Genomic DNA, 57,671 nt, shown 5'->3' with positions numbered 1-57,671 from the left:
GCAACCAGGAGCGACTGTGCGCGATCGCTCTCATCCAGAGTTCAGGTCAAGGCGTGACGGTGACGCGCGAAGTGCAGTACATCAACGGCAGTCAGTCAGATCTCGATCGGGCCTACAACTGGGGAATGAAATGGGCTGCCGGACGAAAGTAGGGGCTGCGGACGGGATCTCCCCCATCCGAATGACAATGTCCGAATCATCCACAATGTCGCAAGTTACTGGATAGTGTCGAGAAGTGGGGTCGGACATGAGGGGTCACGCTCGACACCGATAGTGGGTCGGTGACGCTATGTGCTTGGCGACGCCGACGTTCGACCGGAAAGGCCCTCGATTTCCCCCGAGATCGAGGGCCTTTTCGTATCTTGCGTCACTGTTCGCACCCTTTCATTAGTTGATCGTTAAACTAGGCGTTCGTCCAACATGCACCGATGGAGAACGTGAATGTCCACGAATTCAGATCGACGCCCGCGCCTGCCCGTGAGAATCGCCTACCTCGCCGCAGGAGTTCTCTTTGTCGCCGCCATGCTCCTGTTTGCAAGCGTCGTCAACCCTGATCGGGACCGCGATTTCTCGATGAACCACGTCCCCGCGGGGACGTCGACGACCGCCTTCGCCGCAACGTCCGACCTCGGCTAACGAAGGTACCGGTACGTAAGTGGCGCACGTCACGAACTGTGGGTAATTTCAACGCCGATGGTTCGCCGTAGGTCGGTATTGAGAGGGACGGCCAACCACTGCCCTGCCTGGTTGCCCCACCCAAGCACGCAGGGCACCCCAGATCAGGCAGGCACCCCCGATAATTTAAGCCTCAAGTAACTGTTACTCGGGAAAGACTTGTATGAAACGGGGACGAATCGTACATTTCATCCGGCAGTCGGCCTTCGTCCGACGCCTTTGCCGTCAATGTCGACGGAACTTCTCTGAACACCACCACAAGTCGGCCACTTGTCGTGACCGCATTCGTCCTCGCGAAAGGCTCGCCCATGTTCGATTTCTTCGGCGCAATCTCCGGCTTCTTCGGCCTACTGTTCGGCACCGGCTCGTCGAGCGGGAGCTCGGGAGGAAGCAGCGACGCACCCGTCGCCCCGCCTACCTGATCCACAAGCCTCACCCGGCACCGATCCGCCGGGTGAGGCTCTCGCGAATCTCTTTGAAACACAACGTAACAGCACTTCAACCCCACCGACTTTTCTGCGGATCCACGCCGACACACTCCGGCGTCCGGACAGTTTCACCACATCGCCTGCAGTAATGGGTCCTGTGTCCGCCATTCTCCGTCGAGGCACACCCGCAGACCTCCCAACCGACAAGGCATGTGTTCGCCGTGAGCCGGTGTCCGTTGGGGCAGCAGTCCGGGGATTGCTCGGTCAACCGCATCTCCACATTTTCGCACACATGTTCTATTTAATGCCGTCTCGGGCATCGCCAGACCAAACGAACCTCACACAATTGACGTAGGGACTCTCCCACGCACACTCAACCAAGCGGCATTCCGGACAAATCGGTACGTTTGGTCTGTGTCTCCTCGCTTAGTTTCAGTCGTCATCCCCACGTACAACGCCGCCAGCACTATTGACGAACAGTTGCAAGCGCTCGCCGCCCAGGACTACGAAGGCCCCATGGAGGTGATAGTCAGTGACAACAACTCCACCGATGGGATCCGCGATCTCATCGAAGACCACCCTCTCATCGACCAATTGCAACTTCGGTGGGTTTCAGCGTCACTCAAGCAGGGCGTCTCCCACGCCCGCAACGTCGGGGTGGATGAAGCAACCGGCGACTTCATCGCATTCTGCGATGCCGACGATCGAGTTCACCCCGACTGGTTGAGTGCAATGGTCGGCGCAGCCGAGAACGCTGACCTTGTCAGCGGGGCCCTCGAAACTGCCTCGATCAATTCGAGCGAGGTGCAGAGTTGGCGTCGAATCGAACCACGAGAAGAGCCACACTCGTACACGACCTACCTGCCCCACGCGATGGGATGCAATTTCGGGGTATGGAAGTCCTCGTACAAGGCGGTCGGCGGATGCGACGAGAACATGCGCATCGGTGAAGATGTCGATTTCTCGTGGAGAATTCAACAAGCCGGGATGACGTTCACTTACGAGCCTCAAGCCCTCGTCGCATACCGACTGCGCAGCGGACTCAAGGCGGCGTGGAGGCAAACCAAGGCCTTCGGCGCCGCCGATGCATTCCTCTACGCCAAACATCGCCAGCACGGTTTCCGCCGCTCGTCGAAGAAATCTGTCGCCACCCAAGCCGTCGGACTACTGCTTCTCAATCCAATTTTGCCGCAAGCAGTTACACGTATGCCGCGAGGCAAGTGGGTTGCACATACCGGGCTCCTGATCGGGCGACTCACCGGCAGTGTCCGCCAGCGTGTGATCTACCTCTGAAGCGACAAGGACCACCCTCGCAACGAGGATGAGCGTCAAACGTCATCCCGGTCAGATGACGCTGAGGTAGGTGTTCGCAACTCAAGACTCCGATGCTCACGCTCGACCTACACGGACATCTGTTTACGGACGATCTCGACGCTGTCGCCAATGCCCTGGAGTTGCAGTGACGGCTCTCGAGAAATCACTGCGGACGCTCTGCAGACGGATCCTCAGCCAACACTTCGACGCACACTTGCCTGGCCGTTGACCTGTAGTTTCGTGTGCCCCCAGTCGGACTCGAACCGACACTTGACGGATTTTAAGTCCGTTGCCTCTGCCAATTGGGCTATGGGGGCCTTGCCGCACCCGACGGGTCGGGTGCGGCAGGGATCAGACTATCGGGTCGGTCTGAGCTACCGACATCGCGATGCCGTCGAGGATGTCGTGTTCGCTGACAACCAGTTCGGTGATCCCGGCTTTGGCTTCGAACGCTTGAGCCAGCACCGTGGTGATGATCGCTCCGCCGCCGATGACGTCCACCCGCCCCGGATGCATCGGGCCGAAGGCAGCACGATCAACCCGAGGCATAGCAATGAGACGCTCGCACACGTCGAACAGTTGATTGAACGGAATCCTCGACAGGTGCACCTTCTCGGCGTCGTACTCCGGAAGATCCTGCGCGATCGCGGCCAGCGTCGTCATGGTTCCAGCGACACCCACCCACGTGTGCGCCTTCTCGACGGGTACGGCCTCGAACGCCTCGGCAAGTTTCGCGGTCGCGAAAGCCGTCGCCTCGGAAACCTGCTCTGCTGTAGGCGGATCCGACGGTAAGCACCGCTCCGTGACGCGCACACAGCCGATGTCGGTGGAGTACGCAGCCTGGACGCCGGACGCCTCGCCGAGGACAACTTCGGTGGATCCGCCGCCGAGATCGACCACCACGAAGGGGCCCTCCGACGGATCGAGTTCTCCCACAGCACCGCTGAACGAGAGGCGCGCCTCTTCGTCGCCGGTGATGACCTCTGCTCCGGATCCGGGAATCACCGCGCCGAGCACGTCCCGCGTCATCGTGAAGAAGTCTTCCCGATTCGCAGCGTCGCGAGTAGCCGAGGTGGCGACCATGCGAACGGCGGTTGCTCCGGCATCGGCGATCATCGACGCGTACTCGACCAGCGCGACCCGGGTGCGTTCGATGGCCTCGGGCGCGAATGCCCCTGTCGCATCAACACCTTGACCGAGTCGCACGACGCGCATCTCGCGCCGGACATCCACCAGACGACCGTCGGCGCCGACGTCGGCGATCAGCAGTCGAATGGAGTTGGTACCGCAATCGACTGCGGCGACACGGCGAGTCACCGGTCGGTGTTGTCGGCATCGTCGATGCCAGGCCAGTCCGCGGGAATTGCAGTGCCGCGCAGCTTTCCGTGACCGGCCAACGCGACGGACTCGTCACCGAGCGGATTGACGCCGGGTCCCTTGGCAAGCGAATGTGCCATCAGCACGTGCAGGCACTTGACACGATCCGGCATCCCACCGCCGGCAAAGTCGGTTCCCAGAGATTCGATCGCGTCCCGCTCGGCAAGGTACGACTCGTATGCCCGTCGATAGGCCGCGGCAAGTTCCGGATCCTGGGTCAGGCGTTCGGTCATTTCACGCATGACGCCGGCGGATTCCTGACGGCTCGCTTCGGCAGTCAGTCGCGGGTCCGTGAGGTAGTACAACGTCGGGAACGGTGTTCCGTCCGGAAGTTTGGGGGCGGTCTTGACCACGCCCGGCTGACCGTCCGGGCTGCGGTACGCGATCTCGATCACTCCGCGTGGCTCACGGCCCAATTGAGCGGCAACGGCGTCGAGATCCGCTTGTGAAACCTGTGGGGAATTTTCGGACGTGTTGCTCACCCGGTGGGTACTCCTTGTTCTTCTGGCTCTATCGGCGCCAACGGCATCGGGGCCGGTGTCGTCGTCTCGGGAACCACTGGCGGTTCCGAAATCGTTTGCCACAGATCGCGATACCACGGACCTGTGAGCGGTGTTTCCTTTTCCTGCTTCTTCTCGGGTTCCTTGTAGTCACCGGGAAGCTGAACCTGGAACGGGGTCTCGCCTGGTTTGACGTACCGAAGGCGTTCTCGTGCAAGAGCTTCGATGTACGCAGGGTCGTCGAAGCGCGCGTTCTGCCCTTGCAGCTTTCGCAGTTCTTCCTCGAGTACCTGACGTTCCGCCGCCACCTGCGCGGCATCCGAACGCTGGCTGATGTAAGTACGGAGCGGCACTGCCAGTGTCAGCGCCAGCATGAGCACAACCATCGCGAGCACAACTGCCCGACTGGTGGACAAGCCGAAAATGGTGTTGTCCGACTTCGGAAGCCGAGACCAGAACTTGTTGGTTCCGCTCTTCCCCCGGGCCGACTTCGACCCTCGCGCCGACGCTTTCTCGGCGGAGACCCCCGGTTGCGCGGGGCCTGTCACAGCGGAATCGACTGCTTCCGGATCTACCGAAGGTTCCGACACGCGTGGGCGTCGGGCACTGTCCCGACGCGCACGCGACGGTGTGTCCCCACGACGGGAACCACGACCCCCCGGACTTCCGCCGGGGGATCGTGGCTTACCGCGCTGTGCAGACACTACTGAATCTTAGATTTCCGTCAGGCCTCGAAAGCGAAGCGCGGGAACGCAACCTCGCCGGCGTAACGTGCTGCGTCGCCGAGGTTTTCCTCGATGCGCAGCAGCTGGTTGTACTTGGCAACGCGCTCGCTGCGTGCCGGAGCACCGGTCTTGATCTGGCCGCTGCCGACGGCAACCGCGAGGTCGGCGATGGTGGTGTCCTCGGTCTCGCCGGAACGGTGGCTCATCATCGTCTTGTAGCCGTTGCGGTGAGCGAGATCGACGGCGTCGAGGGTCTCGGTCAGGGTGCCGATCTGGTTGACCTTCACCAGGAGTGCGTTGGCCGCACCCTTGACGATGCCTTCTTCGAGGCGCTCGGGGTTGGTGACGAAGAGGTCGTCGCCGACGAGCTGGATCTTGTTGCCGATCTGATCGGTGAGTGCGACCCAGCCGTCCCAGTCGTCTTCGTCGAGCGGATCCTCGATGGAAACGAGCGGGTAGGCGTCGATGAGCTCGGCGTAGAACGCCGCCATCTCGGCCGCGGTACGGTTCTTGCCCTCGAACTTGTAGCCGGTGCCGTCGGTGTAGAACTCGGTGGCAGCGACGTCGAGAGCGAGCGCGACGTCGGTACCCAGCTTGAGGCCGGTCTTGTTCACGGCGATCGTGATGAGGTCGAGTGCTTCCTTGGTGCCTGCGACGTCGGGCGCGAATCCGCCTTCGTCGCCGAGACCGGTGGAGAGGCCCTTCTCCTTGAGAACCGACTTCAGAGAGTGGTAGACCTCGGCGCCCCAGCGCAGCGATTCCTTGAAGCTCGGTGCGCCGATGGGAGCAACCATGAACTCCTGGACGTCGACGCCGGTGTCTGCGTGCGCGCCACCGTTGAGGATGTTCATCATCGGGACAGGGAGAACGTGAGCGTTGGGGCCACCGACGTAGCGGAACAGCTCGAGGCCCGAGGACTCGGCGGCGGCGCGAGCCACGGCGAGCGAGGCACCGAGCAGAGCGTTTGCGCCGAGACGCGACTTGTCCGGGGTGCCGTCCGCGTCGAGCAGCGCCTGGTCGACCGTGCGCTGCTCGGTTGCGTCGATGCCGATGATGGCAGGAGCGATCTCGCCGAGCACAGCCTCCACGGCCTTCTCGACGCCCTTTCCGCCGTAGCGTGCGCCACCGTCGCGCAGTTCGACGGCTTCGTGCTCGCCGGTCGAAGCGCCGGACGGCACCGCAGCCCTGGCGAAACTTCCGTCTTCGAGCAGAACCTCGACCTCAACCGTGGGGTTACCACGGGAATCAAGGATCTCGCGAGCTCCGACCTGCTCAATACTGGCCACTGTGTGGTTCTCCTTCGAATGGGCTTCGCATTGGGGCACGCTCTGCGTGCTTGACACTTGGGCTCCGACCCCTCCGGTCGAAAGAGGACCACGATCGCGGCTGGGCCTCTGCAGTGCCAGCACCTCTGTAGTGCCAGCACACAGCCTAACCGCACGGGCCGAAGGCTTCTTTATCGACGCGCGGTCACGGGTCCGACCTGCGGATCGATCACCGTCAGTCCGGCCGTACCCCGACTGAATACGCCGACGCACGATCACGAACGAGTGCGAGATAGTCGCCCGAGAGGTTGTACGCCATCAGTGCCTGCTGCCATCCGGCAGCGGAAGTGAGGTCTCCCCCGCGTGCACACAGGTAGCGGGCGGCCGTGAGGGCAGCGTCGTCGATGTTGTCGGGGTCCACCCGGCCGTCGCCGTTGGCGTCGACTCCCCATTTGAGCCACGTCTCGGGGATGAACTGCATGGGCCCCATCGCACGGTCGTGCACTGGATCGCCGTCCATCGCCCCGCCGTCGGTATCGGGGATCTCGGCAACTCCCGGGCCACCGTCGAGAGGGATTCCCCGAATGATCGGAGCAACCTGGCCGAACGCGTCGACCGACGAGCCGTCGTAGGTCCCGTGGCGGCTCTCGACGCTGCCGATACCGGCCAAAGTTGTCCACCCGATTCCGCAGCCGGGAAGCGTCTCGGCCATGACCGCAGCGGCGTACCCGTAGGCCTCGAGTGCCGTCGTCCCGATCCCGATGTCGTCCGACAATCCCGCTGCCCAGTCGGCGAGTTGATCAGCACTGCGGCCGGGAGCATTGATGTCGATCGGCGGCGTCGGAGAGCCGGTACCTGGGGGTATGCCCTCCGGAATGGCTACTTTCGGTTCGTTCGATCCGCAAGCCACGACGCCTGCGCCCAGCAAAGCTGTTCCGGCAGCTATTGCTGCTACGGCTCGCCAGAGACGCCGGGGACTTCTGCGGGCTACGGGAGTTCGGTACACCCCTCCATCATCCACATGCGAGTGAACTACTCCCGAATCCATTGGTAAAGAACAGCAAAAGTACAGGTGAGGGCATGGTTCGCCGTCGATGATGGAGTATCTTCTTCTGAGTTAAGGCTGGCCTAGCCTCACGAACTTGTCCGAAGCTGTTACACCCTTCCTGTCAGGAGTCGCCCGTGCCCGTGTCGGTACTCGCTGCCGCGAGCACACCATCAGTTGCCACCCAGTTATTCGGCAGTGGCCTGATCGGTCTGCGCGAAGGCCTCGAAGCGGGCATCGTGGTGATGATTCTCGCCGCCTACCTTGTGAAGGCGCAGCGCAAGGACGCACTGAAATGGGTGTGGCTCGGCGTCGCGATCGCCGTCGCGATGGTGGCGATCATCTTCTTCGCGATCCACTACGGAACGTCGACGGTCGACGGCCTGACCGCAGAGATCATCGCGGGCGTTGCCTCCCTGATCGCCGTCGTCATCGTCACGATCATGGTCCTGTGGATGCGTACGGCAGCGAAGAACATTTCCGGAGATCTCAAGGCGGGGATGGAAAAGGCGCTCATTGCCGGACCCGTCGCCATTTTGTCGCTGGCATTCTTCGCGGTCGGTCGTGAAGGCGTCGAGACAGCGTTGCTCATGGTGGGGTACGCAGAGAACACCGCCGGCAGCTCCTGGCCGCTGGTCGGACTGCTCCTCGGAATTCTCTTGGCCGCCGTCTTGACCGTGGCCATGTACTTCGGCGCCCTCCGTCTCAACCTCACGACGTTCTTCCGGTACACGGCGATCTTCCTCATCGTCGTAGCCGCCGGAATCCTCTCGTACGGTGTTCGCGCTCTGCAGACCGGAAACGTCCTGCCGGGCGGATCCCTTCTCGCGTTCAACCTCACACCCGGCTACGACCCGTCGACCTGGTACGGCACCGTACTCGCCGGAATCTTCAACTTCCGCCCGGACCCGACCGTTCTGCAAGCCGTCGCATGGGTCGTCTACCTCGTAGTCGTCCTCGCGCTCTTCCTGCGTCCCCTTCCGTCGAGCCCATCGGAACCGACAACCCCGCCTGCGCACGACACACACGTTCCCGAAAAATCCTGAGAGGCATTGCCGACATGCGTAAATACACCCTCGTACTGGCCACGGCCGCGGTACTTCCCTTCTCCCTCGCCGCATGCACCGAGAAGACGACCGCGAGCGACGGCGACATCGTCGTCACGGCCACCGACGATTCGTGTGACGTCAGTGCCACCACTGGAACCACTGGCAGTGCGACGTTCCAGGTGACGAACAACGGCTCGAAGGTCACCGAGTTCTACGTCTTCGCCGAGGGCGATCGAGCGATGGGCGAAGTCGAGAACATCGGCCCCGGCCTTACCCGGCAGCTGATCGTCTCCCTCCCCGAGGCTGCGACCTATCAACTCGCGTGCAAGCCGGGCATGGTCGGAACCGGCATCCGTCAGGACTTCGTCGTCACGGGCGATTCGCAGGCGGCCACCGACGAGAGCGGCCAGCTCGCCGAAGCTGCCGACGGTTACCGTCGCTACATCCGCAGCCAGATCGTCGCGCTGCAGGACACCGCAGCTCAGTTCGTCGCCGCAGTCCAGTCCGGCAACGTCGACCAGGCGAAGGCACTGTTCCCGATCGCACGTACCTACTACGAGCGCATCGAACCCGAAGCCGAGAGCTTCGGCGAGCTCGATCCCAAGCTGGACCTTCGCGAAGCGGATCTCGAGCCCGGTCAGGTCTGGACCGGGTTCCACCGCCTCGAGAAGGATCTGTGGGTGACCGGGCTTCAGCCGGACACCAACGCGGTCGCAGATCAGCTGCTCGAAGACATCCAGTACCTTGCCGACCAGGTGAACGCGGACGATTACACGATCGATCCCACCAAGATCGCCGGCGACGCTCAAGGGTTGCTCGACGAGATCTCGAAGTCGAAGATCAGCGGAGAAGAAGACATCTTCTCGCATACCGACCTCTGGGATTTCCAGGCCAACGTCGATGGCTCACAAGCGGCGATCGCGGCACTGAACCCGATTCTGCAGGAACGTAATCCCGAGCTCGCCCAGCGCATCGCTGACCGATTCGCCGACCTCGACGCTGCGCTGGCGCAGTTCCGGGTCGGCGACGGATTCGTGTACTACGACACCGTGACCGAGGCGCAGCGTCAGGAACTCTCGCGTAAAATCGATGCTCTGTCCGCCGAGGTCAGCCAGGTCCAGGAAGTAGTCGCGGGACAGTAGATGACTGATTCACCGAAAGGCACACCCGCTGCGGAAAGCGCAGCACCGCAGGCAGTCTCACGGCGCCGACTGTTCGGCGCCGTGGGGGCGGGCGCCGTCCTGGCCGGTGCCGGTGCCGTCATCGGGCGGGTGACCGCCGACGAGAGTTCCGGCACCGATCACGCAGACGTGGTGGCCTTTCGCGGCGAGCATCAGGCAGGCATCACGACGCCGGCCCAGGATCGTATGCACTTCGTCGCTTTCGATGTGACGACGAAGTCGCGCGACGAACTGATCACGCTGCTGCAGACGTGGACGGCGATGGCCGAACGAATGACGGCGGGTCAGGAAGCAACCGAGGACGGAGCGACCGGCGACGGTCCGTATGCACCACCGAGCGATACGGGTGAGGCACTCGATCTCGCGCCGTCGCAACTCACCCTGACCATCGGATTCGGACCGTCACTTTTCGACGACCGGTTCGGTCTCGCAGACAAGAAACCTGCTGCCCTGCTCGATCTCCCCCACTTCCGTGCGGACAACCTCGATCCGAATCGCAGCGGGGGCGACATCGCCATCCAAGCGTGCGCCAACGACCCCCAGGTTGCCGTCCATGCGATCCGCAACCTCGCGCGAGTCGCGTTCGGGACCGCGTCGGTCAAATGGTCGCAACTCGGGTTCGGACGAACATCCTCGACCTCGACGACGCAGGCGACACCACGAAATCTGTTCGGGTTCAAGGACGGAACAGCCAACATCAAGGCGGAAGATCCAAACGCACTCGCCCAGCACGTCTGGGTTGATCCCACTGACGATCAGGCCTGGATGGCGGGCGGCTCATTCCTCGTCGCAAGACGAATCCGCATGCTGATCGAGCAGTGGGATCGCGCAGTACTCAAGGAACAGGAAGCTGTCATCGGCCGCTCCAAACGCAGCGGAGCGCCGCTCGGCGGCAAGGACGAGTTCGACGAGCTCGATCTCGATTCCAAAATGGGACACGACTTCGTCATCCCGGAGGATTCACACGTGCGCCTGGCCTCTGCCGAGGAACTCGGTGGGATTCAGATCTTGCGCCGCGGATACAACTTCACGGACGGCTCCGATGGCTTCGGCCACCTGGACGCGGGACTGTTTTTCGTTGCGTACTGCCGGAATCCGGTCGAGCAGTTTGTTCCGATGCAGCAAAACCTTTCACGACACGATGCGCTGAACGAATACATCCAGCACGTCGGTTCTGCGGTCTTCGCTTGCCCCGGCGGTCTCGCCGACGGGATCTACTGGGGCTCCGCGCTGTTCGCGTAGCCGAACACCGGGACACCGGTCCAGGTTGCGATCTCGGAACGAAATCTGCGCACGGAGTACTTCTCGTACGAGCGTGCACCATTCACGTCCACTGCGGCGACATCTCGGATGCACTCGGCCACCGATTCCCAACTGTCGTCGTGGAAATGGAGTCCGTCGACACCAGGTGTCACGGTTTCCGAAGCTCCCCCGATGCTGTTCGTAATCACGCGCGCACCCGCAGCCATTGCCTCCACCGGCATGATTCCGAAGTCTTCGATCGCCGGAAAGACGTATGCGAGTGCCTGCTGATACAGCGCAAAAAGCAACGCATCCGAGGGGCGCCGAACAATTCGAACGGGAACCGACGCAGAGTCAGCCATCGCGCGGAGCCGATCCTCTTCCGGGCCCGACCCTGCGATGACAGCAGCCGTTCCGGCCCGCTCGGCTGCCCGGATCACCCAGTCCAAACGCTTGTACGGAATGAACCTCGAGGCACCGAGAACGAATGGCGAGGGCAAACTGGATAGTAGCTGAATTTCGTTTTCGCTCAATCGGGACCGCCAATCCTCGACGGCGGAGATCCGGTCGACGTCCACCGGAGGGTGGATGACCCGTGATTGCACGCCCCAGGCTCGCTCAACCCGTCGACTGACGAACACACTGTTCGCTGCGAACGAGGCTCCCTCCGACGCTCTTTTGCGGTCGATCTTGCGCAGAATGGGTGATCCCAGCCTCGCGAGTGGCGAGTTTCCACGCTCGTCCAGTTCGGGATTCCACACGTACCTGGCGGGGGTGTGCACGTAGACGAATTTCCGGAATCGCGCAGACTGCTCCCTGAATGTTGCGTGATGGGCAAACACGTGGGAGCTGATCAGCGCGAAGTCATAGCCGCGGTTCTCCAACCCTCGCCAGGTGAACGGCATGACAGGCAACGAGAGCGCTTTGCTACGACGCAATGGCGTTGCAGCGAGCACACTTTCGTTGACATCGGTTGTCGAGTAACGCCCGGGAGCATCGTTCCACAGACAATAGAGGTCAGCGTCCGGATAACAGTTGACGAACTCGTCCAGCACCTTCTCTGCGCCGCCCGAACGCTCTATCCATTCATGGACGAGTACACCTGACATTTTCGGACTCCTATGCGCTTTTTTGGCGCTTCACAAACCTAGAGATTGCCGGATCGGCATCAAACAGACTACTGGTATGTTTACTAGCAACATACAGGCAACCGATCTTGACCGGAGTGATCACCATCGAGACTCAACTGGCCACGTGGTTCGGGTCGGCAGACAGGCCGTTGCTCGGATTCCTTCACGTGCCCTCTTCAGGAACTGTCCGAGAAGCCGTGGTCATGTGTCCCCCGCTGGGCAAGGAGCACATCGACACCTATCGCGGCATGCGACTTCTCGGCGAAAAACTCGCGGCACAGGGTATGGCCGCTTTTCGTTTCGAGTACGCGGGAGTCGGCGACTCGGCCGGTGCCGAAGACGATCCTGACGCTCTCACCCTCTGGCTGAAGAGCATCGTCAGCGCTGTGGACTATGTCCGACAAGCGGGCGCGGAATCCGTCAGCATCGTCGGACTGAGAGTTGGTGCCCTCCTGGCAGCGTCGGCATTGCAGGAGTGCGGACACGTCAACTCGATAGTCCTGTGGGACCCAATTCTGACCGGCCGCAACTACCTCAGGGAACAACGTGCGTTCTACGCGATCAGCGTCGGAGAGGACGATCCCGCCGACTCACGTGTGTCGATCATGGGTGGCGTGCTGGCTCCCGAATGCGCCGACCAACTGTCACGTCTCCGCATCACCGGACCATTTCTCGGACGTCCACGCACCCTTCTGGCCGTGAAGTCTTCGGTACTGGACAGCAGAGCTGTCGCCGGGCTCGCAGCAACTCTTGATCCCGAGATGATGATCTTGGAGAACCACGACGCGTTCACGTCGCCTCCCAGTTTCTACGTCGACATCCCCTACACACACATCAACGAAATCGCACAGTGGTTGGATCGCCACGCGCCCACGAGTTCCTCCGCGTTCACTCCCGCGATCACCACCACAGCTCGCGTCGCGGTCACCGAAGTCGGCGAGGAGGTGTTCGAGACGTTGGAACGATTCGGCGCTCAGGAGCTCTTCGCGATCCGCACGCATCCCGCAACTTCTCCCGAATCCGAGGCAGGCAACATATCGACCACCGATGCGCCTCCCGAGCGCGGACTACTGTTCTTCACTACTGCAATCGACCATCGAGTCGGGCCTGGCCGCTCGTGGGTGACCATCGCTCGTGAGGCCGCGGCTCTCTCGGTCACGAGTCTCCGATTCGACCGACGAGGGGTCGGCGACTCGGGTCCGATCGACGCCGACAATCCGACGTCGGTCTATTCACACGCGGCAGACGAGGACGCACGCACTGCCGTTGCCGCACTCGGCGCAGATCCGAGAAACCTCGTGATGACCGGATTGTGTTCGGGGGCATGGACCTCAGCGTCCATGGCGCTCCAGATGGGTGCGAGATCGACAATACTCGTAAACATGATCTTGTGGTCGGTGAGGCGCAAGAAGTCCCTGATGGATGCTGTCTTGCCGGAGGCTCCTCGAATCGATCCAGGTGCCGAAACCACGAAACTTCCCCTCCGCGGACGGGTGAAAGGCGTACTGCAGTCCCGTCTCCCCTATCCAGCGTGGAAGCTTCTGGGAATCAGGGGAATCACGCAGGTTCCTGAGGTAATGCTGGAGGCACTCTGCAAGCGTGGGGTGGATACCACCGTCATCCTCTCCCCCGCGGACGCCGCATGGTTCAATCAGCAACGCGGACCCGAAGGCGTTGCCCGGATGACTCACCGAGGACAAACGTTCGACGCGATCATGCCACCGGTCGGCGATCACCCGTCCTACCATCGTGACCTCCGAAATATCGTGCAAACAAAGGCGATTTCTTCGATAGCGAAAGCATTCGGAATTACGACGGTCCCTCGGGCCGACACGGCGAATGCGAACCGGTTCATCGCGTGAACACATCATTCATGTTTGTTGCTGCAATCTTCGCAGTACCCATCGTCGTTGCGATCTACCAGCGACCACAACGCGGCTTGCTGCTTGTTGCACTGTTCGCTCCGCTCCACGGTCTGTTGGCGATCATTCCCGGCGGGACATCGATGGCCGGTTGGAAGGAGGGGTTGCTCCTGCTCACGTTGGGATGCACCTTCGTCAGCCCCAATCGCCTTCGGGTAGTGCGCCCCTCGATGCCTTGGTGGCCGGCTGCCGCGGCCTGGGTAGCTTTCGGTTCCGCGTCAGCACTGCTTCTGTCCGGTATCGCCGGGGTGACATCGATAAAGATCACCTACTTCTACATCTTGATACCCGTCATTCTCTGGCGCGCACCGTTCTCGCGGGACGACCGAGATCATCTCGTGTCCGTCCTGATGGGTATGGGGATACTGACAGCAGTCATCGGACTCCTTCAGCAAGCAGTAGGGCCTGCATACCTGGTGGATCTCGGCTACAGCTACACCGAACAGATTCGAATCACCGGCTCGATCTTGCGAAGCTTCAGCACTTTCACCGGTCCGTTTGCGTTCGGTCTCTTCGTGATGCTGAGTTTGATCGTCGGTATTTCGGTCGCTCTCGCGGATCCGAAACGGCTGCGCAACATTATCTTTCTGGCCGCAACTCCGATCATGGTCGTAGGCATGGGAGTCTCGATTGTGCGGGCCAGCTACATCGGGTTGGCTGTCGGGCTTCTCTGGATTGCCGTATACAAGTATCGGTCTATCTTGATGTTGTTCGGCGCGGCTGCCGCTGCCGTTCCCTTTGTACTTCTGTTGGCACCACCATCAATCGTCAAACCACTGTTCTCGTCGTACAGTCTCGAAGAACGCGGTAGCGGATGGTCGTCGACAATCAGCTCGCTGTTCGTGCATCCACTCGGGCAAGGTCTGGGCGCAACAGGATCCGCGGCAGCAAAGGCGGCGGAAGCAGCGCAACCGATGCTCAACACGATGACGATCAAGGCCGCGACAACACTTGGGCTGATCCCCTATCAGCCCGACAACTACTACATGAAAGTCGCAGTCGAGCTCGGACCGATCGGCTTGTGGATTTTTGTCCTGGTCCTCATATCTTCCGGAGCGTCCGCGCTGAGGGCATCGCGTGTGCTTCCCGGCTCGGACGGCGCTTTGGCTCTCGGTGTCAGCGCCTCGATCGTCGCGGCCGCGGTCGCTTCTGTCGTCTCGACATATTTCGAGATATTTCCCCTCGACCTCTACTTTTGGCTACTGATTGGAACCGTGGGATGCGCACTGACTCAACACCACTCGGAGAAAGAAGCGATATCCGATCACGAATCACCCTCGGAGCCATGGCACTCCGACCTGGTGGGGGCGGCGTCCAAACCTATGCACGCGAACTACTCCGAGAACTCTCCCCACTGATCAGCGAATCGACGAACCTCAGCGCAACAGTGCAAATCGACGCTGTCGATGAGATTCCAACCGGAGTGCGCGCCGTGACGCGCCCTGTTGCCTCCGGAGCACGCAGAGCCGCGTGGGCGATGGTGCCGGTCGCGGGCAGCGACTTGTTCCACAGCCTCGACGTCGACCTCCCGATCGGGCAAGGCGGCCTGAAGATCTCGACGTTTCACGACATGTCGGTATTCGACGTTCCGTGGGCCTTCAGTCGATATCGAGCAGCTGGCGAACGCCGACTCCTGTCCGCGGCGCTACGCAAGGCCGACGTCGTCATTGCAGTATCGGACTTCACCGCCGAACGAATACTCGCACTGAGCGGTCGGCATGCCGTTGTCACGCCGCTGGCACCCGCATCCTGGGCCACGATCCCCACCGAAGCTGCAGTGACCGAAGTTCGGCGGCGATTGAAACTACCGGAGCGATTCGTGCTGCAGGTCGGAACGATCGAACCTCGAAAAGATGTCGCTCTCGTCGCCGAAGCGTGCACGGAGCTGTCGATTCCTTTTCTGCTGGCGGGCTCCGGCTCGACTGGCCCCGACGCGCCCCGTTCCGCCCGAGGATTGGGTTACGTCGCGACAGAAGACCTTCCGGCACTCTATTCCGCCGCAACTGCTGTCGCTTACTCCTCCCACTACGAGGGGTTCGGTCTGCCGCCACTCGAAGCCATGGCGTGCGGCGCGGCAGTGGTTGCGAGTGCGGTCGGAGCACTGACCGAATTCGCCGACAACGCCGCCGTGCTTGTCCGCAAGCACGACAAGGCTTCCTGGTTGGCCGCTCTTCGCTCAGTCGTCCTGGACGACGATGTCAACACCGCACTCCGTATATCTGCGCCACGTGTCGCGGCCCGATCGACGTGGACCCGAACAGCCGAATACACGGTTGACGCGTACCGCACTGCAGGGCTGAGCGTGTGAGTTGCTCATGACGAATCGCAATTCGACGGGCACCGAGCCCGTATCGCCGCGAGAGTTCGCCGAATTGCGCCAGGCCGCTATCGACAAGTTCGAGAAGGAACGTCGCGAGCGAGAGACGAAAATCCACGGGCCGGCCGCTCCGGATTTGACTGCGAACGATGCACGCCGAAGCACTGCGATCATGCTCGGAAGCCGGATCGCAGTGGCAGCGATGGGGTGGACCGGCTCGGTTCTGATCGCGCGTTCGATCAGCCCTGACGAATTCGGTCAGTTCTCCCTCATCTTCGGATTGCTCGGATTGTTGTCCGTCGTCACCGATCTCGGCGTCGGCCGAGTGGTGCTCGCGAAGTTGGTCGAGTGCAATCCGTGGGAAGTTTCGCTGGTCACCACCGCGTTCATATCCCTACGGGTCGCCCTTGGTCTTTTCGGATACATCGTCGCGGTGGGTTATGTCTGGATTCTCCGCTACCCCGCAGAAGTGGTCGAAGCAACGGCGGTCGCTGGTTTGGTCGTTGTCGTTGCCACTCCCAGCCATGCACTTTCCGTCATGTACCAGAGCCGCCTGCGCATGACGTATGTCGCGATCGCCGAGGGCGTCGGGCAACTCGCCCAGCTTGTCGCGACCATCGTCGCGGTTTTGTGGCAGCCGATCCTCCTCATTCTCGTCATCCCTGCGGTTATCAACGAAGTGGTCGCGGCCGTTGTGAAAGTGCGCGGTGTCCGAAAGGGCGTCGCCGGGCCTAGGCCGTCGTCACGAGCGCAGTTTCGTAGGTGGCGGGAAATGCTGATCGAAGCAATCCCTTTGAGCATCGGCTTCGCCTTGGTCACGCTTCTGTCCAAAGTGGATGTGCTGCTCTTGGGCAAGCTCGATACTTTCGATTCGGTCGGCTTGTACACCATCGGGTACAAATTCGCGGACCTTCTGCAAATCGTCGCAATCACCGTAGTCGCCCCGGTAACAACACTTCTCGTGTCCTATTGGCCCGACAGCGTGGCAGTGTTCCGCGAACGAAGCCGCGAAACATTCATCGTCCTGACAGTTCTCGGGAGCGCATCGATCGCCGCGTTCTGGCCTGCTGCCACCGGAGTGCTCACCTTTCTGTACGGAGAGCGGTTCGCAATTGCAGGGACCTCGACGCGACTGTTGGTGCTTGGCGCATGCTTCTCGATGCTCACCCAGTTGGGGTTGATGATCCTGGTTGCGAGCGGCCGGCATCGAATATATCCGTGGATTGCATTGGGCGGCTTACTCTTCAATATCGTGGTCAACATCGTGTTGATTCCTCGAATGTCATTCAACGGAGCGGCAGTTGCGACCGTATCGACCGAACTGCTTCTTTTCGTTGCAATTTGGGTTGTAGTGCGGCAAAGTCTGCCGGTTCACAGAATGTTTCCGATGCTCCCGCTCGGAGCGGCCGTCGCCCTCTGCGCGGTGGTCACAGTGGCAGGAACGATCTGCGTCGAAAGGTTGGGCGTGCCATGGCCAGTCGTTTCGGTTCTCGCTCCACTTGGGACAGTCGGAATCTATGCACTTGTATCGCTCGCGGGCGGGAAGTCGCCACTCGCAATGGTAAAACCCGACAGGGAAGTAAAATGACACGAACGATCATTTTCGTCAGCCACACTGGAGAGATCTCCGGCGCCGAACTGGTCATGCTCCAACTGATGCGTTTGGCACACGAGCAGGGTTTCACGGTAATGTTGGCTTGTCCGGAAGGGCCGCTGAGGGATCGCGCACGCGCGTCAGTCGACTTCGAAACGGTCACGCTACCAACCCTGTCGCTCAGAGGCGAAGGGGGTCTGGCACGCGTCCTGGCGATTCTCGAAGTTGCAAAGAATTGGCGAATTGCCGGGCGCATCATTGCGTCTCGGGCTCAGTCGGCCAGCTCGACCGTGATAGTCAACTCACTGTTCGCATTGCCGGCGATCAGGCTCGGCCGCGTACCGCAACGTGCAACGTGGCTTGTCCACGACACTCTCTCGAGCACAAAACAACGATTCGTCGTACGGATTGCAAAACCCGGGATCCGACGAGCAGTCGCCGTCTCCGGACCGACATCGCTTCCTGTTCTTTCGCTGGGAATTCCCACCTCGGTGTCACGACTTGGTGTTGTAGTTCCCCCTGAGGTAACGGAAGTTCGATCACCGGCACGCCGAGTTGTCGGAATCATCGGGTCACTGACGCCGTGGAAAGGCCACTTGGTGTTGATGGATGCCATCGCCCGCACAGTAGACGTCCAACTCGAAATCGCCGGACTTCCGTTCCCGGGCGATGAAATGTACGCACAAGTACTTCGTGAACGCGCACAGCAGCCGGATCTGGCGGGTCGCGTCACATTTCTCGGATATGTCGATTCACTGGCAACTATCAAAGGATGGGACATCGCGATTTCTGCGAGCACCTCTCCCGAAGCCGGCCCACTCGTGGCACTCGAAGCAATGAGCATCGGAGTGCCAGTCGTCGGAACCGATCTCGGCGGCACCAGCGAGCTGCTGGGGGACGGCGCCGGATCGCTCGTCGAGCCATCTGATTCAGTAGAACTCGCAGCCGAGATAACGAGACTGTTGGAGGACGGGAGTGCACGATCCGAATTGTCACGCATCGGCCGGCGGAAGGTAGAGGACCGATATGACATCCAGAAGAATCTTCCGGCTCTGCTGAAGGAGCTCATCGATGGCTAAGGCACGTCGAGTCGCCGCAGCCGCAGTGGTCTTGTTGATTGTCGGATTGGTAGTCCATTCTTCGATTACCGCAACCGGCGAACCTTGCGCAGTTCAACCTTCGTCAGACAATACTGGCATCGCACTTGGTTCCGGCTATACCGCAATGAGTGACGCCGAAATGGATCGAACGGTGGAAGCTATTCGATCATCGGGTTCGCACTGGGTCAGATTCGACATCGACTGGTCCGCCATCGAAAGTACCGAGGGCACCTTCGACTGGTCCGGAACCGATCGCCTCGTGGACATCGCGAAATCTTCCGGGCTCGAGATTCTCGGTCTCATCACCTACACGCCTGCCTGGGCAAGAGATCCGGCAGCGACGAGTCCTGACACGCATACCCGTCCGGCCGACCCGGACGCGTTCGGTAGGTTCGCGGCGCTTGCCGCTGCCCGCTACTCGAATTCCATTTCGTCATGGGAGATCTGGAACGAGCCCAATCTCCAAACATTCTTCAATCCGACGCCGGATCCTGAGTATTACTCGAAGCTGCTCGCCGCATCGAGCGTAGCAATCGAGGCAGTGCAACCGGGCGCAACAATTGTCTCCGGTGGCTTGTCCCCCGCAACTGACAACGGCGCTGACATAAGCCCCACGACGTTCCTCGCGAACATCTACGAATATGGAGCTGGACAACACTTCGACGTTGTCGGAATGCATCCGTACACCTACCCGGCACTGCCCTCGGACCCGTTGACTCGAAACTGGAACTCTTTCTATCGAATGCGGCTGATGCACGACACAATGGTTGCAAACGGCGACTCGACCAAATCTATTTGGGCGACCGAATTCGGGGCACCAACAGGAACTGGTCTCGACGCTGTGACCGAGTCGATGCAAGCCGAGATACTGCGTGACGGATTCAACGAAGCGCGTAGCCTCGGGTTCGTTCAGAAGGTCTTCGTTTACAGTCTCCAGGACCGCGGCTCCGATCCCGGTGATCGCGAACAAAACTTTGGCCTTCTGGATCTCGACTTCGAACCGAAGCCCGCAATGGCCGTGTTGCAAGATGCAAACGAAACTGGAGGATGCCTCTGAACTATTGATCATTTTCGACCACAGTCACCGAGAAAATCGGACAATACCAACCGGCGCATTTCGCAGTAGCACCCAACCGGACGGAAGTACTGCAGAACCGACTTCGAGACTGGTGCCAAGTGACCCAATTCATGCAATTCTTTGATTTGTCGGATTGGTCATCTAGTTCGGCTTCCAACTTGTCTGTCCCGCACCGGTTTCGAGTCACTGTGGAAAGAAGGTGGTCGGCGTGAGTCGACTTCGATTGTCCCTCGCCTGCGCCCTGTTGACTGTCGGGTCATTGAGCGCGTGTGCACCGAGTCCCGTTCCAACAACAACCCCAACCCCGAACTCGACGTGCAGTTCCGTTGGTTTAGGGATCGCCGCGGGCGCCCCACTCAACGGTCTCTCTCAGAATGATCTCGATGCAGAACTGACCGCAATGAAGAATGCCGGCGCGACCTGGCTCAGGTTCGACGTCGATTGGTCCGCCGTCGAATCAACCAAGGGCCAACAGAATTGGAGCACAACGGACCGCATCGTCGATCGAGCACGTCTCCAAGGATTGAGCGTCTTGGGAATCGTTACGTACACGCCGGCTTGGGCTCGCGTCGCCGGGGTCAACGATACCCACGGGTATCCATCCGATCCGGCCGCGTTTGCCAAGTTTGCACAACAAGCAGCACAACGGTACTCGAACAGAATCAGCACTTGGGAGATTTGGAACGAACCGAACCTGACACAATTCTTCCGCCCCAAGCCGAATGTGAACACATACACTGCACTCCTGAAAGCCGCATCTGAAAGTATCCGTGCGGTACAACCGGGTGCAAAGATTCTCAACGGCGGTTTGGCACCGGCCGTCGACAACGGATCCGACATCTCACCGGTCACATATCTCAAGGGTATGTACGCGGCAGGAGCAAAGTCTTCATTCGATGTCTTTTCGATCCATCCGTACAGTTGGCCTGCGCTACCTTCGGATTCGTCCACCCAGAATTGGAACACTTTCTACAGGATCCGACTGATGCGAGAATCGATGGTGCAGAACGGGGACAGCGGAAAGAAAGTCTGGGCAACCGAATTCGGAGCTCCGACAGGTACAGGCCCGACCGCCGTCAGCCCGCAATTACAGGCCAACATCATCTCGGATGGATTCGCGCAAGCAAAGGTGCTCGGTTACATCGAGCGCATTTTCATCTACAGCATGCGTGATCGCGGAACCAACACTTCGGATATCGAACAGAACTTCGGTCTGGTCACGATCAATTACACTCCGAAACCCGCACTCGCAGCGGTGAAACAGGCAGTTGGAGGGTGCAGCACACCCAAGATCTAGTGAAAGCCCGGTCCTTCAGGATTCCGACTGTCCGTCTGCTGAATCCGAACGTATAAGGCTCACGCGAGTTCTTTGCCTCCTCTTTCGAATTTCCGCTATATCTTTGGAGGTCAGCATAATTCGTTCGGTCGAGGCTTCGGAGTCGATGCCGTCGGCTTCCCCGGACGCCTTGACACCAGTTGCATCATTGCTGGTCGACTCCGCTCCGGAAATCTCCACTGCGGACGCCTCGACTCCGGCGCCCTCGACGTCAACAGCCTGCACGATCTGCGGCTCTTCGAGCTCGACCCCTGCGCTCGGCTTGGGCATAGCCTTCGGCAGGTTCTTCTTCGCAATACTGACCGTTTTCGCATCCACCAGGCTGGCGCGATCCCTCCTCGAATCCAGGGCGGAAGTATCCATTCCGTACGGCACGGCAACGGAAGGCTCGTTCAGCCGCGGCGCACCGGACTTCACCCAGGCGCTGTCGGACGGGGCCTGTGAGTTCGTGGCCGAGTTGGTCGGCTCGGCCGCCAGTTTCACTGAACTTGCGGGCCTGCGTCTGCGACGCAGCACCGCGAGGGTAAGTACGTCGAGGAGAGGCTCGGGAGCAGACGGACCCACGAGTACCAGTGTTCGCGCAACATCGACTTCGGCCAAAGCCCTGAGGCATTCGACGATCTCCCGTTGGTTGGCGTGCTGTGCGGAGACAACAACCAGGGCAAACCCGGTTCCATTGGAGTCAAATCGGCGCCACCAGTCCGACTTCAGCGAATATCGGGAGACCCCGGATCGCACGTGCGCAGGAACATCCCATGATGTGGAGAGGACGCCGTCACCCGAAAGCACCAGGACATGATCACCGAGACTTGCACGCTGGCATATCGTCAGCGCGAGGTTCGGCGGAAACTCAGCGGCTTCGGAGTGCTGCAGGACTAGTGAGGCTCCGTATTTCCGGGCCGTTCGACGTGCCCACGCGTCGGTCACTCGCGAACTGAATCGACCCCGGCAGGCAGAGAGGATTTCGGCAGCGAGAATGAGGACCACCAAGAACGCAACCGCCGACTCGACGAGTGGCTTCGGCGCAACCGGCAGACCCGTTCCCGCGGGGGCGGAAAGCAACTGCAGTCGGTCGGAACCGGATACGGTCGATCTCAACTGGCGCAACTGCTCCAGCCTCGCGTCGAGATCCGCCTTGATAGTCGGATCGTCGGCGGGTGTCTCGTATTCGTCCAAGCTTTCTCGCCGCGCTGCGTCCAAGTCCCCGTTCAATCGAGCGATGTCGTCGGTGAGAACTCGGGTACGACGATCCAGCGTGTCTGCATTGCGTCGCGCCTGCGCGTCGCTCAAGGTGGCGACGACTATTCGTGCCAGCGCGTCCGCGTCAGCCTGACTGAAGGCAGTCGCCTTGACGAATACCAATGCCGGAGAAGTACCGGGCGTCACCGAGATGTGGCCTGAGACATCCGCTGTCGTCCACCCGTTATTCAACTGGTCGTGGATGGCGGCAACCACATCGCTATCGGTGGCCAGTGCGACATAGGGGGCAACCAACTGGCCGAGGTTCGCGTCCGTCACGACGATCTGAGAGGCAGACTGAACCTCCGCGACGATGTCGGATTGATACACCGGTGTCGCGCTTCCCCGCACAGCGTAGACAATCCCACCGACGAGCAATGCGATGACAAGAGCGGGGAAGAACACTCTTGCAAGGTTTCGTGCATGCCTCACCAGGTCGAAAGTGGGCGGAACGCCGAGTTCGCGACGTATCGCCGCATCCCTGGTACTCGAATCTGCCATCTTGAGTACCCCCGATTGGATCGCGCGTTGAAGCGTAGCTGAAAGAAACCAAAAGTTTGCCGAACGCACACAAACATACCTGACGGCTGATGTCAGCTACCAAGTAGCCATCGCGGTCGCGACCACATTTGCCAGTACTCGACGATTTCGGCTCCGCTCGCGTCGTACAGAGCATTGCCGGCAGCGCTGGCGAGACCACACACGGCGCCGTCGCCGACAGCCTCGAATGCGGCTGCCGACACTTGCCGAAGGACCCGTAACCCATGTCCGCGCCGCTGTCCTTGCGCCCTGGTTCCGGCCGCCCACACAGTGCTGATGGGCTTACCGAACGACAGCATCGCTGCGGTCTGCAGCGTGTCGAGTTCGAACAGGCCGACGACTGAACGCTCACTTGGTCGGTCGGGGGCCGCCTCCTGATACACCAGAGTCGCAGATTCGCGATCGATACCGAAAACATCCTCCGCAAGTTGTCGTGCTGAACGCAGGTCGCCATCTTCCAGGATCCGCACCGCGGCATCCGGCGCTGACGGAGAATTCGGTAGCGCGCGCAGCGAACTCGAACCGACGCACACCCACCCTGCATCCGCGAGGACGGTCGCGGCATCCAGACCCGCCCCGGCGAGCATGACAACGGTGCGCAGTCGCTCTGCGAGCACTCGTTCCACAACGGCGACCGTGTTTTTCCGCACATCACCCCCATGGACCAATGCAAGGTTGTAGCTGGGATCGGGTGCACCCGTGAGAGCGATCCACCAACCGTCGTCGGCGAGATACACACCGGTCTCAGGTACGAGTCCAGACATGTTCTGCCCATAGGCATCCCGTAAGGCGGTCAACCCCGCCACCGTCCGAAGTGGTTGCGATCCGGTCATCGTCGTCTCCTGGGTCCAGGTATTGTGGGGCCATCAAACAGATCAAATCGGCCTTGAAGATTGCGGGCATACCTCTATCACTCCTCGCCCTTGGTGCGGCAGCGGGTTGGCCCGTCTTCGTCTCACCCAAGATCGATGCACCACGAAGTGCTGACGCTATCGTTGTCCTCGGCGGAGCACACGACGGACGCGAGGAGGTCGGAATCCAACTGATGAAAGACGGTTACGCACCACGCCTGATCTTCTCGAATCCGTACGGCGACAACGACAAGAAGATGCGGTCGATCTGCGAGGGTACGTTCGACTTCCCTGTCGACTGTTTCGTCCCGTCACCGTCCACCACCGAGGGCGAGGGGTTCGAAATCGAGAGAATGGCTAATGCCAACGGATGGAAGACTGTCATCGTCGTGACGTTCGTTCCTCATATCTCGCGGGCGCGGCACATCATTTCGCAGTGTTATCAAGGAGAACTGGTCATGGTCGCAAGCCGTCCGGAACTCTCGATCGGGACGTGGGCATTCAACTACGTTTACCAAACTGCCGGCTACGTCAAGAATCTGTTCTCGCATTGTTGAGCTCGACAGCTGACAGGAGGGTGCCCGGCGCGGATATCCGCGCCGGCACCAACCGCGTAGTCAGTACGCTCCGTCGCTTTTCGCGACCGCTGAGACGGTACGAGTAATGATCGAAAGATTTTGCAGGATAGACCAATTCTCCACGTAGGAAGAGTCCAGTCGAACAGATTCTTCCCACGAGAGATCACTGCGACCACTTACCTGCCAGAGGCCGGTGATGCCAGGCTTGACCAGCAGGCGCCGGGCAACCTCGTCGTCGTACATCTCGACCTCGCGACGCAATGGCGGCCGTGGGCCGACAACGCTCATCTCTCCGCGAATGACGTTGAAGAACTGCGGTAGCTCGTCGATACTCAATCGACGAAGGATCTTGCCGACGGACGTGATTCGTGGATCCTCACGCATCTTGAACAACACACCTCCGGCGCCTTCGTTGTCCCCCATCAGATCGACAACCTGCTGATCGGCGCCTTCCACCATGGTACGAAACTTGAACATGGGGAACGGTTTCCCGTTGAGGCCGATGCGTTCCGCCTTGTAGAACACCGGGCCTTTCGACGTGAACTTGACTGCAGCGGCAGCGGCGAGCATGACCGGCGCCACGAGGAGGATCATCAGCATCGAGAACACCGCGTCGAAAACAGCGGGCGCAAGCCGGTTCGCGCCCTGGTAGCGCGGCCGCGCAACGTGAATCAACGGGAGACCCGCCGCAGGGCGAAACATCAAGCGAGCCTTCGACACATCGGCCACGACCGGTGAAACCACCATGTCGACGCCCTCGGCTTCGAGGTCCCACATCAGTTTGCGAATGCCCACCTGTCCGAGGTCTTCGGTCCCGGTTACGATGACGGTGTCTGCGCCACTTGCGCGCATCGCCTCGACTACCTCAAACTCGTTGCCCATTACCGGGACTGCTGCTCCGTCGACAACGATGTGATCGTCCAACGCGGTCGCCCGACGCGGAATGCACGCTCCCACAACGTCGTAGCCTGCCGAGGATTCCCGCACGAAGGCACGCGTAGTAGCAACGACGGACGCATGTCCACCAACCAACAGCACCGAGTTACGGCAATCCCCGATCGCACGCTTCTTTCGAATGTCGCGTCGCCAGAGGTAGCGTCCGAGAAGCAGCGCAGCGAGTCCGACGGGCAGTGCGATCATGAGGTAGCTTCGCGCAATTCCCACGCCCAGAATGATCCCGGCCAATGCGCCTACTCCGAAGACCTGGCCGGTAGCGAGCAGTACCTTCTCGTACTCGTCACTGCCCTCGCCCAGCATCGCCTGATGACGGCTACGCCCCCGTGCGAGGGCGATCATCCACAGTCCGCCCAACGCTGCAGACGCGATCACTTTAAGTGGTGTCAGCCACTCGATGGGATGCGGCCACATACTGCCGATCTGAGCGAGTGCGATCACGAACAGGACCGTGATCGAATCGCTCACGGCGATCCGCTTCCGGTATGCCCGGCGCCAGTCTGTTCCGACATGAGCGGAATCCTGCGATACCGCCGACCGGCTCTCCACCTCAGCATGAACGCTCATTTGCCATCAGTCTTTCTTGTCATACGAACGGCGTCAGCGGATCGAACGGCTTGGGGGATCGCTGATCGGTAGCCACCGCGAGCGTCCAGGTACGGCAACACCCCGCCGGTTGCCGTACCTCGCTGCTCGCAGTGCAGAAATGAACCGTCATCGGACCCCCCTACATAACCGCCGATCAAAGGCCAATTCATGCAAGAAAACGACCCAGTGTTGCTCATTTCGTACGTAAACATACCTTAGGTTTGTTTCAACTGCACTCACCAAGCCCAAGCTATTTTCCGATTGCCAGGTGATTACCGGGCAATTACGTCAAAGTGGGCTAATCCTCCACGTCTTCGAGACGTCTTCCCTCACGAATCCGAATGTCGGCGATCAGCATGTCCAGGGCGCCCAGGAGTGCAGTGTCGGCGCGTCGGCACTGCTCGATCAGAGCTTCCAGATCAGCTTCATCGGCGCTTTCGATCACACCGGCTTTGGCGGCCCTGCTCAGTACTTTTTCGGCGAGGAGCAACGGCGGCTGCGACCGAGCGATGCCGTCCATGGATGACGCGCGAGCCTTCTCGGCAGCCTTCAAAGCGTCCCACGCCCGCTCTTGCTCAGCGATGTCGACCGCCCCGGAACTGACCAGGTGCGGGCTGCGGTGCACGAGTTTCGCGATCAATGCACCGGCCACGTCGTCCAATTCGAAAACACCGTGTGCTTGAGCGATCCGCGAGTGGAACAACACCTGAAGCAACAGGTCTCCGAGTTCCTCCCGAAGATCGCTCTCGTCGTCGCTTCGAATCGCGTCGAGTACCTCGTAGGTCTCCTCGACGAGGTAAACGGAGAGGCTCTCGTGCGTCTGGGTCGACTCCCAACCGCCGCGATTCCACAACCGGTCCATGATCGACGCCGCTTCCACCAGTCGATCGCCGTGAATGGGTTCGGCGCGAATCATCTTTACCCCAGCGGCAGACAACGCCGCGATCTTCGGCTCGGCGGTGTCCATCATCACAGTCACCGCGGCGCCGGGTGTCGTGGCCGGCAGTGCGCCGCGTACCGAGTCGGGAACGTCCGGGTCGATATCGATCGCGCCGGACAGGAACGGGAGCGCCTCCAGCGGAAAGACATGCGGCCGCAAAGGATCGAGCAGTACGACGACGGGCGATTCGTTCACCGTGTGCTCACGCCTCGACCAGGACGGCACCGGCGGCGCGCCCGTCAATCGCCAGGATGAAGTCCGCGATGTACTGGAGCAATTCGACGTCCCGCAGGCGATCCGAGCCGACTCCGCCGGTGCGAGGCAGCGGGAGTTGCACGAGCCCGGTCGTTGCCCGGTACTGCGCGCTCGGATAGATCCTCTTGAGCCTGATCTGTTTGGAATCGGGCAGTGACATAGGCGAGATCTTGAGCTGAGTTCCGGTGACGGCGACTTCCTCCAGTTGATACTCGCGGCAGAGCAGTCGAAGCTTGGCCACCGAGATCAGCCGTCGAACCTCTTCGGGCAGTGGGCCGTAGCGATCGACCAGTTCTTCGACTACGGCAGCGATGCCGTCGGAATCAGTTGCCGCAGCGAGCTTGCGGTACCCCTCCAACCTGAGCCTGTCACTGGTGACGTAGTCGGGCGGGATGTGCGCGTCCACCGGTAGGTCGATCCGGACTTCCTTCGTGCCCTCGTCCATTGTGATCGGTTTGCCGTCGGCTGCAGCCCGGAAGGCTTCGACCGCCTCACCGACCAGCCTGACGTACAGATCGAACCCGACCCCCGCGACGTGGCCGGACTGCTCTGCGCCCAGAACGTTTCCGGCTCCACGGATTTCGAGGTCCTTCATCGCGACGGCCATACCCGCGCCGAGGTCCGAATTCTGCGAAATCGTTGCCAGTCGATCGTATGCCGTTTCCGTCAAAGGCTTTTCGGCCGGGTACAGGAAATAGGCGTATCCACGTTCACGACTACGCCCGACGCGTCCGCGAAGCTGATGCAACTGCGAGAGGCCCAGCGAATCCGCGCGTTCGACGATCAGTGTGTTCGCGTTCGAGATGTCCAGACCGGTTTCGATGATCGTGGTACAGACCAACACGTCGAAGTCGCGTTCCCAGAATCCTTGCACAGTCTTTTCGAGAGTGTCCTCGTTCATCTGACCGTGCGCGACGACGACGCGAGCCTCCGGGACGAGTTCGCGGATCTTCTTGGCTGCCTTGTCGATCGAGCTGACACGGTTGTGAACGTAGAAGACCTGACCGTCGCGCAGAAGTTCACGCCGGATGGCCGCGGCAACCTGCTTGTCCGCATACGCGCCGACGTACGTGAGGATAGGATGACGTTCTTCCGGCGGTGTGAGGATCGTGGACATTTCACGGATCCCGGCCATGCTCATCTCGAGAGTACGAGGAATCGGGGTAGCCGACATCGTCAGGACGTCGACGTGGGTGCGTAGCGCCTTGATGTGTTCCTTGTGCTCGACTCCGAATCGCTGTTCCTCGTCGACGATCACAAGCCCGAGGTCCTTCCAGCGAATACCGGTCTGCAGCAACCGGTGAGTACCGACGACGATGTCGATCTCACCTTCCGCCATGCCGGCGATGATTTCCTTCGAGTCCTTGGCGTCGGTGAACCGGGACAGCCCTCGCACCTTCACCGGGAACGACGACATTCGTTCGGTGAAGGTCTGAAGATGTTGCTGTGCAAGCAGAGTCGTCGGCACCAGCACCGCCACCTGCTTGCCGTCCTGCACTGCCTTGAACGCGGCGCGGACGGCGATCTCCGTCTTGCCGTACCCGACGTCACCGATGACCACCCGGTCCATCGGAACCGGCTTCTCCATGTCGGCCTTGACCTCACTGATAACGGTCAACTGGTCGATCGTCTCGGTGAACGCGAATGCGTCTTCGAGTTCCTTCTGCCACGGTGTGTCCGGGCCGAACGCATGCCCGGGAGCAGCCTGACGCGCTGCGTAGAGCTGAACCAGCTCGCCCGCGATCTCACGAACTGCCTTGCGGGCCTTACGCTTTGTGTTTGCCCAGTCGGATCCACCGAGCTTGCTCAGCGCCGGCAACTCCCCACCGACGTATCGGGAGAGTTGATCGAGCGATTCCATCGGGACGAACAGACGATCGCCCGGATGACCGCGCTTGCTCGGCGCGTATTCGATGACCAGGTATTCACGACGCGCCCCACCGATGGTGCGTTCGACCATTTCGACGAACCGGCCGATACCGTGCTGATCATGCACGACCATGTCCCCTGCCGACAGCGCGAGGGGATCAACCTGATTGCGGCGCTTGGCCGGCAAGCGCTTTCCGTCGCCGACCGCGGCAACGCGGTTGCCGGTCAGATCGGACTCGGTGACGATCACCATCCCAGGCGTCGAGTCGTCGCCGGCGAGTACCAGTCCGTCGTGCAGTGATCCGCGGAGCACCGCGACCTGTCCACGGGCGGGGGTAGCGCCGGCATCGAGCATCTTGGCGGGCACTTCGGCTTCACCGAGTCGCTCCACGACGCGGCTTGCGGTTCCGGCACCTGCCACCACGATCGCCGCGCGACCGCCCGTGCTCACGTGCGCCCGAAGGCTGACGAACAGCTCGGCCAACAGGTCGTCGGAACCGCGCACCTGCGGTGCCGCATGCACCGGGAGTTCGAGTTCTTCACCGTTTCCCGACGCCAGCGGGCTGACTGTCCACCAGGGTCTGCCGGCAGCTTCGGCAGATTCGCGAACATGACGAAGCGACCGGTACGCGGAGGCACCGAGATCGACTCCTCCGCCGTTGAGGATCGACGTGTCGAGCGGTGCAGCGCCGCCGATCGACGCCGCCGTCCACGATGCTTCCAAGAATTCCTGGCCGGTGCGCACCAGGTCGGTGGCGCGGGTGCGCACCTTTTCCGGATCACACAGAAGAATGTGCGCCCCTTCGGGAAGTACATCGGAAAGTAGTTGCAGTTCACCGGGTTTGAGAACCGGAAGCAGAGCTTCCATCCCCTCGACGGGGATACCTGCCGAGATCTTGTCCAGCATCTCGACCAACGACGCGTCAGCCTGGTTCTCAGCAGCGAGTGCCGCAGCTCGATCACGAACATCAGCTGTCAGAATCAGTTCACGACACGGCGGCGCGATCACGGAATCGACGTCGACGTCCGCTAGCGAACGCTGATCGGCAACTGAGAAGTACCGAAGCTCGGATACCTCGTCACCCCAGAATTCGATACGGACCGGATGATCCGCCGTGGGCGAGAACAAGTCGAGAATGCCACCACGGACCGCGAACTCACCACGCTTTCCCACCATGTCGACCCGGCTGTACGCCATCTCAACCAGACGAACCAGAACGGAATCGAAATCGATCTCGGTGCCGACGCGCAACGTGATCGGTTCTATCTCGCCCAGGCCTGGCGCCATCGGCTGAACGAGAGAGCGCACCGTGGTGACGATCACCCGAAGAGGCGATCCGTACGAGGCGTCGTCTGGTCTGGCGAGTCTGCGCAGTACCTCCACCCGTCGCCCAACGGTATCCGCGCTCGGCGACAGTCGCTCGTGCGGCAATGTTTCCCACGACGGAAACTGCGCCACTCCTCCACCGAGCATCTCGGTGAGTTCCGAAGTGAGATCGTCGGCTTCACGACCGGTGGCCGTCACCAGCAGCACCGGCGTGCGAGCGGCGAGTGCAGCGGCGATGAACGGTCGAGCCGGCTTCGGAGCCACGATGTCCAAGGCGGCCGAGCCGATGGATTCGATCACCGGAGTGAACGCGGCATCTGCGAGGGCGACCTCGGCGAGTCCAGCGAGCGCAGTCTGGGCAGAGGACAAGGAAGTCAACGAACGCGCTCCTGAACAGTGATGACGGGTTGCGGACGCACAGCCCGAGCGCAATATCCCCACCGAGGCAGAGTTGTGCGCCGGTTCGATTCTATCGGTGTGAGATCTCGCAGCGCAGTCCGATCCGTTCAGTTTCCCGTAGCACTCGTCTTCTTCGACGTCCGCTTGGACGGCGAGGATTGTGTGACCGGAGTGATCGGCGGCGCCACGGCCGCACTCACGTATGAGTTGAGCGCCCGAACGCGACCGATCACCTTCGTCGCCTGACCGGTTCTCCGTAGACGTACAGTCCTGCGACCGTTCGGCGCGAGGTGGAACCAGGAGTCTTCGGGCTCGAAGCCCTGCAGTTCGAGGGCAACGTATTGGGCGGAAGCATCCGTCGAGACGTCGACTACCCACTCTTCGTCACCGACGTTGCGCGCTGTGGCAACAAGTCCGACCGATCGCTCGCGAGGCCGCGCCGAGCCACCCAGGAGGTGGACCACTTCGTCCACCATCTCGCCGTCTTCGTCTTCGAGTGTGACGGTGACGGCGTCGTATATCCGCGCCCCGAACCGAAACACGTGAGTGAGGTCGGTGAAACGGCCGACAAGGCTGTCCACGGACCAGGTCAGACTTGAATGCGCTTCCACCTTGACCGGTAGCGCGACGTCGACCGGGACGACACCTGACCGACTGTGCGCTCGAAACCTGATCTCGCCGACGACAGGTTCGGCGGTCTCGTTGATCGCGTCGAGCCTCAATCCGTCCATACCGTCGTCCGTGACGAGGAGCGCGATCGGTTTGGCGCTCCTACGGAGCACGAACCACGGAGCTTTGGGGCTGCCGCTCCAATCGAGGACCCCCCATCCCGGTCCGGGCTCCAGGTCTCGCAGTGCGAGTGTCAAGGCGCCGTCGCACCGAGAGTCCGGGCGACGCCAGTATCCGAGCGTCGATGCGAACGCCTCACATACAGCTGCTCGCCCCAGGTCGAGATAGCGTTCCGGGTCGGACCACCGGACTTCACGAGCGTCTTCGCCGAAAAGCGCGTGGACGTAGTGGTCCCGAACATCCTCGAAATCCCACGACGATCCGTTGTCCCGAGGCACCGCGGCTTTCCATGCCGGGTGGTGCCCCGCGACGGCGAGTGAACCGAATTCGTTCTCGATCACCGCATTCGACGGTGGAATCGAAAATGCCAATGATTCGGTCGCAAAACGTACTCGCGCGCTGAGCACGTCGGCCAGTGGACGACGATAGGCACCCACCCCGAAGTAGTGAGCGACCCCGCTTCCGACATGCGTTGCCAATTGCTCGCCCCCGCGAGGCGCCGAGGGGGACGACGTCACGTACTCGAGTTCGGGTGCCACCGTCGAGATCAACTCCGGCAGTCTCGAATGAATGAGCGGGATGTGTTGATCGACCAAGCCCAGCATGGTCGGCTGCTGTTCGGTCTCGCTGCCGCCGCAGAAGACTGCCAAAGCGGGATTTCCGCGCACTCTGTGCAAGAACTCGGTGACCTCGGAGGCAACGAGTTCGAAGAATTCGTCGGTGTCGGGCGGATCGAGCGTCGCCAACATCATGTCCTGCCACACGAGAATGCCCAGACGCGCGCATTCCTCCCAGAAGTGGTCGCTCTCGTAGACCATCGTCCCCGGGATTCGAATCATGTTCAGGCCCGCCTCTGCCAGGCGTTCCAAGACACGAGTGGTGCCGGCGTCGCCTTGAAGCGAGATCGGGTCGGTCGGCACCCACACCGAACCACGGCAGTACACCCGGATGCCGTTGACATACAAACGGAATCCACCATCGGATCTGTCGACCTCCACCGTCCGGAAGCCAACTGAACCGAGATGCTCGGAGACTCCGAGCGCTTCCATCGTCACCCGATAAGTGCGCGGGGTGCCATGAGTGTGCGGCCACCACAACTGCGCGTCCGGCACTTCGACGACGCCGGACACCTCGAGAAATCCATCCGGTCCGGCGGATACAGCCAATTGCCGCGAGTGATCGCCGACGCGCACGGTCACGTACTCCAGCGAGGCCGGCAATCCGGTGAGCCGAGCACTGACGGCAACGCGACCGGTTGTGCCGTCAACACTCGCATGCTTGACAGCAGAGACTACGGCGGCAATCCCCTTGTCCAACAAGCGGATACCCCGCCACGGACCCACCGGTACCGACACACCACTGAACACGGGAGCCATACCGAGCATCGTGGTTCGGATCCACCGAAGGCCCTGTTCACGGACCATCGACGAGCGCCAACGTCCTCGAGGACGCCTCGATCTCAAAATCGCGGAGAGAGAATGAAAATGAACAGCCACCTGGACACGTTTACCAGCGCCGACTCCGGCCGGAATGCTCACTTCCCCAGGTGCGAACATGGATTCAGTGGACGCGACACGGACACCGCCGATCCAGACATCCGCAAACGCCGTCATACCGTCGAACTGGAGCAGCCACGACCCCTCACCGGTCGTGGCCACGGTAGTCACGAACCACCAGTCCGACGATGAAACGGATGATTCTGAAACAGACGACGACGAAACGGACTTTGTGCGTCCGGCGTCCGTTTGCGCCGCACGTAACGCACCGACGACTGTTCCAGGCACGGACGCTGCGACCCACTCGGTCACAGCTTCGAGGGCATCCGGGTCGGATATGGATCCGGGTTCGGTTGCAGCGCATCGCCATATCGCGCCGGCCAGCAGGTCTGCTGACGAACGAGGCACTGTCAGACCAACCTCAGGTGTCGATGCGAGTCGACGCCGACTGTGTCGGCAACGATTTCCATCGCCCTCTTCCACGACACGGCCATCTCGTCGAGTTGCTCACGCGGGTCCACCGCGCGGCCCCTGGAGGCACGCGCCATCTGAAACTGCACGCTCTTGGCACCGGATGCCACTTTGCGGAAATCTGGCGCAGCTTCGCCTGTCCCGGAGAAACCTGCAGTGTCCAAGAACTCGCTGGCGTCGGCAGCCAGCTCCGCGCTGGCCCCGCACTGACGAAGTAGCCCGAAGGACCAGAGGTGAAAGGCATCCATACCCGCCCCCTGCACCCATTCGAGGTCTTCGATCACCTTGCGTCCCAGCTCTCGCACGGGATTACCCACCGCTCGAACCGCTACATTCCGCCGAGCCACTTCGGCGATGTTTCCGGCGTTGGTCGCGTGAACCGGATTCAACCTGATCTGTTCGACATAGGGCACGAACGAAGGAAGTGAGGAACGATCGAGATCGAAGACGCCGGAGAAATCGTCGCCTCGCAGCAAGTAGTACCCGCTGTTGTGAAAGTACTCGAGCTCGCCGGCAACGCGATCGATCCGATTGGGCACGATCGTGGTCTTGGTGTGCCCCTCGTGATAGCTCGTTCCAAGAGTGTCGGGAAGCCAGTATCCGTCCACTTCAACCGTCGACAGCATCCCAACCGCGAGGTTGTCCTCGACATGGATCAGCGGTGCCCGCCAGACGTTCATCTCGGCGACTTCGATTCCGTACAGCGCGTAGATGTCCTCGGCCTTGAGCTTGAGGAACGTCCACTGAGTCCCGTCGAACCGCGATGAGAAGGCACATGCCAATGCCGGGACGGGGTCCAACCCCAGCGAATGCAACACTTCGATCCACAGATCCGTGTAGCAGTTGGTCTGCGCCCACACGCGGTCGTCCTGGTGCAACGAATGGGGCCGGTAGCGATCAGGTGAAATGTCGATGAGCCGTGACATCAGATGCCCATTCGTTCACGAACGGAGGTTGGCCATGCAGCCACGTCAAGACCATGAGTCCGCAACAAGGACAACGCGATTCGCTCCATCCCGAAGCCGACGCACGAGCTGTGTGCCACCTCCCCCTCCGCCGTTCGGATGTCGAAGTTGACACCGAAATGGTCGAGATGGTTGTTCGAGGACACGATCGCCGTGCCCTCGTCGAGATCTCCGTAGAGCCGAACTGTCAGTTCCGTCTTGAGATTCTCTTCACGCTGGTTGGCTGCAAGCATCTTTCCGGCGCGCCCGAAGAAAGGATCATTGGCGATCACCGGGGTAGCGTCGAGTTCGAGCCGGCCGAGCACCTCGAGCCCCCGCTCGATCCAGTGCTCGCGATGCGCTCGCGCTGCCGCGGCGTCACCGATCGTCACGAACTCGTGCATCCGAAACGCTTGCATGCGAGCCGGATCGATGGCCGGTTCGTGCCGGAAGCAAAAACCGTAGATGTCCAGCAGCACGCCGCCTTCGGGCAGAACTCCGGTGTACCGCGCATAGGCAGGATGGCACGCTGCGGACACGAGCATGGTCTCGGTCGGCTCGAGGTGGCGGTCCCACGATTGTCCCTCGGCGCGATCGGCCAGCAGTCGCGCGTGATCGCGATTGGAACCGGCGAAGGTGTTGATGGCGCCGGTGAGGTTGGGAAACGAAGCGATGTAGTCGGTGCGCTCGAAACTGCTCCGCGGGAACACCGGCGGGAACCGCAGCCGAGTCGCGGCGTCGCCTGGCCCCGCTGCAATCACCACTCGGTCGATACCGTCGACGATGTCCTCGAACACTCCGGAACGCCCGTAGAGTCCCGGCACCTCCGTCTCGACGAGAAGTCCTTCGACGAGCAGTTCACGTTGAAATGCAGCCCGGGCCCGATCCAGATCGGTCTCGCCTGTCACAGTCTCGGTCGTCACAGTCTCGTTCGTCATAGCGTTCCCCGGTATCCGATAGCCATGTGCGCTGAACCTGCCATGATTCGATCGTTGTTCACCATCACCGCTGCGCCGTGCGCGTCACGAAGGTGCCGACCGAGCGAGAATTCGGTGTCCTCGCGATATCCCGAGATTCCACAGATCAACATTGTCTGCCCCACGATTTCCACCACCGCTGTCGACGCTGTGACTTTCAGGTTGTTCATTGCGAGCGAAAATCCCACCGCTCCCGTCGCCTCGAAATCGGCAACGCCTTCCTCCGCGTGGACTGCGCGGTCGTACCTGCGTGCAGAGGCGCCGACGAGATCGGCGAATTGTTGTGCCGAAGCGGCAACTTCGGCGAGCCGCAGCGCTCCGGGGGAAGTGACCCCGGGCTGCTTGCGGGCGGCGGCACGCACGTACTTGCGCGCCTTCTCGACTGCAGCGTCGGCAATTCCCAACCACACCGAACTCCAGACGACGTGCGAGACCGGAAGCATCGTGTGGGTGGAGATATCGGAATACGGTACGTCGGCGACCATCTCCGGCGTCGAAGTGGCCCGAAGGATGTAACCGAGACTGCAAGTTCCCCTCAGCCCCAGCGTGTTCCACTCGGTGGTGCGTTCGAGCGTCAGGTCTGGGGTACGACACACCACGAGAACCTGATCGTTCGGCTGACTCTCCGGTGTTCGCCGAGCCGTCACGACTATCGCGTCGGAGTGTTCACCGTACGAAATGACAGGCGCGTTCTTGATCAACAGCAGGTGACCGCCCAAGTCTTCCACCGCGCAGTAACTCCGGCTGACGTCACCACCGATTCCCAGCTCAGTGGTTGCCGATGCCAACAGCAATTGCTTGTCGACCGTTTCTTCGACAAACTCGCGTAGTGCTTCGGTGTTGCCGTGCTTGACCAACGAGTATATCTGCGTCTGATGCATCGCGAAAATCATTCCGCTTGCTGCACAGCGTGTTCCGATCACACGGGCGATCTGCGACACTTCCTGCAGCGAGAGCCCTTCGCCGCCTAGTTCCCTCGGCACAGCTACGGACAGCAGCCGTTCGCTTCGCATGGCGTCGACAGCTTCACGCGGAAACCTTGCTTCTGCATCGACTTCGTCGGCCCACACCGCTGCAACTTCGTCGGCCAACCGTGCGGCCCGCTCGAGGGCCGTTCCGGTGGAGCACTGCGATTGCGGAGCGTTCATGCAGCACCCAACTCCGTCAACGCACCCTCGATCGCCTTGACGCTTGCGAAAGTACTCTTCCGCAACAACTCGTCAGGGAACTCGATGTCGAACGAATCCTCCAGCGCCAACATGACATTCACGCTCGCGTGCGACGTCAAACCCAACTCGTAAAGATCGGCCTCTCCGTCGATCGTGCTCACGTCGACTGCCAGCCGACCGTGCTCGACGAGCACTTTCCGAATTGCCTGATCAATCATCAGCGATGTCGTCCTTCTTTTCGATGCGAGCGCCCGAGCGTGTTGCGATCACCATTGCGATGGCCACGTCCGCTTCGTGCGAGATAGATACTTGAAAATCGTGCAGATCCTGGGCCCGCGCGAGTTCCGCGGCATTACCGGACAGTGTCACCCCACAGCCACCCCACTCGGCCCGAGTGATTTCGATGGAACTCCACGGAACGGGAACGTCACCAGGCCGCAGTACCTTCACCACAGCCTCTTTGGCGGCGAAACGTGCAGCCAATCGTTGATCCCGCGCCGGCCCGGCGCACGTCTGCAATTCGTGCGGGGTGAAGGTCCGATCGAGATACCTCCGCCCGAAGAGTTCGATACTTCGAGTGACATCCACGACGTTCACTACGTCACAGCCGATCCGCGGGCCGATGTCGAGCATCGGCGTCGGCGCAGTGTCACCCATCTGTTGACTCCCCATCTGGGGTCGTACACGCCGGGCAGCCCCCTATGCTGCCCGGTGCGCCGACGCCGTCACCCTGCCCTGACAAACCTTCATTCTCAGCAATTCTTCAGCTACCGATAGAACATACCGCAATCCGAAGATTGACGGCAAGATCGGACTTCCAGATTCCCATCAACACTATAAACATACTCTTAGTTTGTTTTGAATGCAGAACAAAGAGAGCAATGTCCCTACCAGGACATTTGCAGCAAATTGACCAAGGAGCAGTGCGGAGAGCCAGTGATTTCAGTGATCACTGGCAAGGCGACGGGCCGCGAATTGCCTGAAGTACTCCACTTTCGATTCCGGGACCACGATCGGAAGTATCAGGTTCCACGATGCCTTCATGGAGTCCGAAAGCTCACGAACGGTCCCGGTCGCGGCTGCCATCAGCCGAACTCCCGACGCAACTTCCAACAGGAAACGAGCAATGTCAGCAGAATCCGCGTCCGAACGCAGATCACCTTCGTCGGCGGCACGGCTGGCAAGTTCACGGTAAATGTCGAGCCACACGTCCAGAGTCGCCGGCCCGGAGCCCCGATAGTCCCCGATCTCGACCAACAAGCGGAACGTCGCTCTAACCATGGCGTCATGCGCACCGATGTCGACGATGACCGACGAAATACCGATCAGTGACTCGAGTGCGGGAGTTCGACGGTCCAACCAGAGCTCACATTTTGCGTCGAAACGTGCCGAACCCTCGTCTATCACCGCCCGCGCGAGTTCTTCCTTGGACCCGAAATGGAAGTACAGGGCGCCTTTGGTCACCTGCGACTCGGCGATGATCTCGCTCAAGCTGGCATTGGCATAGCCCAGGCGCAAGAACACACCCGCTGCTCCGCGCAGCACCGAATCACGGGTGGCTTCTGCCCGCTCTTGCCTCACCATCGATCCGGCCTCCAATCACCACACATCGAACGAATTCTTGGTCTTACCCGTTCACAGCGTCAAAATGGATGGCACGGTTCGGCATTCAACCCACCCTGCAAACAAATGAGACATTTGCCCATCAAACGATCGTGATACAGCGAACACAGCTTAGACCGCGATCCATCTCTGCGCGGCAGGCGCGCCTGGTTAACCCTCCAATTGTGGATCGGCTTCCAGATTCGTCAGCCCATTCCAACACAAATTCACGAGGTGAGCGGCGACAACTTCCTTCGACGGAGTCCGTTCGTCGAGCCACCAAGTAGCCGTAGTGGACACCATGCCGACAAGCGCCTGTGCGTACATCGTTGCTAGTCCGGGGTCGAAACCGCGTCTGGAGAAGTCCCCCGCCAACAGGTAGCCCACCTGACTGATCGCATCGTTGAGCAAGCTCGAATATGTCCCACTGGGCGCGACAACGGACGAATCGCGCACGAGTATCCGAAATCCGTCGGTGTGCTCTTCCACGTAGGTGAGCAAAGCCAACGCAACCCGCTCGACTCGAACTCTCGAGCGATTTTGTGAGAGCGAAGACGTGATCATCTCGAGGAGTCGCGACATCTCCCGGTCCACTACGACGGCGTACAGCCCCTCCTTGCCGCCGAAGTGCTCGTACACGACAGGCTTGGACACGTTCGCGCGCTGGGCGATCTCCTCGATCGAGGTCGCTTCGTATCCCCGTTCGGCGAACAATGCCCGCCCGATCTCGATCAGCTGTTGCCGACGTTGGGTACCGGTCATCCGGATCCGTGTCACTCGTTCGGGAACTGGATCCCCGCCACCCGAACCGGACACCGTCGCCATTGTCTTCCTCTCGCCGACACACAAATTACTGCTGTGGACGCTCAGCCTATCGGGACTTCAGGGGCCCGATCGGAGGAGCGGTTCGACCTACGGCGGGTCGGCATGCGATTATTCTTTCGCGCGTTCGGCCGCAAGGCTCGGCAATGCGTGGCAATCCGCCGTGGTGTAATGGCAGCACCTCTGATTTTGGTTCAGATAGTTCAGGTTCGAGTCCTGGCGGCGGAGCTGGTGAACAACATGCTTTCCCGAGCGGAAATGTATGTCTTGATCGACAGTTTGATCGACAGAGGGAGCTCAAACCAGTGCAGACCGCCGTGATCGTTCTCGCAGCGGGTGCCGGTACACGAATGAAGTCGAAGACTCCCAAGGTCCTCCACACTCTCGCCGGACGCAGCATGCTGGCGCATTCGCTTCACGCGGCAACCTCACTGAATCCCACGCACCTGGTGACCGTCGTCGGTCACGATCGTGAGCGTGTCACCGAAGCCGTGAACGCAGTCGCCGGGGAACTGGACCGTTCCGTCACCGTCGCCGTTCAGGACGAGCAGAAGGGCACCGGGCACGCTGTCAGTTGTGGGCTCGAGGGGTTGCCGGCCGACTTCTCCGGGACCGTACTCGTCACAGCCGCCGACGTGCCTCTGCTCGACGGCAAGACCATCGCAGACCTCCTCGCCCAGCACACGGCTGCTCCCGCGGCCGCGGTGACGGTGTTGACGTCGACGGCCGTCGACCCCACCGGCTACGGGCGAATCCTTCGTACGACGGACGGCGAGGTGAACGCCATAGTCGAGGAGAAGGAAGCCACCGATTCGCAGCGCTCGATCACCGAAGTCAATTCAGGGGTCTACGCCTTCGACTTCGAAACTCTGCGCGACGCGCTGGCGTCCCTCGACTCCAACAACGCACAACACGAGTTCTATCTCACCGATGTGATCATGATCGCCCGTCGCGCGGGCAAGCGTGTTCGTGCTCAGCACATCGCGGATTCGGTTCTCGTCGCGGGGGCCAACGATCGCGTGCAGCTCTCGACGCTCGCCCGCGAGATGAACCGTCGGATCCTCGAGAAGTGGATGCGTGCCGGCGTCACCGTCGTCGATCCTGCGAGCACATGGATAGATTGCGGCGTGCACGTCGCACAGGACGTGACGCTCCTGCCCGGAGTTCAGTTGACCGGCACGACCTCGGTGGGCGAAGACGCCGTGATCGGCCCGGATACCACCTTGGACAACGTGAGAGTCGGTGAGCGCGCAGTAGTCGTCCGCTCGCACGGGACCGACTCCGTTGTCGGCGCGGATGCGACTGTGGGCCCCTTCGCCTATCTCCGGCCTGGTACCCGCCTCGGGGCACACGGCAAGATCGGCGCCTACGTGGAAACCAAGAACGCGGATATCGGCGAGCATTCGAAGATTCCGCATCTTACCTACGTCGGCGACGCCACCATCGGCCATCACAGCAATATCGGAGCTTCGAGCGTCTTCGTCAATTACGACGGGGTGAACAAGAGCCGTACTGTGGTGGGGTCGCATGTCCGAACAGGCTCCGACACCATGTTCGTCGCCCCTCTCGTCGTGGGAGACGGCGCATACACGGGTGCGGGCACGGTCTTGAAGAACGACGTACCGCCTGGGGCGCTCGCCGTCTCGGGTGGGGTGCAGCGCAACATCGAGGGCTGGGTCCAGAAGAATCGTCCCGGCACACCCGCGGCCGATGCCGCTGCAGCAGCTGCACAACCTGACGGCCCTGCAACAACCTGACAGCCCTGCACAACAGACAGCACAGATCACCACCAGATCGACCGGCAAGTACAAAAGGACGGCATGAACCAGTGACTGCGAATTGGATCGACAACCAGAAGAACCTGATGTTGTTCTCGGGTCGCGCACATCCCGAGTTGGCGGAGCAGGTGGCGAAGGAACTCGACATCCGCGTCACCCCGCAGACCGCGCGCGACTTCGCGAACGGTGAGATCTTCGTTCGATTCGAAGAGTCGGTTCGCGGCTCCGATGCGTTCGTCCTGCAGAGTCATCCGGCACCGCTGAACACGTGGGTGATGGAGCAGCTCATCATGATCGACGCTCTCAAGCGTGGATCGGCAAAGCGCATCACCGCCGTTCTTCCGTTCTACCCGTACGCCCGCCAGGACAAGAAGCATCGCGGACGCGAGCCGATCTCCGCTCGCCTGATTGCCGACCTGCTCAAGACCGCCGGCGCCGATCGCATCATCACGGTCGACCTGCATACCGATCAGATCCAGGGCTTTTTCGACGGCCCCGTCGATCACATGCACGCACACAGCCAGTTGGCCAACCACATTCGCGCGGGCTACAACCTCGAGAACATCACGGTGGTGTCCCCCGACTCGGGGCGCGTTCGTGTCGCCGAGAAGTGGGCCGACTCGCTCGGCGGAGCACCGCTGGCATTCATTCACAAGACGCGCGACCCGTTGGTACCCAACCAGGTCAAGTCCAACCGCGTCGTCGGTGAGGTCGAAGGTCGCACCTGCATCCTGATCGACGACATGATCGACACCGGCGGAACCATCGCCGGCGCGGTCAAGGTGCTCAAGGAGGCCGGTGCAGGTGACGTCGTCATCGCTGCAACCCACGGCGTCCTCTCCGACCCTGCGGCCGAGCGTCTGTCGACGTGTGGCGCGAAGGAAGTTGTTGTCACCAACACACTTCCGATCGACGAGTCGAAGAAGTTCCCGACGCTGACGGTGCTGTCCATCGCACCGCTGCTCGCTCGCACCATCAAGGAAGTTTTCGAGAACGGTTCTGTGACTTCGCTGTTCAACGGCAGCGCCTAGTCTCGCGCCGCACTACGGGCGCGTACCTGTGACTTCACGGTCACCGGTACGCGCCCGTCGTCGTCTTCGTGAAGGTCTCAGAAACAGACCACCCGGTCATCATGAAACCACCTGTGGGACACACGAATACCGCCGAATGCGGCGATTGACATGATCTTGATCACGCTCCCGTCGAGAAACCCAGGTCGATGTTGGGGCGGTGTTCACCGCGCCGCAATCTTCGCCTAGTGTGGCTCGTCGTGATCGACGCGCAAACCCTGGAATCCCGGCCCGAATCTCATTCCCTGAATTCATCAGTTCCGACGATCCGGCGGTGGCGCCCAGGATCTTGTGTCTGGTGCGGAGACGACAACTCCGTGGACATGTTCCGCAACGAACCCCGCTGCGTAAAATGCCGTGAAAACGAAGGCATCATCGACGACGCCAAGCGCTTCCTCGGCATGTACGGTCTGCGCCCGCTCGGCGGCACGCTGCAGTCCGACGACGACGAAGAGCGCGAGTACCGCGTCAACGCACGCGAGGCACGCCGAGTCCTGAACGAGATCCGTATGGACGTCCTTCCTGATGCGGCCGCTGTTCGCAAGGCAATTCGGCCCCGCGCCGCAACGGTTGTCGCCGACACGTCACCCGCACGCGCTTCCCGCCCCGCCAGCACGGGCACAGCGACGCGCGTTGCCGCTCCGGTCAAGACCGACACCGTGGACATCGACACGCTCCAGACGCGCGTCCTAGGGCTTCTCGATCAGCTCGGTTCGATCGACGAGCAGATCAAGGTCGCCGAACTCGCACAAGGGTTGCCGGCTCGCGCACGACTGAGCGATCTGAACAAGCAGAAGGCCACGGTTCTTCGCACGCTGGCCGCTCTCGAGAAGGCCCGCATCGCCGCCTCCAACTAATTCCCCTCGCGTCCGTCCCACGGCCCCGTCTCACTTGCGAGACGGGGCCGTTCTGTTTGAGCAGGTACCTTTACGAATCGTGAATGACATCACCATCACTTTCGTCGTGCTTGCACTGGTCGTGGCGCTGTTCGTGATCGGCCGAATCCCGGTCGGCATCATCGCGATCGGCACTGCCCTGGCGCTGTACGCCACCGGTGTGATCACGATGGAGCAGGCGCTCGCCGGATTCGGCGATCCCACGGTGGTGTTCATCGCCGCGCTTTTTGTCGTCAGCGAAGCCCTCGACGCCACCGGTGTCACCACATGGGCGGGCGAGAAACTGCTGGCGAAAGTCGGCGAATCCCGAGTCCGCCTCGTGAGTGCGATCATGTTGCTGGTTGCCGCGTTGACCGCATTGATCAGCGTCAACGGGGCCGTAGCCGCGTTGGTACCGATGGTGGTCGTCTTGGCGGTACGTCTCGGTAAATCGACGTCACAACTGCTTCTGCCGTTGGCATTTGCCGCCCATGCCGGATCGATGCTCACCTTGACCGGAACACCGGTCAACATCATCGTTTCCGAAGCCGCCGAGGAATCCGGGGCCGGTGCTTTCGGGTTCTTCAGTTTCACCTTGGTCGGTGCGCCGCTCGTATTGGGAACGATTGCGATCGCCGTACTTCTCGGTCCTCACGTCCTCCCCCATCGTGCTGGGACGTCGATGTCGCCTGACCTGAGCCGGCATGCCAAGACCCTCGCGAAGCAGTATCAGCTCATGGGAAAGGATGCGCCGTCCGCAGAGCCCTTGATCACCAAGCACGACGGCGTGGTCGAAGTGATCATCCCGCCGCGCTCGGAAATGATCGGCGACAGGGCTTTTCCGGGCATGGTGACCGACAGTGGAGATCTGGTGATACTCGCAGTCCAGCGCGCCGGTGAGGACTGCGGCCCCAAGGGCGTCAAGTTGGCGGCCGGTGACACGCTTCTCCTGCAAGGAAGCTGGGACGATCTCGACACCCACACCGCCGTCGATCCGAACGTCCTCGTGGTCGACGCACCTGCCCAGATCCGTAAGCAGGCAGCCCCGTTGGGAACCCGCGCGGTCATCGCTCTCGTCGTCGTCGCGGCGATGGTAGTGATGCTGACGTTCGGATTGGTGCCGTCCGCGATAGCCGGACTCCTCGCGGCATGTGCGATGGTGCTGCTACGAGTCATCAGCGTCGAGCAGGCGCATCGGTCCATCTCGTGGACCACGTTGATTCTCGTCGGCGGAATGATCCCGCTGTCGACCGCAATCCAGCAGACCGGCGCGGCCGAAAAGCTCGCTCATGCGTTTGTCGACGTCGTCGGTGGGGCAAGCCCGTATGTCGTCGTCGCTGGACTCTTCGTCGTGACGGCGACTCTGGGCCAGCTGATCAGCAACACTGCAACCGCGTTGATCATCACGCCGATCGCGATCTCGGTCGCCATCGAAATCGACATCTCGGTGCTGCCCCTTCTGATGACGGTCACCGTCGCTGCCGCGGCCTCCTTCCTGACGCCTGTAGCCACTCCCGCGAACATGATGGTGATGGGCCCTGGTGGTTACAAGTTCGGCGACTACTGGAAGCTCGGACTCCCGATGTTGTTGTGGTTCCTGATAGTTGCAACGGTGTTGATCCCAGTGATCTGGAGTTTCTGATGTGCTCACCGAAGGTCTTGTCGGAGGTCTACGAATCGATCGGACGCGAAGGCAGGAAGATCAGCCGTCGATCGATGTTCGCGGCGCTGGGCACCGGTGCCCTCGGCGCGACCGTCATGGCCGGCGCTGTACAGCCCACTGCGTCGGCAACGCCATCGGGTCGGACCATTGTCGATCTGACCCACGTACTGACGCCGGAGTTCCCGGTGTGGCCGGGCGCGCGCTCGTTCGAGATGAGGAACCTGGCGAAGATCGCCGACGCCGCCGGATCTCTGGGCTCGCTCGGCTCCGCCGAGTCAGGTGGAAACTTCTACCTCAACGAACTCCGCCTCGAAGAACACACTGGTACTCACATCGACGCTCCCGCACACGCCAGTGCGGACGGAATCACCGTCGAGAAGATTCCCGTCGCCGACCTCGTCGTGCCGATTGCGGTCGTCGACATCAGTGCCCGAGCCTCCGTCGACCCCGACACACTGCTCACCCGCCAGGACATCCTCGATTGGGAGTCCCTCCACGGGACCATCGCTCCCCGCAGCCTGGTTGCGATGAACTCGGGTTGGGATACCCGGGCCGGTGCCGGTGGCGCCTTCACGAATCGAGATGCACTCGGCGTGCAACACACACCGGGATTCAACCCCGAGGCGATCGACTTTCTCGTCCGCGAGCGCAACATCGTCGCCGTGGGCTCGGACACCCTCAGCATCGACGCGGGCCGAAGCACCACCCACGGGGCTCACCGAAGCGCTTTGGGCTCAGGAAAGTACGCAGTCGAAGCCCTCGCAAATCTGTCCGCACTTCCGGCCGTCGGCGCCACGGTGATGGTGGGAGCGCCGACGCATGCGGGTGGTTCGGGTGGTCCGTGCCGGGTCATCGCCTGGTACTGAAGATCAGGGCGTAGGCGTCACCCGCAGCACCTTGTCGCCGGCGCCGTTGTCGGTGGTCACCAGGAGCGAGCCGTCGGGCGTCGGGGTCACCGACCGCAAGCGACCGAACTGGTTCTCCAACCCGAAGGTCTGCGCGTCGACCGAGCGTCCGTCGGCACTCAGGCGGAGGAAGATCAGTTCCTTGCTCTTGAGGCCACCCATTACGAGCGCACCGTCCCAGGCACCCCATGCAGCTCCACCGGTGAAGGCAGCGCTGGCGGTAGCCAACGTCGAGCTACCCGAACGCCACACCGCCGCAATCGCTCCCGGCACTCGCACGGGATCGGTCATCGGCACGGATTCGTCGTACGTTCCGGGAAGCCGATCCGGGCGGTAGCCGTAATTTCCGCCGGGGGTAAGCAGGTTGACTTCGTCGTCGACGCTTGTGCCCTGTTCAACCGAGTACACCCGGCCGGTTCCGGGTTGCACGGCCAAGCCTTGGACGTTGCGGTGCCCGAGCGTGTAGACCGGGCTGGAAGCATTCGGATTCCCCGCCGCCGGAGTTCCGTCGGCGTTGATGTGCAAGACCTTGCCGCCCAGCGAATTCGGATCCTGGGGGACGCTCGGCGTCGCGGTGTCACCCGTCCCGACGAACAGCGTTCCGTCCTGCGCCGCAAGAATTCGGCAACCCCCGTGACGCCCGGACGAGACCGGGATTCCCGGCAATACAGTTCCGGTTCGCGTGAGTGCGGTCCATCCGGCGTCGACGGTCCACGAGATCACTCGAACGTCCGTGACTCCCCCAGCGCTGAATCCCTGGCAGGTGTAGAGGGTGCGCGACTGAGCGAAGTCGCGGGCAAGCGCGATACCCATGAGACCGGTTTCGGACTGCGCGTAGAGATCCGAAAGGTCAGCAGCGACTGGACCTGTCGTGTTGTCGCCTCGGCGAACGAAGAATCCGCCGGATCGTTGTCCGGTCAGGATTGCACCGTCCGGGGCCGCCACCACGTCCCAGGGGTGGTCGAGTCCGTCGACCAGTGTGGTGACCGACAACTGCGGGAGGGTGTCCTCGATGGGTATGTCCGGGTCGTCGCTCCCCAACGATCCGGTGCTTCCGTTGCCGAAACTGCCGGGGTCGAAGGGGAATGGTTGAGCCACGCTCTGCGTTACCGGCATCACCAGTACTGCAGTCAGGGCCACGGTCAATGCGGCGAGCTTCGGATGACGCACGCGTTCTCCTCGGGTCGGAAACCGTTCTGCGCCTCACTATAAACAGACAAACACCATTTTTCGGGCCCTCTCGCTATACCCGCAGGCCACAGGAGAAACGAAACCCCTTCAGAAGTCGGCAAACTCCGGCAAAGCGTTCGCCAGTGGGGATGCGTTACGTCTTGATGCAGATCGTGCCTTCCGCCAGCCGGGCACACTCCAGTCCAGGAGGTATTCGAGATCCGCTTCCACTCCCCTGTCCCGAAGTCCGAAACGTCGTTCCAGCGCATCGCCGTCCGTCAAATGCAGTCTCGCCGCGTCGGGCACTCTCAGTTCGGGGTCACAGAATGGGCCTACGGGCGCGGTAACCGTTCGTCGTCCTGACGGATCTTTCCACTCCAGAAGACCACCTCCGATTTGCTTCACTGTCCACCTGCCAAACGTCTTCAGTCGGTGATGTTTTCGACACAGACAGGCCAAGTTCCGTTCTGCAGTAGGCCCTCCCTGAGCGGGGTTGCCGTGATCGAACGGCACCGTGTGATCGATATCGCAACTATCAGAACGCACAACACAATTCGGAAAGCGGCACGTACCGTCTCGCGTCCTTACAATCGTCACCAACGCCGCGGACGGCTGGTACGTGGATTCACCGCGCCGCGAACCACTGTTCCTTCGCGAGCGATTATCCCTTGCCGCAGCGGGCAATATCTCCGGTGAGCGCATCGACCGACCCACGCCGAGCACCGGTCCGGCTGCCCCCGCAGTCGAACAATGTTGCACCTCGGACGGTGCAAGGGTGAGGACTCTCTGCCACGTGGCGTCCGCGGCGATCGCGCGCGCAAGGTCGGCATCGATGTGGCCGTACCCCTGCAAATAGCCTGGCAGGTCGTCGAATCCGAGCAGGGTGGAAGCGTTGACACCCACAAGAATTGTCGCAATCGGGAGCGCGGAGGTCTTCGTATCATCCCTACGGGTGCAATCGCCGTCGCACTGACAATCCAACGACGTCTTTCCTTCCGCCAATGCGATCAGTGCATCGGCACGCCGTTGCCCGAAAGTTCTCGGATCGGAACCACAGACCTGCATCGACATCGCACGGAGCCTCGTGGCCAAAGTCTGAGCGCCGACCGCTGGAAGCATTCCGTCCAGAGTCGACATACCGTCGTGCGACGCGCACGTCCGAACGTCCCGATCCGCCTCCGCACGAACTCGCCTGGCACGCACCCCATCAGGGTCGTGCCGAGCAATGAGACCTCGTGCGCGCGCCTTCAACTTGTTACCGGTTACACGGCAGGCACCGTCCACGAGGAGTCGCTCGATGTCATCGAGCGCGTGCTCGGAGACGTTGGCGAGAGCTTCGGACAGTGCCATCGCTTTGGCCAGATCGATGTCACCGCAAGCAAAAGCGGCCGCCACCCGCGGAAGTCGCCAGCGCAGGTCACATCCCAGTGCAATCATTTTCTGCGCGGCGTACTCCGTAATGCTCAGTATCGACGCGATCTCCACGTGCGCGAATTGACCCCGAAAAGCCTCATTGACTCCAACCGCGGCATCCTCCTCACAACGGTCCAAGTACAGCGCAGTGACCGCGTCGATCTCGAGGAAGTGGGCGCGCGCGATTTCCGCATGCTGCCGAAACAGCGCGTCCGCGGAAGTCTTCGATTCGAACATATGAGCGATTCTACGGGCGCCCACCGACAAGTTTTTGCGAAATCCCGGGGTATTCACCGATACCTTTTGCGCTCCGATGTCACTACGTTCAATCGCATGACTCAGCATCCGACACGAGATCAACCGTACTTCGGCATAGCGATATTCGAGTTGGGGAAGAATGACGGGGTCGGGTGCTTCCACCGAGAGGACTGTTATCTCATCTGGGCTGGCGACCCCGCTGAGGCGCAGTCAAAATTCGAGCGCAAGGCCGGCGAGCAGGAGTATCCGCTCGGCGCGAGCGATGACCAGTCCTATGTAAAACTCGCGCATCTCGTGGATCTTGCGCCGGTGTCGGACGCTGTCCATACTGGCACCGCAGATCTCTACTCTCGACACTTCTCAAATATTGCCGCCTACAGAACTTTTGAGACACTTCTAGGGGGAGACAGCATCCTCTGACAAGCGCCCACTTCACGCCCGCTGCGCACACAACAGCGCAAAGCGCTGATCCCGATCCGTCCACACCTTCCGCACCCCGAAGCCCGCGGACGCGAGTTCCGCGGCAATCCCGTCCTCGGTGAACTTCGCCGAGATCTCGGTGCGCAGCTGCTCGCCCGCTGCGAAGGTGATCTCCAGATCCAGGTCGTCGATGTGCACCGAGACTTCACGAAGTGCTTCCAGGCGCATCTCGATCCACTCGTTATCGGCATCCCAGAGCGCGACGTGACGGAAGTCCTCCAAGGGAAAGTTCGCTCCCAGTTGCTTGTTCAGGACCGAGAGAACATTGAGATTGAACTGAGCAGTCACACCGGCAGCGTCGTCGTAGGCGGGCACGAGGACTGCGGGATCGATCACCAATCCCACGCCCAGGATCAGGTTCTCACCGGGATCGAGCACCGCTGCAATGCCCGAGAGGAACTCGGCGCGTTCTGCCGGAACGAGATTGCCGAGAGTTCCACCGAGAAACGCGACCGCCCGCCGTCCACCACCTGGCAGATGATGCAGCGAACCGGTGAAGTCACTGACCACCCCGACCACATCGATGCCGGGGAATTCGGCACCGACCTGCCGCGCCGCGCCTTCCAGTGCTGTCACCGAAACATCCTGCGGTACATACGTTCGCAGAGTTCCACGAGCCGTCATTGCATCGAGCAGCAACCGCGTCTTCTCCGAGGAACCGGAACCCAGTTCGATCAGGATCTCAGGATCGGTGAACGCAGCGATCTCGTCGGCGTACCGAGCGAGCAGGCCGCGTTCGGTACGGGTGGGGTAATACTCGGGTAAGGCCGTGATCTCCTCGAACAGTTCACTTCCACGCGCGTCGTAGAACCATTTGGGCGAGAGCCACTTCGGCGTAGCGGTCAAGCCCTCCCTGGCCTCGGCTCGCAATGCGTCGACCGATTCGGCCGGTGTCAGATAAACCTCGAGCTTAGGGGTTTTCATTGTTCTCCCATCGGTATCGGGGTGATGATCAAATGGCCGGGACGCGCGCAGACGATGTGCCGGTCCGGCACCTGCTCCCAGTCCGGTGAACGATCGGACGGTTCGGAAACGATCAGTGCCCGCGACTCGTCGACCCGCGTGTACAACGTGTGGCCCCACGCCGTGGCCCACAGTTCCTGCCCGTCGCCGAACAGGAGGTTCAATCGTGAATCCGGTGCCGCCGCAGCCACATCGTGAACGAGGCTCGTCACGGCGGCTTCCGCGGGCTTCGACTTCAACCGATGCCGAAGCACTGTCCACAACAAGGCAGCATCCGTCGGCGCGGGCATCTTCAGCAATTCGACGGCCGGAACTTCTGCTGCCAAGTCGGCGAGTGAGCCAGGCCAACCGGATACCGCTCCGTTGTGGCTGAAAGCGTAGGTTCCGTCGACGAACGGTGCGCAGGCACCGATCTCGACGGCCATCCCCTCCGTCGCGGAACGTACGGCGGCGAGAACGGATCCGGAAATGATGTGGGACAACGTCTCGTCGACTGTCGGGTCCGACCAGATCGGCGAGATACTGCGGTACCGTCCCTGCCTTCCACCGTTCCACCACACCGCGCCGAATCCGTCGGCATTGATGGTCCCGCCGCCACGCATCTCGCGAGGTGCCCACGACTGTCGCATCAGTGAGTTCTCGCCGTCGTGGAGGAGTTCACGAACCGAACGCGGCGGCCCGAGATACCCGAGGTGCCGACACATGTCAGGATCTACCCGAAATCGTTCTGGCGCAGCGAAAACCCGAGAAGATCTGGCGCCTGATCGGGTGGTCCCAGTTGCGGAACGTCCCCCGGCAGGCAACGCTGTCGGTCCCGAACGATCCCCCTCGCAACACTTTGTAGTCGCCGCCGAAGAACACCTCCGAGTACTCCCGGTAGGGGAAGGCCCGGAAACCCGGATACGGATGGAAACCCGAAGACGTCCACTCCCACACGTCACCGATCAACTGCTCGACACCTGCTGCCGATGCACCCGCCGGGTACGAGCCGACGCCGGCGGGACCGAGATGGCGCTGACCGAGATTGGCAAGTTTCTCGTCTGCGGACACGTCCCCCCACGGGAATCGTCGCGATCTTCCGGATTCCGGATCCCACCGCGCGGCCTTTTCCCATTCCGCCTCGGTGGGAAGCCGTTTGCCTGCCCAACTCGCGTAGGCCTCGGCTTCGTAGAAGCTCACATGCACGACGGGCTTGTCCGGTGGGACCGGAGCCTCGACGCCGAAAGTCTCGTGCCACCAACCCGAACTGTCGCGTTCCCAGAACAGCGGTGCACGGAGTTTCGCGTCGACGCGATGCCGCCAACCGTCACGGGACCACAGTTCCGGTCGGGAATAGCCGCCGTCCTCGATGAATTCGACGAACTGCCCATTGGTGACCGGGAATCTGTCGATCGCGAAGTCGGTGAGATAGACCTGATGCGCCGTGCGCTCGTTGTCGAGTGCCCACGGTTCGTCGTCGGTCCCCATGACGAAGGGGCCGGCGGGAATCGTGACCTCGTCGAGTTCCGGCATGCGGGCCGCTTGCGGAGCGGGTGTCGCAACGAGTGCCGTGGGTCCCGAACGCAATTGGTGTGTTGCGAGCATGGTTTCGGCGTGTTGCTGCTCGTGCTGCGCGATCATCCCGAAGGCAAAACCGTCCATGTCGAGTTCTGTGCGTCCGAAGGTGCTGGCTTCGAGCACATCCCAGACCTTCCCGCGAACCGTACGTACGTATTCGCGCGCCTCGGCCGGGTTGAGCAGGGGAAGTGTGGGTCTCGACGATCTCGAATGCTTGAACGCGTCGTACAGGTCGTCTATGTCGCTACGCACCGGATCGCGGCCACCGACATCTCGCACCAGCCAGAGTTCCTCTTGATTGCCGATATGCGCCAGGTCCCACACGAGTGGACTCATCAACGGGGAATGCTGAGCGACCAATTCGGTATCGTCGACGCAGTCGGTGAGCAGCGTCGACCGCTCACGCGCTCGCAGAAGTACGGCCTCGACCGCTTCCTTGGTGATCTCCCCCGTCATGTGTCGCTCTCACCGGGCACAATTGCGCGACAACACCGTTCGGCTGCGGCATCGAGAAGACGGACAAACTGCGGCTCCGGCGCGTACGACGCGGCAAGCGACATCAGAGAGGTTGCCGCCGAACGCAGTTCGACGTCGTCCAGACCGTACTCTGCCGCATCCCGCCATCTCCCGGCCGTCGACGCTGCGGCATCACTCGCCTCACGCATCACGGCAGGCCCGGACAGCAACGCGTCGATCGCTGCTACCGGTACTCGCCACAGATCTCCCGGCTGCGCATCGATGTAGCGAACCTCCAGATGGCCGACAGCGCGAACCGGCGGGAACAGCGTGGACAGGTGATAGTCCAAGTCCGCCCAGACGGGTCGGCGTCCGATCTCGGCATCCAAAGCGCCGTCTATCCAGTCCCCGAAAGTGGCACCCCGCGGAGCCGTCCAATCGTCGCCCTCGTTTCGCACACACATCAGCGGAACATCGAGCGCCCAGCCGGCGTAGTCCTGCACTTCCGGGACTGCGACCGTTCGCCAGGAATCGAGTTCGAGCCACGTCCGCATGCGTTGGGACGCCCAATCCCCTCTCGGAACCCCTTGCAAGCGTGGAGAACATGCAAACGCAGCGATGAGCGCCGGCCCCATGTCCCCGAGGAGCCGCCAACGCTGGGCAATGGACTCCGGGCTGCCGCCGGCATCGACACTGACCTGCACTGCTGCTGTATTGCACATCATCAAGGTGCCGTACGGTCCTATCCCGGCGAAGCGGGATTCCATTGCGCAATAACGTGGCAACCGGAGAATCCGGGAAGGTGGGCGGGCGACGTCGGCCGCGGCAGAACTGATTTCGATGGAGTACGACGCGAGGAGTGTTTCGAGAGTACGACGGTCTTCGTCGAGACAGTCACACAGTTCTCGGGCGGACGTCCGCGGCGCTGACGAGAGTTCGATCTGTCCGCCAGGTTCTACGGTGACGAGGCTGCCACGAGGAAGCGGAACCGCTGGTGAATCCGGGTCGATACTGGTGGGTGCGTGTCGCCCGAGTGCCTTTGCCAGAGTCGCTGCTGACGGCCGCTCCCCACCGGGAACCTGGCTGGTCAGCCACTCGAGCTCAGCTCCGACCAAACGGGGTGGCCCCTGTTTGAAGCACACACCACCGACGTAGGCCTCGGCCGCAGGACGTGAATCCACCTGCGTGGTCTGTGCTGCTGTCAACGCTGCTGTCACCATTCGACTTCCCCTTCGGGCGGTCTTCGCGGTCGCTACCGACGATAGAACGCCAACGTCCGAGATGCACCCTTTGTGGTGTTACGTGTCGTTGAATTTCTTCAGTCGTATCCACCGGTACCCACAACCGGACAGAACCACACCTGCGCCGGAAACAACCGCGATCCACGGAAGTGTGACCACCAGAACGACACAACCAGCCGCGCCGACCGCTTGCAGCCACTTCGGATACATCCGGTCCACACCGCGTTGGCTGTACGCACTCACGTTCGCGACGAAGTAGTAGAGCAGCACTCCGAACGACGAAAAGCCGATCACCCCACGAAGATCGGTTGTCGAGACCAAGGCGATCACAACGGCACCGACCACAAGTTCCGCATGGTGAGGGACCCCGAACCGTGGATGGACTGCAGCGAGGGCCACTGGCAGATCGCGCTCGCGGGCCATCGCCATCGCCGTACGACTCACGCCGGCGATCAGAGCCAGCAGCGCCCCCGCCGACGCCGCCGCGGCACCGATCACCACTACGGGAACGGCCCAACTCCACCCGACTGCGCCCACCGCATCTGCCAGTGGTCGCGCCGACTTCGCCAGCCGATCAGGGCCCAGCGTCACCAACAGCACCACCGCTACCAGCGCATAGAGGATGACGGCGACGGTGAGTGCGATCAGGATCGCCCGCGGAATCGTTCGACGCGGATCACGCACTTCCTCCCCCAGCGTCGCTATCCTGGCGTACCCGGCGAAGGCAAAGAACAGCAGTCCCGCCGATTGCAGAATGCCGTACCACGACCCGAATGCGAGATCCGGGAACTCGCGCACCGCACCAGGACCGACGACGGCAACCACCAGCGCTACACACAGCGCCGTCGTCGACACTGCGACGATCACCCTGGCCATGTGCGCCGTCCGCGTGACTCCGCGGTAGTTGACTGCAACCAGCGCTGCCACCACCAATACCGCGACGGGGACACGCCAGGCCGTAGGCGCAACATACGTCGCGAAAGTCAGAGCCATTGCCGCGCAGCTCGCGGTCTTCCCGATCACGAACGACCAGCCGGCGGCAAACCCCCACCAGGGTCCGAGCTGCTCACGTCCGTAGACGTAGGTCCCACCTGAAGTGGGGTATCTGGCCGCAAGCTGCGCCGACGACGTCGCGTTGCAGAATGCGATGAACGCTGCAATCGCCAGGCCCACAAGCAACCCGGTACCGGCTACTGCGGCAGCGGGCGCGAACACCACGAAGACTCCGGCGCCGATCATCGCGCCGAGGCCGATCACCACGGCATCGGCCGTGCCCAGTCTTCGCTCCATCGGGACAGCTTCGTTCACAGGTAGTTTGAACCACACCGACATGAACGGAAGGTGCCATGTTCGATCTCGACACGATCCGCCGCGACACTCCCGGATGCCTCGACAAGGTGTTCCTCGACAGCGCGGGATCTTCGCTCCCGCCCGAGCCGGTGCCGGCCACGATGATCGAGCATCTGCGACGTGAAGCCGACGTCGGCGGATACGTCGCAGCTGCTCGTCAGAGCGGCGCCCTCGCTGCTGTTCCCCATTCGCTGGCCCGGGTCATCGGTGCTCAGGCAACCGATATCGCTTTGACGGACAGCGCGACCCGCGCGTGGAACGACTTCCTCGCTGCCGTTACGCTCGGACCCGGTGATCGAATTCTCATCAGCGGAGTCGAATACGCGAGCAACGCCATCGCTGCACTGGGGCGGGCGCGTTCGACCGGTGCCCACGTCGAGATCATCCCGAGCGATCAGTATGGACGCATCGACCTCGACGCACTCGAGAACATGCTCGACGATCGGGTTCGCCTCGTCTCCGTCGTCCACGTCCCCACCAACGGCGGCCTGATCAACCCCGTCCGCGAGGTCGTCGAATTGGCCAGAGCCCATGGCTCTCTCGTTCTGCTCGACGCGTGCCAGTCCGTCGGCCAGTTGCCCATCGACGTCACCGAACTCGGCGTCGACGCCCTCAGCGCAACCGGCCGCAAGTGGCTCCGCGGGCCACGCGGAACCGGATTCCTGTACGTCCGCCCCGGACTCGTCGATGCACTCGAACCCGCTGCGATGGACCTGCACGGAGCGGAATGGACCGGCGAGAACAGCTTCGTACCCGCACCGGACGCAACACGATTCGAGCTCTGGGAAACGAGTGTCGCTGCGCGCCTGGGTCTCGGCGTCGCCGCCGACTATCTGCTCTCGATCGGCACCGACACGGCGTGGGAGCAGATCGAATCCCGAGCAGTCACGCTGAGGGAAGGTCTGGCAGCGATTTCCGGAGTCGAAGTCCGCGATCGAGGAACCCATCTGAGCGGCATCGTTTCCTTCACCGTCGACGGTATTTCCGAGCACCTGGTTCGGGATCAGCTTGCAGCACAGAACATCACCGTCACCGTCAGCGGTCGCGGGTCCACCCTCCTCGACATGGATGCCCGCGGGCTCGATGCCGTGGTTCGCGCATCGCCGCACTACTTCGTCGACGAAGCCGACCTGGACACATTTCTGGGCGCGGTCAGGGGATTACAAACCTCCCGTTGACCGGGACCATGCCTGATCTGCGGAAGTCGAAACTGCAACTGTGGGGTGATCAGCAGTTTCGCCTTCCGAGAGGACTATTCGCATGGCCGACCCCACCGTCAGACCGATCTCCGCTGCCGACATGACCACCTGGGACTACGAGGCCGACGTCGTCGTCGCGGGATACGGCATCGCCGGCGTCACCGCTGCGATCGAAGCAGCGCGTGCCGGCGCCGAGGTGCTCGTCCTGGAGCGGACGGGCGGTTGGGGCGGAGCCGCGTCGCTGGCTGGTGGATTCATCTACCTGGGCGGTGGAACGCCGTTGCAGAAGGCGTGCGGGTTCGAGGACTCGGTCGAGAACATGAAGACGTTCATGAAGGCAGCGCTCGGCCCCGGAACCGACGATACGAAGATCGACGCGTACTGCGAGGGCAGCGTCGATCACTACAACTGGCTCGTCGACGCCGGGGTCCCGTTCAAGGAATCGTTCTGGGGTCAGCCCGGCTGGGAACCGCCGTACGACGACGGCCTGATGTACTCGGGAGGCGAGAACGCCGCGCCGTTCAACACCCTCGTCGATCCCGCGCCCCGCGGACACGTTCCGCAGATGTCCGAGAAGAACACCGGCGAGAAGGGCGGCGGCTACATGCTGATGAAGCCACTCGTCGAGACGGCCGAAAAGCTCGGTGTCCGAGCAGAATACGATCTGCGCGTCCAAACTGTGGTGGTAGACGGCGATCGGGTTGTCGGCGTCGTCGCCAAGCGCTACGGCAAGGATGTCGCGATTCGTGCCCGCAAAGGCGTAGTGCTTGCGATGGGCAGCTTCGCGTACAACAACGAGATGGTGCGCTCGAACGCACCGCGCATCTTCGGCCACCCGGCGGCCTCCATCGAGGCGCACGACGGCCGCGCAATCCAGATCGGTCAGGCACTCGGCGCCGACACCGCACACATGGACGCCACCGAGGTCGCGTTCTTCTGCGACCCACAGTTGATGGTGCGCGGCATTCTTGTCAACGGCCGCGGTCAGCGATACATCCCCGAGGACACCTACCCCGGCCGCATCGGCCAGGCAACGCTGTTCCAGCAGGACAACCAGGCATTCCTCGTGATCGACGAAGCTGCGTACGAGGAAGGCATGAATGCCGAATCGTCCAGTGCACAGTTGCGGGCGCAGCCGAGCTGGGTGGCGGAGACCGTCGAGGAACTCGAAGGCGAGATGGGATTGCCCGTCGGATCGCTGCAATCCACCGTCGACCTCTACAACCGGCACGCGGCTGAAGGTTCGGATCCGGTGCTCGGCAAGAAGTCCGAGTGGGTGAAGCCGATCGTCGGCCCGTTCGCGGCAATCGATCTCCGTGGCCGCACAGGCGGATTCACGCTGGGAGGATTGAAGACCACCGTCGATTCCGAGGTTCTGCACGTCTCGGGTGCGCCGATCCCCGGACTCTTCGCAGCGGGTCGCTGCACGTCCGGTGTCTGTGCGGGCGGTTACGCCAGCGGGACAAGTCTCGGCGACGGCAGCTTCTTCGGACGTCGTGCCGGAATCAGCGCGGCACGCTAGATCACCACAACTCGCACGCCCTCGGCAAAGCGGTACGGCTGAGTCTGCAGGACCGCGCCGAGGTGTTTCCTCAGTCTGGACACCTCGGCGCGCACTGCCACGACATGCTCGCGATCACCGAAGAGCACTTCGCTCAGGCCCGCGGCATCCACACCTGCCGAACCGACGGCTGCCAGTGCCCGCAAGATCTGGGCGTGACGCGGCGAAAGCGCGCGCGTCCAGTTGGCGTCACCACGCACCGTCACCTGCGGCGATGCGCCGAGGGCCAGCTCCAGCTCGATCAACGGCCCGCCGACGCCGGTGCGCAACAGCCAGCCGTCTCCGAGCGGCTCAGGCAGACACATCCCCAGACCTGGCACGATGACGGGCTTTCCCGCACTGGGTGCTGCCACGCGGTCAGGCGCGGCAATCCCGCTGGCGCCGGCCACCCAGCCGTACTCGTCGACCACCAATGCCGGACCTGTTCCTGCCGCGAACAGCGGTGCCGCCCGCGAGCGCAGGCGCTCGAGCGAAGCCGCGTGCTCACGCCACAGCGTCGCCTCCGCGAGGCGAACCGCGGTGCGCACCAGCGCGACGGTGGTGGGATGCACCGAAGCTGCGGATCCACTGATGTCCACCACGCCCAGTATCTCGCCCGTCCGTGGGTCGTGCACGGGCGAGCCGGTACACGACCAATTGTGATG

The 57,671-nt window shown here is 61.8% G+C and carries 49 protein-coding genes and 2 tRNA genes (2 of these 51 only partly in view); 23 read left to right on the top strand and 28 right to left on the bottom strand.

Annotated elements, in window-relative coordinates:
* From ABH939_RS05315 to ABH939_RS05305, 3 genes are all read left to right on the top strand, one after another.
* Positions 1–152, top strand: the end of a protein-coding gene (locus tag ABH939_RS05315) for a tellurium resistance protein (RefSeq protein ID WP_404649422.1). The gene continues 526 nt to the left of window position 1, outside the view; the window shows 152 of its 678 coding nt (coding positions 527–678); its start codon lies beyond the left edge, outside the window; it ends in the stop codon at positions 150–152.
* A gap of 289 nt (positions 153–441) precedes the next feature.
* Positions 442–636, top strand: coding sequence for a hypothetical protein (locus ABH939_RS05310; protein WP_058037253.1), 195 nt, complete (start codon positions 442–444; stop codon positions 634–636).
* An 881-nt stretch (positions 637–1,517) separates the two neighbouring features.
* Complete coding sequence (locus ABH939_RS05305; protein WP_404649420.1) at positions 1,518–2,396, top strand: glycosyltransferase; 879 nt, start codon at positions 1,518–1,520, stop codon at positions 2,394–2,396.
* 264 nt (positions 2,397–2,660) lie between these two features.
* On the opposite strand, the gene ABH939_RS05300 is transcribed toward ABH939_RS05305, so the two are convergent.
* The 6 genes from ABH939_RS05300 to ABH939_RS05275 form a co-directional block, all read right to left on the bottom strand.
* Positions 2,661–2,734: transfer RNA gene (locus tag ABH939_RS05300), tRNA-Leu, on the bottom strand.
* Between the two features lie 34 nt (positions 2,735–2,768).
* Complete coding sequence (locus ABH939_RS05295; protein WP_404649419.1) at positions 2,769–3,734, bottom strand: exopolyphosphatase; 966 nt, start codon at positions 3,732–3,734, stop codon at positions 2,769–2,771.
* A complete protein-coding gene (locus ABH939_RS05290; protein ID WP_003946286.1) occupies positions 3,731–4,276 on the bottom strand; it encodes a DUF501 domain-containing protein in 546 nt (181 codons plus the stop codon). The genes ABH939_RS05295 and ABH939_RS05290 overlap by 4 nt, the downstream gene beginning before the upstream one ends.
* Entirely contained in the window at positions 4,273–4,842 is a 570-nt protein-coding gene (locus tag ABH939_RS05285) for a septum formation initiator family protein (protein ID WP_231915783.1), read from the bottom strand. Before ABH939_RS05285 ends, ABH939_RS05290 begins: the two co-directional genes overlap by 4 nt.
* 176 nt (positions 4,843–5,018) lie before the next feature.
* Entirely contained in the window at positions 5,019–6,305 is a 1,287-nt protein-coding gene (gene eno, locus ABH939_RS05280; RefSeq protein ID WP_003946309.1) for a phosphopyruvate hydratase, read from the bottom strand.
* A 214-nt stretch (positions 6,306–6,519) separates the two neighbouring features.
* The gene (locus ABH939_RS05275; RefSeq protein ID WP_156665930.1) at positions 6,520–7,332 is read right to left on the bottom strand and encodes a lytic transglycosylase domain-containing protein; all 813 of its coding nucleotides are present in this window, start codon (positions 7,330–7,332) and stop codon (positions 6,520–6,522) included.
* A 140-nt stretch (positions 7,333–7,472) separates the two neighbouring features.
* Between ABH939_RS05275 and efeU the strand changes: the two genes are divergently transcribed.
* The 3 genes from efeU to efeB are packed head-to-tail and all read left to right on the top strand — an operon-like array spanning position 7,473 to position 10,801.
* Positions 7,473–8,375 (top strand): iron uptake transporter permease EfeU, encoded by a 903-nt coding sequence (efeU, locus tag ABH939_RS05270; protein WP_404649477.1) that lies wholly within the window; start codon positions 7,473–7,475, stop codon positions 8,373–8,375.
* A 14-nt stretch (positions 8,376–8,389) separates the two neighbouring features.
* Complete coding sequence (gene efeO, locus ABH939_RS05265) at positions 8,390–9,520, top strand: iron uptake system protein EfeO (RefSeq protein WP_404649418.1); 1,131 nt, start codon at positions 8,390–8,392, stop codon at positions 9,518–9,520.
* Positions 9,521–10,801 (top strand): iron uptake transporter deferrochelatase/peroxidase subunit, encoded by a 1,281-nt coding sequence (gene efeB / locus ABH939_RS05260; RefSeq protein ID WP_404649417.1) that lies wholly within the window; start codon positions 9,521–9,523, stop codon positions 10,799–10,801.
* Here efeB and ABH939_RS05255 read toward each other — a convergent pair.
* Entirely contained in the window at positions 10,774–11,910 is a 1,137-nt protein-coding gene (locus ABH939_RS05255; RefSeq protein ID WP_020908547.1) for a glycosyltransferase, read from the bottom strand. The two genes, efeB and ABH939_RS05255, sit on opposite strands and share 28 nt — an antisense overlap.
* Before the next feature lie 116 nt (positions 11,911–12,026).
* On the opposite strand from ABH939_RS05255, the gene ABH939_RS05250 reads away from it, so the two are divergent.
* The 7 genes from ABH939_RS05250 (at position 12,027) to ABH939_RS05220 (ending at position 21,239) form a co-directional block, all read left to right on the top strand.
* Complete coding sequence (locus ABH939_RS05250; RefSeq protein WP_404649416.1) at positions 12,027–13,793, top strand: alpha/beta fold hydrolase; 1,767 nt, start codon at positions 12,027–12,029, stop codon at positions 13,791–13,793.
* 11 nt (positions 13,794–13,804) lie between these two features.
* The gene (locus tag ABH939_RS05245; RefSeq protein WP_223304407.1) at positions 13,805–15,211 is read left to right on the top strand and encodes an O-antigen ligase; all 1,407 of its coding nucleotides are present in this window, start codon (positions 13,805–13,807) and stop codon (positions 15,209–15,211) included.
* Positions 15,139–16,161 carry a glycosyltransferase family 1 protein gene (locus ABH939_RS05240; protein WP_223304406.1) on the top strand — a complete coding sequence of 341 codons (1,023 nt, stop codon included), beginning with the start codon at positions 15,139–15,141 and terminating at the stop codon, positions 16,159–16,161. Before ABH939_RS05245 ends, ABH939_RS05240 begins: the two co-directional genes overlap by 73 nt.
* Positions 16,162–16,168: 7 nt before the next feature.
* Positions 16,169–17,758, top strand: a complete 1,590-nt coding sequence (locus ABH939_RS05235; protein WP_404649415.1) for a flippase — start codon at positions 16,169–16,171, stop codon at positions 17,756–17,758.
* Positions 17,755–18,843, top strand: a complete 1,089-nt coding sequence (locus tag ABH939_RS05230; protein ID WP_404649414.1) for a glycosyltransferase family 4 protein — start codon at positions 17,755–17,757, stop codon at positions 18,841–18,843. Before ABH939_RS05235 ends, ABH939_RS05230 begins: the two co-directional genes overlap by 4 nt.
* A complete protein-coding gene (locus ABH939_RS05225) occupies positions 18,836–19,921 on the top strand; it encodes a beta-xylosidase (RefSeq protein WP_338925561.1) in 1,086 nt (361 codons plus the stop codon). The genes ABH939_RS05230 and ABH939_RS05225 overlap by 8 nt, the downstream gene beginning before the upstream one ends.
* Positions 19,922–20,141: 220 nt before the next feature.
* The gene (locus tag ABH939_RS05220; RefSeq protein WP_404649413.1) at positions 20,142–21,239 is read left to right on the top strand and encodes a cellulase family glycosylhydrolase; all 1,098 of its coding nucleotides are present in this window, start codon (positions 20,142–20,144) and stop codon (positions 21,237–21,239) included.
* Between the two features lie 15 nt (positions 21,240–21,254).
* Here the strand turns inward: ABH939_RS05220 and ABH939_RS05215 are convergent, their stop codons facing one another.
* Both ABH939_RS05215 and ABH939_RS05210 read right to left on the bottom strand, forming a co-directional pair.
* Positions 21,255–23,018: a hypothetical protein gene (locus tag ABH939_RS05215; protein WP_404649412.1), complete on the bottom strand. Its 1,764-nt coding sequence runs from the start codon at positions 23,016–23,018 to the stop codon at positions 21,255–21,257.
* 92 nt (positions 23,019–23,110) lie between these two features.
* Positions 23,111–23,890, bottom strand: a complete 780-nt coding sequence (locus ABH939_RS05210; RefSeq protein ID WP_075833977.1) for a hypothetical protein — start codon at positions 23,888–23,890, stop codon at positions 23,111–23,113.
* Between the two features lie 53 nt (positions 23,891–23,943).
* On the opposite strand from ABH939_RS05210, the gene ABH939_RS05205 reads away from it, so the two are divergent.
* The gene (locus tag ABH939_RS05205) at positions 23,944–24,465 is read left to right on the top strand and encodes a YdcF family protein (protein WP_020970286.1); all 522 of its coding nucleotides are present in this window, start codon (positions 23,944–23,946) and stop codon (positions 24,463–24,465) included.
* Between the two features lie 60 nt (positions 24,466–24,525).
* On the opposite strand, the gene ABH939_RS05200 is transcribed toward ABH939_RS05205, so the two are convergent.
* The 11 genes from ABH939_RS05200 to ABH939_RS05150 form a co-directional block, all read right to left on the bottom strand.
* Positions 24,526–26,007 (bottom strand): sugar transferase, encoded by a 1,482-nt coding sequence (locus tag ABH939_RS05200; protein ID WP_054826093.1) that lies wholly within the window; start codon positions 26,005–26,007, stop codon positions 24,526–24,528.
* A 319-nt stretch (positions 26,008–26,326) separates the two neighbouring features.
* Positions 26,327–27,163: a MazG family protein gene (locus ABH939_RS05195; RefSeq protein ID WP_030536281.1), complete on the bottom strand. Its 837-nt coding sequence runs from the start codon at positions 27,161–27,163 to the stop codon at positions 26,327–26,329.
* A gap of 7 nt (positions 27,164–27,170) precedes the next feature.
* Complete coding sequence (mfd, locus tag ABH939_RS05190; protein ID WP_030536282.1) at positions 27,171–30,797, bottom strand: transcription-repair coupling factor; 3,627 nt, start codon at positions 30,795–30,797, stop codon at positions 27,171–27,173.
* A gap of 128 nt (positions 30,798–30,925) precedes the next feature.
* Entirely contained in the window at positions 30,926–33,511 is a 2,586-nt protein-coding gene (locus tag ABH939_RS05185; protein ID WP_404649411.1) for a glycosyl hydrolase 2 galactose-binding domain-containing protein, read from the bottom strand.
* 2 nt (positions 33,512–33,513) lie between these two features.
* Positions 33,514–34,500, bottom strand: a complete 987-nt coding sequence (locus ABH939_RS05180; RefSeq protein ID WP_081558197.1) for a DUF1839 family protein — start codon at positions 34,498–34,500, stop codon at positions 33,514–33,516.
* A complete protein-coding gene (locus ABH939_RS05175) occupies positions 34,500–35,456 on the bottom strand; it encodes an amino acid--[acyl-carrier-protein] ligase (RefSeq protein WP_007728880.1) in 957 nt (318 codons plus the stop codon). The genes ABH939_RS05180 and ABH939_RS05175 overlap by 1 nt, the downstream gene beginning before the upstream one ends.
* On the bottom strand, positions 35,453–36,643 hold the full coding sequence (locus ABH939_RS05170) for an acyl-CoA dehydrogenase family protein (RefSeq protein ID WP_042448906.1): 1,191 nt from the start codon (positions 36,641–36,643) through the stop codon (positions 35,453–35,455). Before ABH939_RS05170 ends, ABH939_RS05175 begins: the two co-directional genes overlap by 4 nt.
* Positions 36,640–36,882: an acyl carrier protein gene (locus ABH939_RS05165; protein WP_003946296.1), complete on the bottom strand. Its 243-nt coding sequence runs from the start codon at positions 36,880–36,882 to the stop codon at positions 36,640–36,642. Before ABH939_RS05165 ends, ABH939_RS05170 begins: the two co-directional genes overlap by 4 nt.
* A complete protein-coding gene (locus ABH939_RS05160) occupies positions 36,875–37,321 on the bottom strand; it encodes a holo-ACP synthase (protein WP_003946314.1) in 447 nt (148 codons plus the stop codon). Before ABH939_RS05160 ends, ABH939_RS05165 begins: the two co-directional genes overlap by 8 nt.
* A gap of 285 nt (positions 37,322–37,606) precedes the next feature.
* Positions 37,607–38,248 (bottom strand): ScbR family autoregulator-binding transcription factor, encoded by a 642-nt coding sequence (locus ABH939_RS05155; protein ID WP_003946317.1) that lies wholly within the window; start codon positions 38,246–38,248, stop codon positions 37,607–37,609.
* 189 nt (positions 38,249–38,437) lie between these two features.
* Complete coding sequence (locus ABH939_RS05150) at positions 38,438–39,091, bottom strand: TetR/AcrR family transcriptional regulator (protein WP_003946303.1); 654 nt, start codon at positions 39,089–39,091, stop codon at positions 38,438–38,440.
* A gap of 154 nt (positions 39,092–39,245) precedes the next feature.
* Here ABH939_RS05150 and ABH939_RS05145 point away from each other — a divergent pair.
* The 6 genes from ABH939_RS05145 to ABH939_RS05120 all read left to right on the top strand — a co-directional run bounded on the left by ABH939_RS05145 (position 39,246) and on the right by ABH939_RS05120 (position 45,340).
* Positions 39,246–39,316, top strand: a tRNA-Gln gene (locus tag ABH939_RS05145).
* A gap of 77 nt (positions 39,317–39,393) precedes the next feature.
* Positions 39,394–40,845, top strand: coding sequence for a bifunctional UDP-N-acetylglucosamine diphosphorylase/glucosamine-1-phosphate N-acetyltransferase GlmU (glmU, locus tag ABH939_RS05140; protein WP_080726597.1), 1,452 nt, complete (start codon positions 39,394–39,396; stop codon positions 40,843–40,845).
* Positions 40,846–40,916: 71 nt separating this feature from the next.
* Positions 40,917–41,897, top strand: a complete 981-nt coding sequence (locus ABH939_RS05135) for a ribose-phosphate diphosphokinase (protein ID WP_003946284.1) — start codon at positions 40,917–40,919, stop codon at positions 41,895–41,897.
* Positions 41,898–42,136: 239 nt separating this feature from the next.
* Entirely contained in the window at positions 42,137–42,793 is a 657-nt protein-coding gene (locus ABH939_RS05130) for a hypothetical protein (protein WP_404649409.1), read from the top strand.
* Positions 42,794–42,872: 79 nt separating this feature from the next.
* Complete coding sequence (locus ABH939_RS05125; protein WP_193595083.1) at positions 42,873–44,453, top strand: SLC13 family permease; 1,581 nt, start codon at positions 42,873–42,875, stop codon at positions 44,451–44,453.
* Positions 44,453–45,340 carry a cyclase family protein gene (locus ABH939_RS05120; protein ID WP_007728895.1) on the top strand — a complete coding sequence of 296 codons (888 nt, stop codon included), beginning with the start codon at positions 44,453–44,455 and terminating at the stop codon, positions 45,338–45,340. The genes ABH939_RS05125 and ABH939_RS05120 overlap by 1 nt, the downstream gene beginning before the upstream one ends.
* Positions 45,341–45,343: 3 nt before the next feature.
* Here ABH939_RS05120 and ABH939_RS05115 read toward each other — a convergent pair whose 3' ends face one another.
* Entirely contained in the window at positions 45,344–46,549 is a 1,206-nt protein-coding gene (locus tag ABH939_RS05115; protein ID WP_058037014.1) for a sorbosone dehydrogenase family protein, read from the bottom strand.
* A 108-nt stretch (positions 46,550–46,657) separates the two neighbouring features.
* Positions 46,658–48,199 (bottom strand): HNH endonuclease signature motif containing protein, encoded by a 1,542-nt coding sequence (locus tag ABH939_RS05110; protein ID WP_051649520.1) that lies wholly within the window; start codon positions 48,197–48,199, stop codon positions 46,658–46,660.
* A gap of 96 nt (positions 48,200–48,295) precedes the next feature.
* On the opposite strand from ABH939_RS05110, the gene ABH939_RS05105 reads away from it, so the two are divergent.
* On the top strand, positions 48,296–48,640 hold the full coding sequence (locus ABH939_RS05105) for a hypothetical protein (RefSeq protein ID WP_042921056.1): 345 nt from the start codon (positions 48,296–48,298) through the stop codon (positions 48,638–48,640).
* A 12-nt stretch (positions 48,641–48,652) separates the two neighbouring features.
* On the opposite strand, the gene egtD is transcribed toward ABH939_RS05105, so the two are convergent.
* From egtD to ABH939_RS05080, 5 genes are all read right to left on the bottom strand, one after another.
* Positions 48,653–49,624, bottom strand: coding sequence for an L-histidine N(alpha)-methyltransferase (gene egtD, locus ABH939_RS05100; protein WP_404649408.1), 972 nt, complete (start codon positions 49,622–49,624; stop codon positions 48,653–48,655).
* Positions 49,621–50,367 carry an ergothioneine biosynthesis protein EgtC gene (gene egtC / locus ABH939_RS05095; protein WP_030536290.1) on the bottom strand — a complete coding sequence of 249 codons (747 nt, stop codon included), beginning with the start codon at positions 50,365–50,367 and terminating at the stop codon, positions 49,621–49,623. Before egtC ends, egtD begins: the two co-directional genes overlap by 4 nt.
* A 1-nt stretch (position 50,368) precedes the next feature.
* Entirely contained in the window at positions 50,369–51,676 is a 1,308-nt protein-coding gene (gene egtB, locus ABH939_RS05090) for an ergothioneine biosynthesis protein EgtB (protein WP_404649407.1), read from the bottom strand.
* Positions 51,673–52,896: an ergothioneine biosynthesis glutamate--cysteine ligase EgtA gene (egtA, locus tag ABH939_RS05085; protein ID WP_003946302.1), complete on the bottom strand. Its 1,224-nt coding sequence runs from the start codon at positions 52,894–52,896 to the stop codon at positions 51,673–51,675. The genes egtB and egtA overlap by 4 nt, the downstream gene beginning before the upstream one ends.
* A gap of 78 nt (positions 52,897–52,974) precedes the next feature.
* Entirely contained in the window at positions 52,975–54,249 is a 1,275-nt protein-coding gene (locus tag ABH939_RS05080; RefSeq protein ID WP_404649406.1) for an APC family permease, read from the bottom strand.
* 14 nt (positions 54,250–54,263) lie between these two features.
* Between ABH939_RS05080 and ABH939_RS05075 the strand changes: the two genes are divergently transcribed.
* Both ABH939_RS05075 and ABH939_RS05070 read left to right on the top strand, forming a co-directional pair.
* Entirely contained in the window at positions 54,264–55,445 is a 1,182-nt protein-coding gene (locus ABH939_RS05075) for an aminotransferase class V-fold PLP-dependent enzyme (protein WP_404649405.1), read from the top strand.
* An 82-nt stretch (positions 55,446–55,527) separates the two neighbouring features.
* The gene (locus ABH939_RS05070) at positions 55,528–56,988 is read left to right on the top strand and encodes an FAD-dependent oxidoreductase (protein WP_404649404.1); all 1,461 of its coding nucleotides are present in this window, start codon (positions 55,528–55,530) and stop codon (positions 56,986–56,988) included.
* Here the strand turns inward: ABH939_RS05070 and ABH939_RS05065 are convergent.
* On the bottom strand, positions 56,985–57,671 hold the 3' portion of the coding sequence (locus ABH939_RS05065; protein WP_075834005.1) for a GAF domain-containing protein. The gene runs 519 nt beyond the window's last position; only the last 687 of its 1,206 coding nucleotides appear in the window; its start codon lies beyond the right edge, outside the window; the stop codon is at positions 56,985–56,987. The two genes, ABH939_RS05070 and ABH939_RS05065, sit on opposite strands and share 4 nt — an antisense overlap.

The sequence above is a fragment of the Rhodococcus sp. 27YEA6 genome (assembly GCF_044908235.1).
GTDB lineage: Bacteria > Actinomycetota > Actinomycetes > Mycobacteriales > Mycobacteriaceae > Rhodococcus_F > Rhodococcus_F qingshengii.
This window is presented reverse-complemented; position numbering and strand designations above follow the sequence as displayed.

What these genes read in the sequence shown, in the direction of transcription:
- ABH939_RS05120 (WP_007728895.1), top strand. Translation starts at nt 44,453, where the DNA reads ATGTGCTCACCGAAGGTCTTGTCGGAGGTCTACGAATCGATCGGACGC.
- egtD (WP_404649408.1), bottom strand. Translation starts at nt 49,624, where the DNA reads ATGAAAACCCCTAAGCTCGAGGTTTATCTGACACCGGCCGAATCGGTC.
- egtC (WP_030536290.1), bottom strand. Translation starts at nt 50,367, where the DNA reads ATGTGTCGGCACCTCGGGTATCTCGGGCCGCCGCGTTCGGTTCGTGAA.
- ABH939_RS05070 (WP_404649404.1), top strand. Translation starts at nt 55,528, where the DNA reads ATGGCCGACCCCACCGTCAGACCGATCTCCGCTGCCGACATGACCACC.
- ABH939_RS05240 (WP_223304406.1), top strand. Translation starts at nt 15,139, where the DNA reads ATGGCACTCCGACCTGGTGGGGGCGGCGTCCAAACCTATGCACGCGAA.
- egtA (WP_003946302.1), bottom strand. Translation starts at nt 52,896, where the DNA reads ATGGTGACAGCAGCGTTGACAGCAGCACAGACCACGCAGGTGGATTCA.
- ABH939_RS05215 (WP_404649412.1), bottom strand. Translation starts at nt 23,018, where the DNA reads ATGGCAGATTCGAGTACCAGGGATGCGGCGATACGTCGCGAACTCGGC.
- ABH939_RS05165 (WP_003946296.1), bottom strand. Translation starts at nt 36,882, where the DNA reads ATGATTGATCAGGCAATTCGGAAAGTGCTCGTCGAGCACGGTCGGCTG.
- ABH939_RS05310 (WP_058037253.1), top strand. Translation starts at nt 442, where the DNA reads ATGTCCACGAATTCAGATCGACGCCCGCGCCTGCCCGTGAGAATCGCC.
- ABH939_RS05175 (WP_007728880.1), bottom strand. Translation starts at nt 35,456, where the DNA reads ATGACGAACGAGACTGTGACGACCGAGACTGTGACAGGCGAGACCGAT.
- ABH939_RS05230 (WP_404649414.1), top strand. Translation starts at nt 17,755, where the DNA reads ATGACACGAACGATCATTTTCGTCAGCCACACTGGAGAGATCTCCGGC.
- ABH939_RS05245 (WP_223304407.1), top strand. Translation starts at nt 13,805, where the DNA reads ATGTTTGTTGCTGCAATCTTCGCAGTACCCATCGTCGTTGCGATCTAC.
- egtB (WP_404649407.1), bottom strand. Translation starts at nt 51,676, where the DNA reads ATGACGGGGGAGATCACCAAGGAAGCGGTCGAGGCCGTACTTCTGCGA.
- ABH939_RS05170 (WP_042448906.1), bottom strand. Translation starts at nt 36,643, where the DNA reads ATGAACGCTCCGCAATCGCAGTGCTCCACCGGAACGGCCCTCGAGCGG.
- ABH939_RS05075 (WP_404649405.1), top strand. Translation starts at nt 54,264, where the DNA reads ATGTTCGATCTCGACACGATCCGCCGCGACACTCCCGGATGCCTCGAC.
- ABH939_RS05080 (WP_404649406.1), bottom strand. Translation starts at nt 54,249, where the DNA reads ATGTCGGTGTGGTTCAAACTACCTGTGAACGAAGCTGTCCCGATGGAG.
- ABH939_RS05255 (WP_020908547.1), bottom strand. Translation starts at nt 11,910, where the DNA reads ATGTCAGGTGTACTCGTCCATGAATGGATAGAGCGTTCGGGCGGCGCA.
- ABH939_RS05235 (WP_404649415.1), top strand. Translation starts at nt 16,169, where the DNA reads ATGACGAATCGCAATTCGACGGGCACCGAGCCCGTATCGCCGCGAGAG.
- ABH939_RS05160 (WP_003946314.1), bottom strand. Translation starts at nt 37,321, where the DNA reads ATGGGTGACACTGCGCCGACGCCGATGCTCGACATCGGCCCGCGGATC.
- ABH939_RS05105 (WP_042921056.1), top strand. Translation starts at nt 48,296, where the DNA reads ATGACTCAGCATCCGACACGAGATCAACCGTACTTCGGCATAGCGATA.
- ABH939_RS05150 (WP_003946303.1), bottom strand. Translation starts at nt 39,091, where the DNA reads ATGGCGACGGTGTCCGGTTCGGGTGGCGGGGATCCAGTTCCCGAACGA.
- ABH939_RS05200 (WP_054826093.1), bottom strand. Translation starts at nt 26,007, where the DNA reads ATGAGCGTTCATGCTGAGGTGGAGAGCCGGTCGGCGGTATCGCAGGAT.
- ABH939_RS05155 (WP_003946317.1), bottom strand. Translation starts at nt 38,248, where the DNA reads ATGGTGAGGCAAGAGCGGGCAGAAGCCACCCGTGATTCGGTGCTGCGC.
- ABH939_RS05225 (WP_338925561.1), top strand. Translation starts at nt 18,836, where the DNA reads ATGGCTAAGGCACGTCGAGTCGCCGCAGCCGCAGTGGTCTTGTTGATT.
- ABH939_RS05275 (WP_156665930.1), bottom strand. Translation starts at nt 7,332, where the DNA reads ATGGATTCGGGAGTAGTTCACTCGCATGTGGATGATGGAGGGGTGTAC.
- efeB (WP_404649417.1), top strand. Translation starts at nt 9,521, where the DNA reads ATGACTGATTCACCGAAAGGCACACCCGCTGCGGAAAGCGCAGCACCG.
- ABH939_RS05180 (WP_081558197.1), bottom strand. Translation starts at nt 34,500, where the DNA reads ATGTCACGGCTCATCGACATTTCACCTGATCGCTACCGGCCCCATTCG.
- ABH939_RS05110 (WP_051649520.1), bottom strand. Translation starts at nt 48,199, where the DNA reads ATGTTCGAATCGAAGACTTCCGCGGACGCGCTGTTTCGGCAGCATGCG.
- ABH939_RS05210 (WP_075833977.1), bottom strand. Translation starts at nt 23,890, where the DNA reads ATGACCGGATCGCAACCACTTCGGACGGTGGCGGGGTTGACCGCCTTA.
- efeO (WP_404649418.1), top strand. Translation starts at nt 8,390, where the DNA reads ATGCGTAAATACACCCTCGTACTGGCCACGGCCGCGGTACTTCCCTTC.